This window comes from Streptomyces sp. NPDC020742 (assembly GCF_040641675.1).
GTDB lineage: Bacteria > Actinomycetota > Actinomycetes > Streptomycetales > Streptomycetaceae > Streptomyces.
On sequence record NZ_JBFAEA010000031.1, the window covers coordinates 1 to 56,819 of the forward strand.

The 56,819-nt window shown below is 70.6% G+C and carries 47 protein-coding genes, 1 tRNA gene, 2 pseudogenes and 1 riboswitch; of the genes and pseudogenes, 16 read left to right on the top strand and 34 right to left on the bottom strand.

Annotated features, from left to right (window positions below):
* Positions 1 to 100 precede the first annotated feature (100 nt).
* The 5 genes from AB0G84_RS32170 to AB0G84_RS32190 all read right to left on the bottom strand — a co-directional run bounded on the left by AB0G84_RS32170 (position 101) and on the right by AB0G84_RS32190 (position 5,541).
* Positions 101 to 778, bottom strand: coding sequence for a response regulator transcription factor (locus AB0G84_RS32170; RefSeq protein ID WP_361328759.1), 678 nt, complete (start codon positions 776 to 778; stop codon positions 101 to 103).
* Positions 775 to 2,148 (bottom strand): sensor histidine kinase, encoded by a 1,374-nt coding sequence (locus AB0G84_RS32175; RefSeq protein ID WP_361328762.1) that lies wholly within the window; start codon positions 2,146 to 2,148, stop codon positions 775 to 777. The genes AB0G84_RS32170 and AB0G84_RS32175 overlap by 4 nt, the downstream gene beginning before the upstream one ends.
* A gap of 160 nt (positions 2,149 to 2,308) precedes the next feature.
* Positions 2,309 to 3,187, bottom strand: coding sequence for a DUF4429 domain-containing protein (locus AB0G84_RS32180; protein WP_361328765.1), 879 nt, complete (start codon positions 3,185 to 3,187; stop codon positions 2,309 to 2,311).
* Between the two features lie 212 nt (positions 3,188 to 3,399).
* A complete protein-coding gene (locus tag AB0G84_RS32185; protein WP_361328768.1) occupies positions 3,400 to 4,614 on the bottom strand; it encodes an alpha/beta hydrolase in 1,215 nt (404 codons plus the stop codon).
* A 267-nt stretch (positions 4,615 to 4,881) separates the two neighbouring features.
* Positions 4,882 to 5,541 (bottom strand): TetR family transcriptional regulator, encoded by a 660-nt coding sequence (locus AB0G84_RS32190; protein ID WP_361328770.1) that lies wholly within the window; start codon positions 5,539 to 5,541, stop codon positions 4,882 to 4,884.
* A gap of 115 nt (positions 5,542 to 5,656) precedes the next feature.
* On the opposite strand from AB0G84_RS32190, the gene AB0G84_RS32195 reads away from it, so the two are divergent.
* Positions 5,657 to 7,258 carry an MFS transporter gene (locus AB0G84_RS32195; protein ID WP_361328773.1) on the top strand — a complete coding sequence of 534 codons (1,602 nt, stop codon included), beginning with the start codon at positions 5,657 to 5,659 and terminating at the stop codon, positions 7,256 to 7,258.
* Positions 7,259 to 7,807: 549 nt separating this feature from the next.
* Complete coding sequence (locus tag AB0G84_RS32200) at positions 7,808 to 8,218, top strand: peptidase inhibitor family I36 protein (protein ID WP_361328776.1); 411 nt, start codon at positions 7,808 to 7,810, stop codon at positions 8,216 to 8,218.
* A gap of 72 nt (positions 8,219 to 8,290) precedes the next feature.
* On the opposite strand, the gene aceE is transcribed toward AB0G84_RS32200, so the two are convergent.
* Positions 8,291 to 11,023 (bottom strand): pyruvate dehydrogenase (acetyl-transferring), homodimeric type, encoded by a 2,733-nt coding sequence (aceE, locus tag AB0G84_RS32205; protein WP_361328779.1) that lies wholly within the window; start codon positions 11,021 to 11,023, stop codon positions 8,291 to 8,293.
* 518 nt (positions 11,024 to 11,541) lie between these two features.
* Here aceE and AB0G84_RS32210 point away from each other — a divergent pair.
* The 6 genes from AB0G84_RS32210 (at position 11,542) to AB0G84_RS32235 (ending at position 16,157) form a co-directional block, all read left to right on the top strand.
* The gene (locus tag AB0G84_RS32210; RefSeq protein ID WP_361328783.1) at positions 11,542 to 11,985 is read left to right on the top strand and encodes a DUF3052 domain-containing protein; all 444 of its coding nucleotides are present in this window, start codon (positions 11,542 to 11,544) and stop codon (positions 11,983 to 11,985) included.
* A 144-nt stretch (positions 11,986 to 12,129) separates the two neighbouring features.
* Complete coding sequence (locus AB0G84_RS32215) at positions 12,130 to 12,588, top strand: peroxiredoxin (RefSeq protein WP_361328786.1); 459 nt, start codon at positions 12,130 to 12,132, stop codon at positions 12,586 to 12,588.
* Between the two features lie 171 nt (positions 12,589 to 12,759).
* Complete coding sequence (locus AB0G84_RS32220; RefSeq protein WP_033268713.1) at positions 12,760 to 13,335, top strand: TerD family protein; 576 nt, start codon at positions 12,760 to 12,762, stop codon at positions 13,333 to 13,335.
* A 191-nt stretch (positions 13,336 to 13,526) separates the two neighbouring features.
* On the top strand, positions 13,527 to 14,102 hold the full coding sequence (locus tag AB0G84_RS32225) for a TerD family protein (protein ID WP_361328789.1): 576 nt from the start codon (positions 13,527 to 13,529) through the stop codon (positions 14,100 to 14,102).
* A gap of 52 nt (positions 14,103 to 14,154) precedes the next feature.
* Complete coding sequence (locus AB0G84_RS32230; RefSeq protein WP_361328792.1) at positions 14,155 to 15,318, top strand: DUF475 domain-containing protein; 1,164 nt, start codon at positions 14,155 to 14,157, stop codon at positions 15,316 to 15,318.
* Between the two features lie 95 nt (positions 15,319 to 15,413).
* Positions 15,414 to 16,157 carry a Tellurium resistance gene (locus tag AB0G84_RS32235; RefSeq protein ID WP_361328795.1) on the top strand — a complete coding sequence of 248 codons (744 nt, stop codon included), beginning with the start codon at positions 15,414 to 15,416 and terminating at the stop codon, positions 16,155 to 16,157.
* Between the two features lie 297 nt (positions 16,158 to 16,454).
* Here AB0G84_RS32235 and AB0G84_RS32240 read toward each other — a convergent pair whose 3' ends face one another.
* Entirely contained in the window at positions 16,455 to 17,753 is a 1,299-nt protein-coding gene (locus tag AB0G84_RS32240; protein WP_361328798.1) for a TerD family protein, read from the bottom strand.
* A 219-nt stretch (positions 17,754 to 17,972) separates the two neighbouring features.
* On the opposite strand from AB0G84_RS32240, the gene AB0G84_RS32245 reads away from it, so the two are divergent.
* From AB0G84_RS32245 to AB0G84_RS32260, 4 genes are all read left to right on the top strand, one after another.
* The gene (locus AB0G84_RS32245) at positions 17,973 to 19,145 is read left to right on the top strand and encodes an HpcH/HpaI aldolase/citrate lyase family protein (RefSeq protein WP_361328801.1); all 1,173 of its coding nucleotides are present in this window, start codon (positions 17,973 to 17,975) and stop codon (positions 19,143 to 19,145) included.
* A 3-nt stretch (positions 19,146 to 19,148) separates the two neighbouring features.
* On the top strand, positions 19,149 to 21,977 hold the full coding sequence (locus AB0G84_RS32250) for a phosphoribosyltransferase (protein WP_361328804.1): 2,829 nt from the start codon (positions 19,149 to 19,151) through the stop codon (positions 21,975 to 21,977).
* Positions 21,974 to 22,795 carry an HAD family hydrolase gene (locus AB0G84_RS32255; protein WP_361328807.1) on the top strand — a complete coding sequence of 274 codons (822 nt, stop codon included), beginning with the start codon at positions 21,974 to 21,976 and terminating at the stop codon, positions 22,793 to 22,795. Before AB0G84_RS32250 ends, AB0G84_RS32255 begins: the two co-directional genes overlap by 4 nt.
* 217 nt (positions 22,796 to 23,012) lie before the next feature.
* Positions 23,013 to 23,672: an O-methyltransferase gene (locus AB0G84_RS32260; protein WP_361328810.1), complete on the top strand. Its 660-nt coding sequence runs from the start codon at positions 23,013 to 23,015 to the stop codon at positions 23,670 to 23,672.
* A gap of 250 nt (positions 23,673 to 23,922) precedes the next feature.
* Here the strand turns inward: AB0G84_RS32260 and AB0G84_RS32265 are convergent, their stop codons facing one another.
* From AB0G84_RS32265 to AB0G84_RS32295, 7 genes are all read right to left on the bottom strand, one after another.
* Positions 23,923 to 24,138 (bottom strand): zinc ribbon domain-containing protein, encoded by a 216-nt coding sequence (locus tag AB0G84_RS32265; protein ID WP_361328812.1) that lies wholly within the window; start codon positions 24,136 to 24,138, stop codon positions 23,923 to 23,925.
* A gap of 25 nt (positions 24,139 to 24,163) precedes the next feature.
* Positions 24,164 to 25,087 (bottom strand): PfkB family carbohydrate kinase, encoded by a 924-nt coding sequence (locus AB0G84_RS32270; RefSeq protein WP_361328815.1) that lies wholly within the window; start codon positions 25,085 to 25,087, stop codon positions 24,164 to 24,166.
* Complete coding sequence (locus AB0G84_RS32275) at positions 25,075 to 25,698, bottom strand: bifunctional 4-hydroxy-2-oxoglutarate aldolase/2-dehydro-3-deoxy-phosphogluconate aldolase (protein ID WP_361328818.1); 624 nt, start codon at positions 25,696 to 25,698, stop codon at positions 25,075 to 25,077. Before AB0G84_RS32275 ends, AB0G84_RS32270 begins: the two co-directional genes overlap by 13 nt.
* Before the next feature lie 226 nt (positions 25,699 to 25,924).
* A complete protein-coding gene (gene dgoD, locus AB0G84_RS32280; RefSeq protein WP_361328821.1) occupies positions 25,925 to 27,070 on the bottom strand; it encodes a galactonate dehydratase in 1,146 nt (381 codons plus the stop codon).
* Between the two features lie 218 nt (positions 27,071 to 27,288).
* Complete coding sequence (locus tag AB0G84_RS32285) at positions 27,289 to 27,996, bottom strand: FadR/GntR family transcriptional regulator (RefSeq protein WP_361328824.1); 708 nt, start codon at positions 27,994 to 27,996, stop codon at positions 27,289 to 27,291.
* A 366-nt stretch (positions 27,997 to 28,362) separates the two neighbouring features.
* The gene (locus AB0G84_RS32290; RefSeq protein WP_361328827.1) at positions 28,363 to 29,136 is read right to left on the bottom strand and encodes a DUF4383 domain-containing protein; all 774 of its coding nucleotides are present in this window, start codon (positions 29,134 to 29,136) and stop codon (positions 28,363 to 28,365) included.
* Positions 29,137 to 29,433: 297 nt separating this feature from the next.
* Positions 29,434 to 30,696: a hypothetical protein gene (locus AB0G84_RS32295; protein WP_361328912.1), complete on the bottom strand. Its 1,263-nt coding sequence runs from the start codon at positions 30,694 to 30,696 to the stop codon at positions 29,434 to 29,436.
* 265 nt (positions 30,697 to 30,961) lie between these two features.
* On the opposite strand from AB0G84_RS32295, the gene AB0G84_RS32300 reads away from it, so the two are divergent.
* Positions 30,962 to 31,033, top strand: a tRNA-Val gene (locus tag AB0G84_RS32300).
* Positions 31,034 to 31,268: 235 nt separating this feature from the next.
* Here AB0G84_RS32300 and AB0G84_RS32305 read toward each other — a convergent pair.
* The 11 genes from AB0G84_RS32305 to AB0G84_RS32355 form a co-directional block, all read right to left on the bottom strand.
* Positions 31,269 to 32,513 carry a cytochrome P450 gene (locus AB0G84_RS32305; protein ID WP_361328830.1) on the bottom strand — a complete coding sequence of 415 codons (1,245 nt, stop codon included), beginning with the start codon at positions 32,511 to 32,513 and terminating at the stop codon, positions 31,269 to 31,271.
* A 103-nt stretch (positions 32,514 to 32,616) separates the two neighbouring features.
* Positions 32,617 to 34,083 (bottom strand): MFS transporter, encoded by a 1,467-nt coding sequence (locus AB0G84_RS32310; protein ID WP_361328833.1) that lies wholly within the window; start codon positions 34,081 to 34,083, stop codon positions 32,617 to 32,619.
* Between the two features lie 130 nt (positions 34,084 to 34,213).
* The gene (locus tag AB0G84_RS32315) at positions 34,214 to 35,494 is read right to left on the bottom strand and encodes an FAD-dependent oxidoreductase (protein WP_361328836.1); all 1,281 of its coding nucleotides are present in this window, start codon (positions 35,492 to 35,494) and stop codon (positions 34,214 to 34,216) included.
* Entirely contained in the window at positions 35,455 to 35,655 is a 201-nt protein-coding gene (locus AB0G84_RS32320) for a ferredoxin (RefSeq protein ID WP_361328839.1), read from the bottom strand. Before AB0G84_RS32320 ends, AB0G84_RS32315 begins: the two co-directional genes overlap by 40 nt.
* A complete protein-coding gene (locus tag AB0G84_RS32325; RefSeq protein ID WP_361328915.1) occupies positions 35,652 to 36,272 on the bottom strand; it encodes a helix-turn-helix domain-containing protein in 621 nt (206 codons plus the stop codon). Before AB0G84_RS32325 ends, AB0G84_RS32320 begins: the two co-directional genes overlap by 4 nt.
* A 59-nt stretch (positions 36,273 to 36,331) precedes the next feature.
* On the bottom strand, positions 36,332 to 37,552 hold the full coding sequence (locus AB0G84_RS32330) for a cytochrome P450 (protein WP_361328841.1): 1,221 nt from the start codon (positions 37,550 to 37,552) through the stop codon (positions 36,332 to 36,334).
* The gene (locus AB0G84_RS32335; protein ID WP_361328918.1) at positions 37,549 to 38,016 is read right to left on the bottom strand and encodes a transposase family protein; all 468 of its coding nucleotides are present in this window, start codon (positions 38,014 to 38,016) and stop codon (positions 37,549 to 37,551) included. The genes AB0G84_RS32330 and AB0G84_RS32335 overlap by 4 nt, the downstream gene beginning before the upstream one ends.
* 703 nt (positions 38,017 to 38,719) lie before the next feature.
* Positions 38,720 to 39,628, bottom strand: coding sequence for a DUF4231 domain-containing protein (locus AB0G84_RS32340; protein WP_361328844.1), 909 nt, complete (start codon positions 39,626 to 39,628; stop codon positions 38,720 to 38,722).
* A gap of 346 nt (positions 39,629 to 39,974) precedes the next feature.
* Positions 39,975 to 41,132, bottom strand: a complete 1,158-nt coding sequence (locus AB0G84_RS32345) for a HoxN/HupN/NixA family nickel/cobalt transporter (RefSeq protein ID WP_361328921.1) — start codon at positions 41,130 to 41,132, stop codon at positions 39,975 to 39,977.
* A gap of 30 nt (positions 41,133 to 41,162) precedes the next feature.
* A riboswitch (cobalamin riboswitch) is annotated at positions 41,163 to 41,379 on the bottom strand.
* A 61-nt stretch (positions 41,380 to 41,440) separates the two neighbouring features.
* Positions 41,441 to 42,289 carry an alpha/beta hydrolase gene (locus tag AB0G84_RS32350; RefSeq protein ID WP_361328847.1) on the bottom strand — a complete coding sequence of 283 codons (849 nt, stop codon included), beginning with the start codon at positions 42,287 to 42,289 and terminating at the stop codon, positions 41,441 to 41,443.
* Positions 42,286 to 43,062, bottom strand: a complete 777-nt coding sequence (locus AB0G84_RS32355; protein ID WP_361328850.1) for a MarR family winged helix-turn-helix transcriptional regulator — start codon at positions 43,060 to 43,062, stop codon at positions 42,286 to 42,288. The genes AB0G84_RS32350 and AB0G84_RS32355 overlap by 4 nt, the downstream gene beginning before the upstream one ends.
* Before the next feature lie 194 nt (positions 43,063 to 43,256).
* Here AB0G84_RS32355 and AB0G84_RS32360 point away from each other — a divergent pair, with 194 nt between their 5' ends.
* On the top strand, positions 43,257 to 43,661 hold the full coding sequence (locus tag AB0G84_RS32360; RefSeq protein ID WP_361328924.1) for a hypothetical protein: 405 nt from the start codon (positions 43,257 to 43,259) through the stop codon (positions 43,659 to 43,661).
* A 104-nt stretch (positions 43,662 to 43,765) separates the two neighbouring features.
* Here the strand turns inward: AB0G84_RS32360 and AB0G84_RS32365 are convergent, their stop codons facing one another.
* From AB0G84_RS32365 to AB0G84_RS32405, 9 genes and pseudogenes are all read right to left on the bottom strand, one after another.
* Positions 43,766 to 44,434 carry a nucleoside/nucleotide kinase family protein gene (locus AB0G84_RS32365; protein ID WP_361328853.1) on the bottom strand — a complete coding sequence of 223 codons (669 nt, stop codon included), beginning with the start codon at positions 44,432 to 44,434 and terminating at the stop codon, positions 43,766 to 43,768.
* Positions 44,435 to 45,181: 747 nt separating this feature from the next.
* Complete coding sequence (locus AB0G84_RS32370; protein ID WP_361328856.1) at positions 45,182 to 46,567, bottom strand: class I SAM-dependent methyltransferase; 1,386 nt, start codon at positions 46,565 to 46,567, stop codon at positions 45,182 to 45,184.
* A gap of 294 nt (positions 46,568 to 46,861) precedes the next feature.
* A pseudogene (locus AB0G84_RS32375) lies at positions 46,862 to 47,356 on the bottom strand (N-acetyltransferase); the annotation flags it as partial.
* 493 nt (positions 47,357 to 47,849) lie between these two features.
* Positions 47,850 to 48,512 (bottom strand): VTT domain-containing protein, encoded by a 663-nt coding sequence (locus AB0G84_RS32380; RefSeq protein WP_361328858.1) that lies wholly within the window; start codon positions 48,510 to 48,512, stop codon positions 47,850 to 47,852.
* 220 nt (positions 48,513 to 48,732) lie between these two features.
* A complete protein-coding gene (locus AB0G84_RS32385) occupies positions 48,733 to 49,197 on the bottom strand; it encodes a DoxX family protein (protein ID WP_361328861.1) in 465 nt (154 codons plus the stop codon).
* A 331-nt stretch (positions 49,198 to 49,528) separates the two neighbouring features.
* Positions 49,529 to 51,868 (bottom strand): FAD/NAD(P)-binding protein, encoded by a 2,340-nt coding sequence (locus tag AB0G84_RS32390; protein WP_361328864.1) that lies wholly within the window; start codon positions 51,866 to 51,868, stop codon positions 49,529 to 49,531.
* 193 nt (positions 51,869 to 52,061) lie between these two features.
* Positions 52,062 to 53,147: pseudogene (locus AB0G84_RS32395) on the bottom strand (alkaline phosphatase family protein); the annotation flags it as partial.
* Positions 53,148 to 53,334: 187 nt separating this feature from the next.
* A complete protein-coding gene (locus AB0G84_RS32400; RefSeq protein ID WP_361328867.1) occupies positions 53,335 to 54,540 on the bottom strand; it encodes a helix-turn-helix domain-containing protein in 1,206 nt (401 codons plus the stop codon).
* Between the two features lie 188 nt (positions 54,541 to 54,728).
* Positions 54,729 to 54,959, bottom strand: a complete 231-nt coding sequence (locus AB0G84_RS32405; protein ID WP_361328870.1) for a hypothetical protein — start codon at positions 54,957 to 54,959, stop codon at positions 54,729 to 54,731.
* A gap of 175 nt (positions 54,960 to 55,134) precedes the next feature.
* Between AB0G84_RS32405 and AB0G84_RS32410 the strand changes: the two genes are divergently transcribed.
* Together AB0G84_RS32410 and AB0G84_RS32415 are read left to right on the top strand one after the other, a co-directional pair.
* Entirely contained in the window at positions 55,135 to 55,269 is a 135-nt protein-coding gene (locus AB0G84_RS32410) for a hypothetical protein (protein ID WP_361328872.1), read from the top strand.
* 366 nt (positions 55,270 to 55,635) lie between these two features.
* Positions 55,636 to 56,544 (top strand): radical SAM protein, encoded by a 909-nt coding sequence (locus AB0G84_RS32415; RefSeq protein ID WP_361328875.1) that lies wholly within the window; start codon positions 55,636 to 55,638, stop codon positions 56,542 to 56,544.
* Positions 56,545 to 56,819: the final 275 nt, after the last annotated feature.

Sequence of the window (56,819 nt, forward strand, 5' to 3'; positions counted from 1 at the left end):
GGAAAGTCCCCGATCAGATTGGAGAACTTCGCCAGCTCGTCGGAGATGATGCGCAGCTTGCGCCCCATCTCGTCGCCCGGGGAGGACGGCCGCGGCCGGGCTACCGGTCCCCGGGCGACACCAGCCCCGACTCGTACGCGAAGATCACGGCCTGTGCCCGGTCGCGCAGTTCGAGCTTGGCGAGCACCCGCCCGATGTGCGTCTTCACGGTCTGCTCGGCGAGGATCAGTGCCTCGGCGATCTCCTGGTTCGACAGTCCCCGGGCGATCAGCTCCAGCACCTCCGTCTCCCGCGGGGTGAGGCCGTTCCGCCGGAGGGCGCCACGGCTCTTGCGGGGCGCCGGCCGCTTGGCGAAGTCGGCGATCAGCCGCCGGGTCACGGACGGCGCGAGCAGCGCCTCGCCGGCCGCCACCACCCGCACCGCGGAGATCAGATCGGCCGGCGGGGCGTCCTTGAGCAGGAATCCGGACGCGCCCGCGCGCAGCGCTTCGTACACGTAGTCGTCGACGTCGAAGGTGGTCAGCATCAGCACCTTGGGGCGGTGGGTCACCCCGCGGGGCGGATCGAGCAGCTGCCGGGCGGCCTCCAGACCGTCCATCTCCGGCATCCGGACGTCCATCAGCACCACATCGGGGTGCGTCCGGCGGCTCAGCGCCACGCCCTGCGCCCCGTCCGGGGCATCGCCCACCACATCGATGTCGCTCTGGGCGGCGAGCAGCGCGGCGAACCCCGCGCGCACCATGGCCTGGTCGTCGACGATGATCACGCGGGTGGTCATGGAGTGCCGGAGTCCTTTGCGGAGAAGGGAGTTGCCGCCGGGGGCGGCGCGGTCAGTGGTATCTGCGCGGCGACCCGGTAGCCGCCGTCGGGCAGCGGCCCGGTGTCGAGTGTGCCCGCCACCAGCCGCACCCGCTCCCGCATCCCCACCAGGCCGTGTCCGGTGCCGGTGGTCTCCAGGGGCGCGGAGGGCGCGGGCGGTGCGGAGTTGACGATCAGCACCGTCAGCCGGGAGCCGTCCTCGGCCGTCGTCACCGACACCCGGGTGTGCGCCCCCGGGGCGTGCCGCACCACATTGGCCAGCGCCTCCTGCACGATGCGGTACGCGGACAGATCCACCGCCGGTTCCAGTGCGACCGGCTCCTCGGGCAGCGCCAACTCCACCGGCACACCGGCCCGTACGGTCCCCTCGACCAGCTTCGGCAGCATGCCGATCCCGGGTTGCGGCGCCTTCTCCGGGGCGCCCTGGCGCTCCGTCTCCTCGCTGCGCAGCACCCCGAGCAGCCGCCGCATCTCGGCCAGCGACTCCCGTGCGGTCGCCGCGATCGCCCCGAACTCCTCCTTCGCCTCCGACGGGATCCCACCGATGCGGTACGGGGCGCTGTCCGCCTGGACCGTGATCACCGACATGTGGTGGGCGACGACGTCGTGCAGCTCACGGGCGATCCGGGTGCGCTCCTCCAGCAGGGTGCGGCGGGCCCGCTCGGCCTCGCTGATGGTCTCCTGCTCGATCAACTTCCGCTGGGCGTCGCCCCGTTCCCGCAGGGCGGCGCCCATCATCAGCATCACGCCGCTCAGGACGAACAGCAGCACCCAGGTGCTCTGGCTGCCGTCCGGGGTCATCAGAACGGAGACGATGCCGGCCGCACCGGTCGCCAGCCACACGGCGATCAGGGTGCGGCGGCGCTCGCGCAGCGACAGCGCCAGCATCAGCGCCAGATAGCCCACGATCACCATGGGCGTCCAGGGCCAGGCCCGGCCCACGACACCGTCGCTGAAGGTCAGCAGCTGGGCCCCGGCCACATCGGCGGCGAAGATCACCCACCAGGCCTGCAGCGGGCGGGTCACCGCGAGCAGCAGCGGCACGGTCTGGGCGGTGGCCACCGCACCGGCCAGCGCACCGTTCATCCGGTAGTCGTGGCTGAGGACGGTGATCGTCGTCGGCAGCAGGGACACCGTGAACGCGAAGGCCACGACGTACGGCACCCGGCGCAGCCAGCGGTTCTGGACGCTGCCGAAGAGGGGGGTCCCCGGCTCGGTCGGTGTGCCGAGCTCGGCGGCGAGCAGGCGCAGCGCCTGGCGTACGGCGCGCAGCGCCCGGCTCCGGACCGGCCCGCGGGCCTGGGCTGAAGTGGGGGAGGGTGGATTCATCGCGCAGTCCATCCAACCGGAGCCCGGCGGCCGGGGCGTCCTCCCTGGGGGTGGCCCGTACCCCGTACCACGGTATGACTCCGGCGCGGGGTGACCGGGGCACGCCGGCCGCGGCGCCGGGTCCCGGTCCGCCGTACCGGGCCCGGGCGGCCACGGAAGGTCAGAGCTCCGCCAGCAACTCGGCCTTCTTCGTGCTGAATTCCTCGTCCGTCAGCAGCCCGGCACCGTGCAGCTCGCCGAGGTGCCGTATCCGCTCGGCGATGTCCGCGGGGTCCCTGCGGGTCTCCCCGGTGCGGTGGCGCACCGGCTCGCCGTCCGGCGTCTCCTCCAGTTCGGCGGCGCGCACCGCCTGCAGCACCGAGGCCGCGAACGGCAGCGACTCGTGCACCGGGCCGTAGCCCAGTCCGAAGACCACGGCGGCCGGGTCCTGGTCGGCCTCGCCCACCCCGGGCTCACGGGCGCCGCGCTCCAGCAGCCGCAGATAGCCGTTGAGGATCTCCGGCGAGCGCCACTCGACCCCGGTCAGCTCGCCGACCGGGAAGGTCTGGTCGCCGCACTTCCACTTCGCCGAGGACGCGCCCGTCCAGAACCAGCGGAAGGCGACCGAGCGGCCGTCGAAGGACGCCTTGCCGTCGTACGCCTTGAAGTGCAGCGGAGCCTTCGGCGCGGCCACCAGATGGCGGTCGGCGGGCTCCTTGGCCGTCGGCCCAAGCACGGTGCGCAGCTCGTCGGCGTAGTACTCGGCGAGCGTCCCGCGGTCCGCCGGCAGCACCAGGCGGTACGGGTCGGAGTCCTCCTTGAGCTGCCCGTTCGCCGCCTCCATCAGGGGGTCGGCGCCGGGCCTGGGCACGGCGTGCAGCACCACCGTGCCACGTCTTCCCTCGGTCACCTCGACAGCGCTCAGCGCCTCGTAGGGGATGCGTCGCTCGCCGAGCGCCTGGAACAGCTTCGGCTTACGGATCCCCCGTTCGAAGCGGATGAGTACCGAGTCTGTGTCGAACTCCCAGACGGCATGAAAACCGGCCAGCACATCACCCATGCGGCTCATCGTATGCGGGCGGTCACCCGCCCGTCCCCCTTCCGGACACCTGGAAGCGCCCGCCGGAGCCGCCCGCGAAGGCGTTCCGGCAGCCGCCTGCTCCGTCCTTTGCCCCGGGGACGCACCCCGCGTCGGGGCGGTTCCCGCGGGTACGGCCCGTCCCCGGGCGCCGGGCCGTACCCGCGGCCACCGGCTGTGCTGCGGGGCGGGCCTCAGACCGGGCCCGTGCCGCAGTGCGGATCGGCGGAGGCACACTCCACCGAGTTGGTCGCACCCACGCCGACCAGCGCGAAGTTGCGCAGGCTGCGGGTGCCGGGGGTGAAGTAGCCGGCGTGCCCGACGGCGCCGTCGGCGGACAGGATCCGGGAGCCGAAGGAGGGGTCGACCGGATCGGCGCCGTGGCCGAGCCCGCCGACCTCCAGGTAGGGCACGTCCTGGATCCAGTCGCCTGCGTCCCGCATCGCCCAGACCCGGGCGCGGGTGCCCAGCCCGGAGAGGCTGTCGGCCCGCATGCCGGGGCTGCCCGCCACCGCGATGTCCCCGACGTTGGCGGGCAGGCCGCGGGCGGCGAGGCCGCACACCACGGAGCCGTAGCTGTGGCAGAACAGCGAGACGCTGTCGGAGGAGGGCAGCGATCCCACCAGGGCCCGCAGGCGGACCGCGCCGGCCGAGGCCAGCTGACCGGTGGCGGCCTCCACGCCCAGGCCGGAGGGGGCTGTGTAGTCGGCCCAGGCGATCACCGCGGTGCGGGCGCCCGGGCGGGCCTGTTGCTCGGCGGAGTAGAGGGAGCGGGCCATGCCGACGGGGGCGGTGTTCGCCCGCGCGGTGCGCTCGAAGGTCGAGAGGTTGGTGTCCACACCGGGCACCACCACCGAGACCCGGTCGGCGGCCGGGAGGTCGCCGAAGACCTCCGCGGCCCGGCCTCCGTTGGCCGGGTCGAACGCCAGGATCTGTCGGCCCGGGGTCATCAGGGACTCCAGGCGGTGCATCAGCCGGCCCGCCTCCTGGCGGCCGACGGGGGTGAGCCGGGGGTCGGCCATGCGCCGTTCCTCGACCTCCCGGGCATTGTCGATCGCCATCTGGTTGGCCTGGTAACGGAGTTGGACGGGTGCGCCGCCCAAGTTGCCGACGACCAGCGGGTATCGGTCGGCGAGCTGGTGCTTCTCGGCCCGGCTCAGGGTGGCGAAGAAGGCCCGTACGGTGCCCGGCGCGGCATTGGGGTCGGGCAACGGGTGCCCGAGGAAGGTGGCGTGCTTCCAGGCGGTCTTGGCGGTGGCCAGCGGATTGGCGTCGTCCTTGGTGCCTCTGATGGCCGTCCAGCCGGTCATGGCAAGCATCACGAACACCACCGCCAGGGCGAGCGCGGCACGCCAAGCGGTGGACTGCAGGAAACCGGAGGAGGGGCCAAGGCCCGGGAAGGAAGTCACCGCGAGCCACCCTAGGAGACGCGACAGGGTGGCTGTCGTGGCCGTGAGTGATATCACGTTTCGCGATGGGTATTTCGACCAAAACGGACACCCGTCAGGGAAAACCCGTGCTCAGTCGTGCAGAAGTGGTCTCAGGGGGAGGGTAATTCGGTTGCGCTGCGGCGGACGGCCGTTACGCGGGGTGGTCGGCGCGGTCGCCGGTGCGAGAGGTGCGGCCGCGGCTCGGCGCACACCGGTGCGGTGCGGTCGGGTGCCGCGGCCGCCGGCTCAGCGTGACGTCCGCCAGTCGTCCTCCATCGCCGGGGCGATGTGGTCCAGGTAGGACTGGGTCAACTCGCGGATGGCTTCGACGCTGTAGTCCTGTCCCACGCCCCAGACCTTGCCCGCCACCCGCATCACCCCGCAGAACGCGGCGACCAGTACCCGCGGCCGGAAATCGGCGTCGACGTCCAGCCCCTCGCGCCGGGCGATCAGTTGCGCGATCTGTTCCTCCAGCTCGGAGGACCGCCGCAGGTGCGCGGCCATCAGCGCCGGTGTGGACTCGATCATTTGGTACGAGCGCATGTGCAGCTCCACCGGGATCACCGGCTCGACGGCGCTGGCGAGGTCGTCCCAGGCGGTCATCACCGCACGGCGCAGCGCGGTCAGCGGGGCCTCGTTCGCGGGCCGCGCCGTGAGCTCGTCGAGGAAGCGGGCCTCGGTGATCTCCTGGGCGGCGAAGGCGACGTCCTCCTTGTTGGCGAAGTAGCGGAAGTACGTCCGCTGGGAGACGTCCACCGCCTCCGCGATCTCGTCGACCGTCGTGGCCTCGTACCCCTGCTCCGTGAACAGTTCGAGCGCGGCGCGGATCAGGGCGTCGCGGGTGCGCTGCTTCTTGCGTTCCCGCAGTCCGCCTGCGAGGGCCGGCTGTGGCGTCGGGGTCGCCATCCTGCGCCGCCTTTCGTTTGTGTTCTCGCTGCTCAGGTTACCTGTGAGCGAGATGACAGTTACCGACTCATGAAATGCTTTGTCAAATGTCAGCCGCTGACATTACTCTCGCCGTATGAGTTCCCAGACCCCGGTCGCCGACGCAGCGCCCGACCTCTCCGTACCTGAGCCCCCGCGCGGGCTGCGCGGCCATCCGTGGCTGACCCTCTTCTCCGTCGCCATCGGCGTCATGATGGTTGCCCTGGACGGCACGATCGTCGCCATCGCCAACCCGGCCATCAAGCAGGACCTCGGTGCCTCGCTCGCCGATGTGCAGTGGATCACCAACGGCTACATGCTCGCGCTGGCCGTGGCGCTGATCACCGCCGGCAAGCTCGGTGACCGCTTCGGCCACCGCCAGACGTTCCTCATCGGCATCCTCGGCTTCGCCGCCGCCTCCGGTGCCATCGGCTTCTCCCACGAGGTCGCGCTGGTCATCTTCTTCCGCGTGCTGCAGGGCCTGTTCGGCGCCCTGCTGATGCCCGCCGCGCTGGGGCTGCTGCGCGCCACCTTCCCCGCCGAGAAGCTCAATATGGCGATCGGTATTTGGGGCATGGTCATCGGCGCCTCCACCGCCGGCGGCCCGATAGTCGGCGGCCTGCTGGTCGAGCACGTCAGCTGGCAGTCCGTCTTCTTCATCAACGTTCCCGTTGGGGTGCTGGCCCTGGTCCTGGGCCTGCTGATCCTCAAGGACCACCGTGCCGTGAACGCCCCGCGGTCGTTCGACGTCCCGGGCATCGTGCTGCTCTCCACAGCGATGTTCTGCCTCATCTGGCCGCTGATCAAGGCCACGGACTGGGGCTGGGGCGATGTGAAGACCTGGGGCTTCCTGATCGGCTCGGTGGTCCTGTTCGCGCTCTTCGCCGTCCTGGAGAGCAAGGTCCGCGAACCGCTCGTCCCGCTGCGGATGTTCCGCTCCCTGCCGCTGACCGCCGGCACGGTCCTGATGGTGCTGATGGCCTTCGCCTTCATGGGCGGCCTGTTCTTCGTGACGTTCTACCTCCAGAACGTGCACGGCATGACCCCCGTCGACAGCGGCCTGCACCTGCTGCCGCTCACCGGCATGATGATCGTGGGTTCCCCGCTCGCGGGCGCGCTGATCACCAAGCTCGGCCCGCGCATCCCGCTGGTCGGCGGCATGGTGCTGACCGCCGTGGCCATGTACGGCATGTCCGGCCTGGACACCGACAGCACCACCGGCCCGATGTCCCTCTGGTTCGCGCTGCTCGGCCTGGGCCTGGCGCCCGTCATGGTCGGCGCCACCGAGGTCATCGTCGGCAACGCCCCGCTGGAGCTCTCCGGTGTCGCCGGCGGTCTGCAACAGGCCGCGATGCAGGTCGGCGGCAGCCTCGGCACGGCCGTGCTGGGCGCCGTGATGGCCTCCCGCGTGGACAACGACCTCATGGGCAACTGGAAGTCGGCCGGTCTCCCGCCGGTCCCGCCCGCGCAGGCGTCCCAGCTGTCCGACGCGGTCTCGGCGGGTATCGCCCCGGTCCCGAAGGGCGCCCCGCCGCAGCTCGCCCAGAAGATCACCGAGGTCGCCCATGACACCTTCGTGTCCGGCATGGGCCTGGCCTTCACGGTCGCCTGCGGTGTGGCGGTCGTCGCCGCGCTTGTCGCGGTCTTCACCAAGCGCGGCGAGAACGCCGAGGCGGGTGCCGGCGTCGGCCATATCTGACCGGCCCCGCCGCGCGACGGCGTACGGCCCCCGCACGGCGAAGGGCGTTCCGGACGTCCAGGGAGTCCGGGCGGCCGTACGCCCCCTCGCCACCGTGCTGCTCCGGCGCGTCGCCGGCCGAACCACCCCCTCGGCCGGCGGCGCGCCGTCGCTTTTTCCGTCAACCCGCCGTCGAGCGGTCCATCTCCCCTCTGTACGGCGCCAGTTGACCTGTGCCGCCGAGCGGAATCCCTCATCCGGATGAGCCTGCACGGGAACCGGCTGCCACAGGCGCCGTCCCCGGCGGGCCGCCGTCCGTCGCCCGCCCCCGCAGGCACCGCGAGGAACGGTTTCCGCAGCCCGCCGCCTCCGCCCGCCCCGCGTCAACCCCGCACACCGGCGCTCCCCAGCCCGCCGCCCTCGCCGTCCACATCCCTGATCCGGGTGGCGCCGCCCCCAGGGCCTTGGCAGCCCCACGGCGCCCCCGCCAGGCTCATGGTCATCGCAACCCGCCGCGGGCGACCGCCCGGCCGCGGGAGACCATCGCCGTACTCCACGGGGGAGATTTCCATGCGCACTCCGACGTCCCGCACCACCGCGCTGTTCACCGGCCTCGCCGCCCTGGCCACTGCGCTCGCCGTCCCGGCCGCCCTCGCGCCGCCGGCCGCGCAGGCGGCCGCCGCCGGCCCCGCCCCCGCCGCGGGCGCCTGCGCACCGGGCCAGCTGTGCCTCTGGCCGGAGGCGGACTTCCACGGCGGGCGGCGGGCCCACGAGCTGTCTGACACCGACATCGAGAGCTGCATCCCGCTGCCCAAGGGCAGCGGCGCCGCCTCGTTCGCCAACCGCACCGGCCGGCCGGTCACCACCTACCAGAGCGCCGAATGCGCCGAGACCGGCGAGTACGACACCTATCCGGGCGGCGGCAGCTGGGTGCCCCGGTCCCCGTACCGGGTACGGGCGTTCAAGGTCTGGGAGCGCTGAGGCCGACACGCACCTCGCCCCCGACAGCACGGGGCTGCCGGGGGCGAGGAACGCGGTGATCGCGGCCGGGCGTCAGGCGTCGCCGCCGGCCTCACCGGCCTCGGCGGCCGAGACGTCCAGCAGCTCGTAGCGGTCGATCGCCTGCTTCAGCAGCGACCGGTCCACCTTGCCCTCCTTGGCGAGCTCGGTGAGCACGCCGAGGACGATGGACTGCGCGTCGATGTGGAAGAAGCGACGGGCCGCGCCACGGGTGTCCGCGAAGCCGAAACCGTCGGCGCCCAGCGACTGGTACGTGCCGGGGACCCAGCGCGCGATCTGGTCCGGGACGGAACGCATCCAGTCCGAGACCGCGACCTTCGGGCCCTCGGTGCCCTGGAGCTTCTGCGTCACGTACGGGACGCGCTGCTCCTCCTCCGGGTGCAGGAGGTTGTGCTCCTCGGCGTCCACCGCGTCACGGCGCAGCTCGTTCCAGGAGGTCGCCGACCAGACGTCGGCCTTGACGTTCCACTCGTCGGCGAGGATCTGCTGGGCCTCGATCGCCCACGGCACGGCCACGCCCGAGGCGAGGATCTGGGCGGCGTGCTCGCCCTTCTCCCCGGCCTTGACGCGGTGCAGACCCTTGAGGATGCCCTCGACGTCGACGTCGCCCGGCTCCGCGGGGTGCTGGATCGGCTCGTTGTAGACGGTCAGGTAGTAGAAGACGTCCTCGGAGTTCTCGCCGTACATCCGGCGCAGACCGTCCTTGACGATGTGCGCGATCTCGTAGCCGTAGGCCGGGTCGTAGGCGACACACGCCGGGTTGGTCGAGGCCAGCAGCTGGGAGTGGCCGTCGGCGTGCTGCAGGCCCTCACCGGTCAGCGTCGTCCGGCCGGCGGTCGCACCCAGCACGAAGCCGCGCGCGAGCTGGTCGGCCATCTGCCAGAACTGGTCACCGGTGCGCTGGAACCCGAACATCGAGTAGAAGACGTACACCGGGATCAGCGGCTCGCCGTGCGTGGCGTAGGCCGAGCCCGCCGCGATCAGCGACGCGGTGCAGCCCGCCTCGGTGATGCCGTCGTGCAGCATCTGGCCGGTCGGGGACTCCTTGTAGGCCAGGAGCAGTTCGCGGTCCACCGCCTCGTACTGCTGGCCCAGCGGGTTGTAGATCTTGGCCGACGGGAAGAACGCGTCCATGCCGAAGGTGCGGTACTCGTCGGGCGCGATCGGCACGAACCGCTTGCCGATCTCCTTGTCCCGCATGAGGTCCTTCAGGATCCGGACGAACGCCATGGTCGTGGCGATCTTCTGCTGCCCCGAGCCCTTCTTGGCGCCCGCGTAGGCCTTGTCGTCCGGCAGCTGCAGCGGCTCGGCGCGCACGACACGGGTGGGTACGTACCCGCCCAGTCCCTTGCGGCGGTCGTGCATGTACTGGATCTCTTCGGAGTTCCGGCCCGGGTGGTAGTACGGCGGCAGGCCGTCCTCCAGGTCCTTGTCCGGGATCGGCAGGTGCAGCCGGTCACGGAAGCCCTTGAGGTCCTCGACCGTCAGCTTCTTCATCTGGTGGGTCGCGTTGCGGCCCTCGAAGTTCGGGCCGAGCGTCCAGCCCTTGACGGTCTGCGCGAGGATCACCGTCGGCTGGCCCTTGTGGGCCTTGGCCGCCGCGTACGCCGCGTAGATCTTCTTGTGGTCGTGACCGCCGCGGCCCAGGTGCAGGATCTGGTCGTCGGTCATGTTCGCGACCATCGCCCGCAGGCGCTGGTCGTCACCGAAGAAGTGGTCGCGGATGTACGCGCCGCTCTCGGTGGCGTACGTCTGGAACTGTCCGTCCGGCGTGCTGTTGAGCTTGTTGACCAGGATGCCGTCCCGGTCCTGCGCCAGCAGCGGGTCCCAGCTGCGGTCCCACACCAGCTTGATGACGTTCCAGCCGGCGCCGCGGAACTGCGACTCCAGCTCCTGCATGATCTTGCCGTTGCCGCGGACCGGGCCGTCCAGGCGCTGCAGGTTGCAGTTGACGACGAAGGTCAGGTTGTCCAGGCCCTCGCGCGCGGCGATGGACAGCTGGCCCAGCGACTCGGGCTCGTCCATCTCGCCGTCGCCCAGGAACGCCCAGACGTGCGACTTGGAGGTGTCGGCGATGCCGCGCGCCTCCAGGTAGCGGTTCATCCGCGCCTGGTAGATCGCGCCGAGCGGGCCGAGACCCATGGAGACGGTCGGGAACTCCCAGAAGTCCGGCATCAGCCGCGGGTGCGGGTAGCTGGACAGGCCGTTCGGAGCCTTGGACTTCTCCTGGCGGAAGGCGTCCAGTTGGGTCTCGTCGAGGCGGTCCAGCAGGAACGCGCGGGCGTAGATGCCGGGGGAGGCGTGGCCCTGGAAGAAGATCTGGTCGCCGCCGTCGCCCTCGTCCTTGCCCCGGAAGAAGTGGTTGAAGCCCACGTCGTAGAGGGAGGCGGAGGAGGCGAAGGTGGCGATGTGGCCACCGACGCCGATGCCCGGACGCTGGGCGCGGGAGACCATGACGGCGGCATTCCACCGGGTCGCGTTGAGGACCTTGCGCTCGATCTCCTCGTTGCCGGGGAAGAACGGCTCGTCCTTGGTCGCGATGGTGTTGATGTAGTCCGTGCTGCGCATCTCGGGCACGGCCACACGCTTCTCGCGGGCCCGCTCGATCAGTCGGAGCATGAGGTAGCGAGCACGTTCCCGGCCTCGCTCGTCAATCGCCGCATCGAGCGAGTCGAGCCATTCCTGGGTCTCTTCGGGATCGAAGTCCGGGACCTGGCTGGGAAGGCCGCCAATGATGATCGGGTTTCGATCGGATCCGGAAGCCACGCTGTTCCTTCGTGTTCGGGTCGTGTCGTGCTCGGCACGCTATTCATGCTGCGCACGGGACGAATGCTGTCTCTGCCTGGGTGTCGCGCCGTCTTCCATCGTGTACCGAGCCACAGGGGTACGTCACCTCTACCGATGGGTAACCATTCGCTGAGAGAGGGCGCTGAAAAGGCCGCTTTCTCGGGTCGGCCAAATCGCAACCATACGCCCACGTCGAAAGTGCTTCGCGTACGGACGTGCGGACCCCGAAAGGGGGCCCCTGGCGGACCCGCCCACCCCCCGAAGGGACCAGTCGCGCGCGGCTACCCGATAAACCGAGCAGAATGCTGTGGTGTGAATCACTTCAGCCTGTCCCGTCGGGGTCGCGGTTGCGGCGAGACGCCTCCAAACGTCACCGTTTCGGCGGTCTGGACCGCCGGGTACTTGCGCGATCCGCCCGGCCCGTGTGGACTACGCCCAATGCTCCGCGCACGCGCGGGGTCCCCGAGTACTTCCCGAAACATGACAGGAGGCAATCCGTGAGCGCGACCGCGGACCACGCGGAGGAGCGGACCAACCCTGCCGCCAGGCTGGGGTTCGAGCCCGGACAGGTGGTCCAGGAGATCGGTTACGACGACGACGTCGATCAGGATCTCCGCGAAGCCATTGAGACCGTGATCGGCCAGGATCTCGTCGATGAGGACTACGACGACGTGGCCGACGTCGTGCTGCTGTGGTTCCGCGACGAGGACGGCGACCTCACGGACGCGCTGGTGGATGCCATCGGTCTGATCGACGAGGGCGGCCAGATCTGGCTGATGACGCCCAAGACGGGCCGTGACGGCTACATCGAGCCCAGCGACATCAACGAAGCCGCGCAGACCGCGGGCCTGTCCCAGACCCGGAGCATCAACGCCGGCAAGGACTGGACGGGCAGCCGCCTGGTCACGCCCAAGGCAGCCAAGGCCGGCGGCAAACGCTGACCGGCACCCCGGCATCCGCCACCGAGCCCCCTCCGCCTGTTCCGGAGGGGGCTCGGCCCCGTTCCGTACGGGTTCCCCCGGTGGCCACCCCGGCGCGTAGGGTTGGCAGCGTTCTGTAGAGCGTGAGCGGAAGGGAACCACCCCATGGCGATCGAGGTCGGCACGAAGGCTCCGGATTTCGAGCTGAAGAACCAGCACGGTGAGCTGGTCAAGCTCTCCGACTTCCGCGGCGAGAAGGCCGTCGTCCTCCTCTTCTACCCCTTCGCCTTCACCGGCGTGTGCACCGGTGAGCTGTGCGCGCTCCGCGACGAGCTGCCCAAGTTCGTCAACGACGACGTCCAGCTGCTGGCCGTCTCCAACGACTCCCCGTTCTCGCTGCGCATCTTCGCCGAGCAGGAGGGCCTGGAGTACCCGCTGCTGTCGGACTTCTGGCCGCACGGCGAGGCCTCCCGGGCGTACGGCGTCTTCGACGAGGAGAAGGGCTGCGCGGTGCGCGGCACCTTCGTCATCGACAAGGAGGGCGTGGTGCGCTGGACGGTCGTCAACGGCCTGCCCGACGCCCGCGACCTGAACGACTACGTCAAGGCGCTCGACGCCCTCTGAGCCGACGCGCTCCGTGTGCGCCCCCGGCGTCCGCATGGCCGACATCCGCGTGATCCAGGTGCGATAGCTGCAATCGGTGGGAACCGGTCACTAGGATCAATTCGTTGATCCGATGCCATGCACGATGGGGGCGCACATCTATACGTACCCCTCGAATCTTTGGGAGGACTCGTGGGAGTCAGCCTCAGCAAGGGCGGCAACGTCTCGCTGACGAAGGAAGCCCCCAATCTGACCGCCGTCGTGGTCGGTCTGGGCTGGGACGCGCGTACCACCACCGGTACGGACTTCGACCTGGACGCCAGCGCCCTGCTGACGAACGACCAGGGCAAGGTGGCCAACGACCAGAACTTCGTGTTCTTCAACAACCTCAAGAGCCCCGACGGTTCGGTCGAGCACACCGGCGACAACATCACCGGTGAGGGCGAGGGCGATGACGAGCAGATCAAGGTGAACCTGGCCGCGGTGCCGGCCGATGTCGCCAAGATCGTCTTCCCGGTGTCGATCTACGACGCCGAGACCCGCCAGCAGAGCTTCGGCCAGGTCCGCAACGCCTTCATCCGCGTGGTCAACCAGGCCGACAACAACGAGCTGGCCCGCTACGACCTGAGCGAGGACGCCTCCACCGAGACCGCCATGGTCTTCGGCGAGCTGTACCGCAACGGCGCCGAGTGGAAGTTCCGCGCCATCGGCCAGGGCTACGCCTCCGGCCTGCGCGGTATCGCCCAGGACTTCGGCGTCAACGTCTGACCGGCCGGATCCCGATCCGACCGTCGACGTCCGACATCCGGCCGGACCGCCGCCGCAGCGGCGGTCCGTGCCGTGCAGTGACCGTGTCCGGCGCCGTACGCCCCCAGGGGAGTGCGGCGCCGGACACGCTTGAAGCGAGGCGGGCCGCGCCGGGGGCGCGGCCCGCACCGACACCGGGGAGGAAGCGAACGATGGGCGTCACACTCGCCAAGGGGGGCAATGTCTCCCTGTCCAAGGCGGCTCCGAATCTCACCCAGATCACGGTCGGCCTCGGCTGGGACGCGCGGTCCACGACCGGCGCGCCGTTCGACCTCGACGCCAGCGCACTGCTGTGCCAGTCGGGGCGGGTGCTGGGGGACGAGTACTTCGTCTTCTACAACAACCTCACGAGCCCGGAGGGCTCCGTCGAGCACACCGGCGACAACCTCACGGGCGAGGGAGAGGGCGACGACGAGTCGATCGTCGTGGACCTCTCGAAGGTGCCCGAACAGGTCGACAAGATCGTCTTTCCGGTCTCGATCCATGAGGCCGATCCGCGCGGCCAGAGCTTCGGCCAGGTCAGCAACGCATTCATCCGCATCGTGAATCAGACCGACGGCAGCGAACTGGCCCGTTACGACCTCAGCGAGGACGCATCCGGCGAAACCGCGATGATCTTCGGTGAGGTGTACCGCCACAACGGCGAATGGAAGTTCCGGGCGGTAGGACAGGGGTACGCGTCGGGCCTGCGGGGCATCGCTCTAGACTTCGGGGTCAACGTTTCGTAAAGCGCCGCGCGCTGCGCGCGGGGGGCCCACACACCGAGGGATTGGGTAGGCAGTGCTCCTGAAAACCTTTGGCTGGTCGTTCGCCGTCACGGTGGCCGGCCTCGCCGCGGCCGGCGTGTTCTGGGGGTGGCAAGGGCTCGCGATTGTCGGGATCCTGTCCATCTTGGAGATCTCGGTCTCGTTCGACAACGCCGTCATCAACGCAGGCATCCTGCGCAAGATGAACGCCTTCTGGCAGAAGATCTTCCTGACCGTCGGCATTCTCATCGCCGTATTCGGCATGCGGCTGGTGTTCCCCGTCGTGATCGTTGCGATCACCGCGAAGCTGGGCCCGATCGAGGCGGTCAAGCTCGCCATCAACGACAAGGCGCATTACCAGGAACTGGTCACCAGTGCCCACCCGGCCATTGCGGCCTTCGGTGGCATATTCCTGTTGATGATCTTTCTCGACTTCCTCTTCGAGGAGCGCGACCACAAGTGGCTGGCGTGGATCGAGAAGCCCATGGCCAAGATGGGCAAGCTCGACATGCTGTCCGTGATCGTCGCGCTGGTCGTCCTGCTGGTGACGGCGATGACGGTGGCCACCAACGTCGCGCACGGCGGCGGTGACAAGACCGCCACGGTCCTGCTCGCCGGCGTCGCGGGCCTGATCACCTACCTCGTGGTCGGTGGGATCTCCGGCTACTTCGAGGACAAGCTCGAAGAGGACGAGGACGGGGACGGGGAAGAGGGCGAAGGCGGCGACGAGGGCACGGCTGGCGAGAAGGCCGCCGTCCCCGCGGCCAACGGCACCGGCGCGGCTCTGGGGCTGGCCGGCAAGGCCGCGTTCTTCCTGTTCCTCTACCTGGAGGTCATCGACGCGTCGTTCTCCTTCGACGGCGTCATCGGCGCCTTCGCCATCACCAACGACATCTTCATGATGGCGCTGGGCCTGGGCATCGGTGCGATGTACATCCGCTCGCTGACCGTCTTCCTGGTCCGCAAGGGAACCCTGGACGACTACGTCTACCTGGAGCACGGCGCGCACTACGCGATCGGCGCGCTGGCCGTCATCCTGCTGGCCACGATCAAGTACGAGATCAGCGAGGTCGTCACCGGCCTGGTCGGTGTGGTGCTGATCGGTCTCTCCTTCGCCTCGTCGGTGATCCGCAACCGGCGCGAGGGCAAGCCCGGAGACCCGACGGGCGCCAAGGCGGAGGTCACGTCCGGAGTGTGACGCGACACTGATTGCGGAACGCTCTCTGCGGGGCGGCCGGAGGTACGGACCTCCGGCCGCCCCGCGGTCATTGGTCGAGCGATGGGGTGGGCAAAGTGTCGTTCCTGGGGAACCTCTGGCGCGGTGGCGCGCAGAAGTTTGACTTCGACAGCGGCGGGGCGTCGTACGTCGTCGAGCTGACGAAACGCAATCCGGCGGTCTCGCTGACCAAGCAGGGCGCGGCCACCGGGCATCTGCGGGTCAATCTGCACTGGCAGATGCGGACCTCCGATCTGTACGAGCGGACCGGGCAGGGCAGGGGCAGCCTGCTGCGGAACCCGGGCAAGCTCTTCAAGCCCGAGGTCGTCCAGGCGCAGGGACCGGCCGTGGTCAACGTCGACCTGGACCTGGCCTGCCTGTACGAGCTCAAGGACGGCACCAAGGGCGTGGTCCAGCCGCTGGGCAACTTCCTGGGGGAGCTCAACGGGGCGCCGTTCGTCCAGCTCAGTGGCGACGACCGGTTCGGATCCGGCACCGGCGAGACGCTGTACATCAACCTTGACCAGCGCGACGAGATCAAGCGGATGCTGATCTTCGTCTACATCTACGACGGCACGCCGGCCTTCGACCGCACCCACGCGGTCGTGACGCTCTACCCGAGCAGCGGGCCACGGGTGGAGGTCAAGCTGGACGAGCGGGCGCCGCAGGCCCGCTCCTGCGCCGTCTTCATGCTGCAGAACGTCAAGGGTGAGCTGACGGTCCGCCGCGAGGTGAAGTACGTCTACGGCTTCCAGGCGGAGCTCGACCGGCTGTACGGCTGGGGGCTCCAGTGGGGGCGGGGGTACAAGTCGAAGGTGTGACGGCGCCGCCGGGTGCCGGGGCCGGGGCCGCGGGGACGTCGGTGGTGGCTGCGTCGGGTGCTGCGGGGGCGGTGGCGGCCGGCGGGGCGGTTTCGGGGGCCGGCCGCGCGGGGCGCGCCACGGGCCGGCTGGGCCGGGCGCACCGCGGGGCGGGCGCGCCCGGCGGCGGAGACTTCCGCGGCGAGCGGTGCCGGGGCGACACCACCAGGGCGACTCCATCGGAGGCGAACGACCGGGGCGCTCTTCGGGAGCTGCGTGTCGGACCCCGCCGGCCCACGGAGATCCGCAGGAAGCCCCTCAGCGGCGCTGGAACTGCGGTCCCTGGGGCGGCAGCACGAAGGACGGGTCCGGCACGAACGGCTGCTGCACCGGATAGCCGTATGTCGACGCCGGGTACGGCTGCTGCTGCGGCGGCGGTCCCGGGTAGCCGTAGGCGGGCGGTTGCTGCGGCTGGTACTGGGGCGGCGGTCCCGGGTAGCCGTAGGCAGGCTGGGCCGGGGGCTGGGAGGGCGGCGGCGGAACGTTCGGCGGGTAGCCGTAGCCGCCGCTGGTGGGCGGGGGGCCCAAGGGCGCCGGGGGGACCGCGCCGGTCGGAGGTGCCTGGGGCGGCGCGCCGGCCGGGGGCAGCGGCGCGGCCGAGAACGGCTCCGGCATCGCGTCCGACACCTGCTGGGTGACGGCCGCGGGGTCCGATGCCGGGGAGCCCTGCGGATCCGCAGCGGACGGCGGGCCCGAGGCCTGTTCGGGCCAGACGCTCGGTGGCGGCGTCGTGGGGGCGGATGGCCCACCGGGGGCGGACGTGCCGGAAGGAGGGGGGGACCCGGCCGCGGGGCCGCCGGCCGCGGCGCCGCTCTCCGTGGCGCTGCCGCTCACCGGGCCGCTGCCGCTCGTCGGGCCGCTCGCTGTGGAGGAGGCGGCCGGGGCCGGGGACGTACCGGAGGTCTCGTCCTGCGCGGGTGAGGGCATGGCCTCCGTGGGCTCCGAGCCCAGCGGCACCGGTGCCGGCTCCGGTGCGGTCTGCGCTGCTCCCTCGGCACCGGCGCCGTGGTCGTCGTTCTCCTCCACCGAGATCCCGAACTCGGTGGCCAGGCCGAACAGACCGCTGTCGTACCCCTGCCCCAGGGCGCGGAACTTCCAGCCCTGCGCACGGCGGTACAACTCCCCGCAGATCAGGGCCGTCTCCTGACCGGTCTCCGGCACCACGTCGAAGACCGCCAGGGGCTCCCCGTCGCTCTCCGCCGCGTCGAACAGCAGGACCCGCAGATCCGTGACGCCGGCGAAGGGACCGCCGTCCGACGAAGCGGCCAGCACGACCCGGTCCACCGAGGGGTCCAGTGAGCCCAGCTCCGCCTCGATGGTGTCGGCGAAACCGTCGTCCTGCTGGGTCTTGGGGAGGTGCCGGATCAGCCCGCTGGGGTGGTGCGGCTGGTTGTAGAAGACGAAGTCCTCGTCGGAGCGCACGCGTCCCTCGGGCCCCACCAACAGCGCCGAGGCATCGACATCAGGGACCCCGGCGCCGGGCGTCCAGCGCAGCACGGCCCGTACCGCCGTGGCATCGAGGGGTACGTTCGACCCTTTCAGCATCGCGTGCGTCATGCCGCAATCCTGCCTTCCCTAAGGTCGCAGCGACAACGCGGGGCCCGTGAGCCGTGTCCGGTGCGCCTCTGCAGGACACCTGGACACGTCATGGGGGTTACGTGATTTTCACGTACGCGGGAACTATCCACACCCCCACACACGTACGATTACCGGCTGGATCCAGACAGCGAGACGCAGCGGGGGTGCCCGGGGTCCCGCATCTAGACGGGGAGTTCTATGCGTCATTTCGGGTACCTTCCGCCTGACACCCGGAAGGCACTGTTCCACCAAGAGCCCGCGGAGTTCACTGCCGACTCTCCGGCCCGGATGCTTGCGGTCGCCCTCGGCGCCACGCTCTACAGCCCCGCCACCCGCCCACGGCTCGCCGCCGACGTCCTCAAGCAGGCCGCACGCGGCGTGATGTCGATGGTGCTGTGCCTTGAGGACTCCATAGGGGACGCCGATGTCGAGGCCGGTGAGGAGAACCTCGTCCGGCAGCTCGGCCTCCTCGACACCGCCGCCCAGGAGGGCGCGGACCTGCCGCTGCTCTTCGTCCGCGTCCGGGCTCCGGGCCAAATACCGGACCTGGTACGCCGGATGGGGCCGGCGGTGCACTGCCTGTCCGGATTCGTTCTGCCGAAGTTCACCGAGGAGCGCGGGATCCCGTTCCTCGAAGCGCTGACCGCGGCCGAGGCCGCCAGCGACCGGCGCCTGTTCGCCATGCCCGTCCTGGAGTCCCCGGAGCTGCTGCACCTGGAGAGCCGCGTTGAGACCCTGGAGGGCATCGCCAGGGCCGTCGACAAGTACCGGGAGCGGGTCCTAGCCCTGCGGCTGGGCGTCACCGACTTCTGCTCCGCCTACGGCCTGCGCAGACCTCCCGACATCACGGCCTACGACGTCCAGATCGTCGCCTCCGTGATCTCCGACGTGGTCAACGTCCTGGGGCGGGCGGACGGTACCGGCTTCACCGTCACCGGCCCGGTCTGGGAGTACTTCCGGCTGCATGAGCGCATGTTCAAGCCACAATTGCGGCGCAGCCCGTTCCTCGGTCGCGCCGAGGAACTGCGTACCGCGCTGATCGAGCACGACATGGACGGCCTGCTCCGCGAGATCGAACTGGACCGTGCCAACGGCCTGCAGGGCAAGACCTGCATCCACCCCACCCATGTGGCGCCGGTGCACGCCCTCTCCGTGGTGAGCCATGAGGAGTTCAGCGACGCCGCGGACATCCTGCGGCCGGAACGCGGCGACGGCGGGGTCATGCGCTCCGCCTATACGAACAAGATGAACGAGGTGAAGCCGCACCGCGCCTGGGCCGAACGGACCCTGCTGCGCGCGGAGGCCTTCGGGGTCGCCCGCGAGGGCGTCGGCTTCGTGGAACTGCTGACGGCCAGCCTGCCGCAGACCTGAGACATGGCGACGGACGAGATGAACGGTACGACGGAGGAGACGGAACGCGTGGTGTGGACGGGAGAGTGGGTCGCCGGCCGGCTCGGGGTCTCGCTCGACGGCGGGGACGAGCTGCCGGAACTGCTGGGGCTGGCGCTGCGGCGCAACCCCCGGCGCGCCCATCTGCTCGTGTCGAACGTGCTGGGCAAGCACGTACCGCAGCGGCCGGCGGTGATCCACGGCGCCGGCTTCGGACTGGGGCGCCGGGTGCGGGAACTCCTGGGCGACGAGGCCGCCGCCCGCTCCGTCGTCCTGGGCTACGCCGAGACCGCCACCGGCCTGGGCCACTCGGTGGCCGACGGGCTGGCACTCGCGCCCTACCTGCACTCCACCCGTCGCCCGGTGGCGGGCGTGGCGCAGGTCGGCGGCTTCGAGGAGGAGCACAGCCATGCCACCTCCCACCTGCTGCTCCCCGAGGACCCCGAACTCCTCGCCGGTGACGGTCCGCTGGTCCTCGTCGACGACGAGTTCTCCACCGGCAGGACCGTCCTGAACACCATCCGGGCGCTGCACGCACGCTTCCCGCGCGAGCGGTACGTGGTCGTCGCCCTGGTCGACATGCGCTCCGACGCGGACCGCGGCCACCTGGAGAAGTTCGCTGCGGAACTGGGCGCCCGCGTCGACCTCGTCGCGCTGGCCGCGGGCGGGGTGCGGCTCCCCGAGGACGTCCTGCTGCGCGGACAACGACTCGTCGCCGAGTACGAAGCGGTTGCCGAGGGCGAGGCTGCCGCCGGGCACCACCAGGCCGTTGCCTCGGACGAAAGCACGGCGTCGGACAAAGCCGTTGCTGAGGACGAGGCCGTTGCCGAGGGCGAGGTCGGCGCCGAGGGCGAGGGAGCCGGGGAGCGCCGCGCGGAGGGGGCGTCCGGGGCTCGTCCCGAGCCCGCCTCCGGCGGCGGCGCGCGGGCGGAACGGATCGAGCTCGACTGGCCGGCCGGCGTGCCGGACGGCGGACGGCACGGCTTCACACCGGCGCACCGTAGGCGGTTGGAAGCCGCCCTGCCGGACCTGGCGGCGCGCCTCGCGCCTCATCTGGACGGCGCCCGCCGCATCCTGGTCCTCGGCAACGAGGAGCTGATGTACGCCCCGCTGCGGATCGCCGAGGCGCTGGACGTCCTGGTGACCGAGGGCCCGGACGGCCCCGACGGCCCGGACGGCTCCATCGGCGAGGACGGCTCGGTCGGTGGCCCCGGCTCGGTGAGCGGCCCCGGCTCGGTCGGTGGCCCCGGCTCGGTCGGTGGCCCCGGCTCGGTCGGTGGCCCCGGCTCGGTCGGCGGGGAGGGCGTGGCTCCGCCACGCACCGGTGAGCCGGCCGCCCAGGCCGCCGATCCGGAGGTGTACTTCTCGACCACCACCCGCTCGCCCGTGCTCGCCGTGGACGACCCCGGCTACGCGATACGGACCCGGCTCTCCTTCCCCGCCCATGACCGTCCGGCCGACGGCCCGGGGGAGCGGTACGCCTACAACGTCGCGGCCGGCGCCGACCCGCAACGGCGGTTCGACGCCGTCGTCGCCGTCGTCGACTCCCACGGCGACCGGCCCGAACTCCACGCCCCCGGCGGCCTGTTGGACCGCCTCGCCGGGCACACCGACCGGCTGCTGCTGGCCGTCATCCCCTCGTACGCACCGCACCCCCGGGCCCGCTCCCTGTCGCTCCCCGAGCCGCTGCGCGGCCCCGCCTTCTCCTCCTACGCGGCCGACGAGGTCGGTTGGCTGCTGCAGGACCTGTCCGACCTCACGCTGGAGGCGCCCACCGAGGAGCGGGAGGAGGCGATTCAGCAGGGCGGCGCCCACTACGCCGAGTCGCTGCCGGTGGAGTACCAGCCGAGCGAGCAGTACCAGGCGCTCTTCCACAGCGCGCTGGGGACCTCCGCGGCCCGGATCGCGCGCGCCGTGGGCACCGTCACCGAGACCGTGCTCGCCGAACGCGGCCCCCGCCCCGTGCTGGTCTCGCTGGCGCGGGCCGGCACCCCCGTCGGGGTCCTGATGCGCCGCTGGGCGCGGCACACGCACGGCCTGGACCTGCCGCACTACGCGGTGTCGATCGTCCGTGGCCGGGGGATCGACACCACTGCGCTGCGCTGGCTGGCCGCCCATCACGACCCGGCGGACGTGGTGTTCGTGGACGGCTGGACCGGCAAGGGCGCCATCACCCGAGAACTCGCCGACGCCCTCGCCGACCTCCCCGGCTTCGACCCGAGGATCGCCGTGCTCGCAGACCCCGGCGGCTGTGTCGAGACGTACGGCACCCGCGACGACTTCCTCATCCCCTCCGCCTGCCTCAACTCCACCGTCTCCGGCCTCATATCGCGCACCGTCCTGCGCGCCGACCTCGTCGGACCGGACGACTTCCACGGCGCGAAGTTCTACCGCGAGCTGGCCGACACCGACCTGTCGCGCACCTTCCTCGACACGGTCGCCGCCCGCTTCGACGAGGTCACCGATGAGGTCGCCGCGGAGGTGGAGGAGCTCGCCGCCGCCGACCGCACGCCCACCTGGGCGGGCTGGACGGCCGTCGAGCGGATCAGCGCGGAGTACGGGATCGACGACGTCAACCTCGTCAAACCCGGTGTCGGTGAGACCACACGCGTGCTGCTGCGCCGGGTCCCCTGGAAGATCCTGGCCCGGAAGGGCGCCGGGGCCGATCTCGATCATGTGCGCCTCCTGGCGGAACAACGGGGCGTGCCCGTCGAAGAGGTCGACGAACTGCCCTACACCTGTGTGGGGTTGATCCACCCCCGCTTCACCCGCGGGGCGACGGGGGCCGACGGCAAGGCGGTGGCCGCCCGATGAGCACGATCGTCGCCAGCGACCTCGACCGCACCCTGATCTACTCGTCCGCCGCGCTGAGCCTCGCCATGCCTGACGCCGAGGCCCCGCGGCTGCTGTGCGTCGAGACCTATGACCGCAAGCCGCTGTCCTATATGACGGAGGCGGCCGCCGGACTGCTTGCCGAACTGGCCGCCGGCACCACCTTCGTACCGACCACCACCCGCACCCGTGAGCAGTACGGACGCATCCATCTCCCGGGCCCGGAACCGGAGTTCGCGATCTGCGCCAACGGCGGGCACCTGCTCGTCCGCGGGGAGTCCGACCCGGACTGGCAGCGCACCGTCGCCGAGCGGCTGGCCGCGCAGTGCGCACCCCTGGACGAGGTCCGCGCGCACCTCGTCCGCACCGCCGACCCCGCCTGGCTGCGCAAGGAACGGGTCGCCGAGGACCTGTTCGCCTATCTCGTGGTGGACCGGCCGCTGCTGCCCGGGACCTGGGTGAAGGACCTCGCCGGCTGGGCGGAGGAGCGGGGCTGGGCCGTCTCCCTCCAGGGCCGCAAGATCTATGCCGTGCCCCGGCCGCTGACCAAGGGCGCAGCCGTGGCGGAGGTGCGGCGCCGTACCGGGGCATCGACGGTCCTCGCCGCCGGTGACTCCCTGCTCGACGCCGATCTGCTGCTGGCCGCGGACCGCGGCTGGCGCCCCGGACACGGTGAACTGGCGGACTCCGGTTGGCGGGCCTCCCATGTCACGGCCCTCGACGAGCGGGGCGTCGCCGCGGGCGAGGAGATCCTGCGGGCCTTCCTCCGCGGCGCCACGCCCCCCGGCTGCGCCGGCTGATCCGGACGACGGCCCCGCCGGGGCCTGGCGGTTCTGCGGTACCTCGGGGACATGGCAGGGGAGGGCGATGCCTCGGCCGGGCTCGTGGAGGGAGGGAACGTGGAGGGAGGGGAAATAGCCGCTGACAGCGGCGGGGCTCGGCTAGTCTCGCCGAGGCGGTCGGCGGCACCGTCCGGTGATCGGCCGAAACCGCGATCCTTGATCAAGAGGAGAGCCCGTGGCTGAGTCCAAGAGCACACCGATCACAGCAGAGTTGTACGACTACGTCCTCGCCCACAATCCGCCGCTGGACGCGGCCCAGCGCGACATCGTGGAACTCACCCACGAACGGTTCCCCGAGGCGGCCGGGATGCAGTCGGCCGAAGAGCAGGGGCCGCTGCTGGCGTTCCTCGTCCGGTTGACCGGGGCCCGGCACATCGTCGAGGTGGGCACGTTCACCGGCTACTCGACGCTGTCCATGGCCCAGGCGTTGCCCGCGGACGGCACCCTGATCGCCTGTGACGTCTCCGAGGAGTGGACGGCGTACGGCAGGGAGGCATGGGCGAAGGCCGGCGTCGCGGACCGTATCGAGCTGCGGATCGCCCCCGCACTGGAGACGCTGCGGGCGATGCCGACCGAACCGCACATCGATCTTGTCTACCTCGACGCGGACAAGGGGGGCTACATCGGGTACTGGGACGAGTTGGTGCCGCGCATGCGGCCCGGAGGCCTGATCGTCGCGGACAACGTCCTGTACCACGGCGAGGTCGTCGACCCGGCCGCGACCGGTTCGGCCCTGGCGATCAGGGCCTTCAACGACCATGTCCTGGCGGATCAGCGGATGGAGGCGGTGATGCTCACCGTGGCGGACGGTGTGACGCTGGCGCGCAAGCGGTAGTGCGCCAGCGGTAGCGCGCGAGCGGTGGTAGGCAAGCAGCAGTGCCGGGCCGGGGGCTGCGCACAGGGCCTGCGCAGAGGCTGCGTGCAGGCCCTCAACGCAGTCCCTCGGCGTGGGACATCAGCGTGGGACCTCCGTGCAGGCCCACAGCGTGGGGCCTCAGGGCGGGGCCTCAGCGCAGGCCCTCCGTGCAGGCCCTCCGTGCAGGCCCTCAGCGCGGGCCCGGTGAGAGTCCCCGCCCTCAGGTGGCCTAGCCGCAGCAGCCGCCTCCGCAGCAGCCGCCGCCCCCACCGCTCGGGGCGGCCGACGGTGCGGTGGCGGAGCCGCCGACGGCGACCGTGGAGAGCAGCTTCACGGTGTCCTCGTGGCCTTCCGGGCAGACGGCCGGGGCGGAGGACTCGGCCATCGGCCGGTTCAGCTCGAAGGTGGAGCCACAGGGGCGGCACCGGTATTCATAACGAGGCATGGCCACAGATTAGCCGCGGCGCGGCTCAGCGGACGACGGTGCCGGGCGGCGAGCCCAGCATGCCCAGCTCCGCGCGGGTCGGCGCGCCCTCCCAGTCACCAGGGGACGCCACCGCGAACGCCCCCGTGGTGGTGGCGCGCTCCAACCGTCCGGCCGGCCCCGCACCGTCCAGCAGCGCCGACAGATACCCGGCCACAAACGCATCGCCCGCGCCGACGGCGTCCACGGCTCGTACGGAAGGGGCGGGCTGGTGCAGGGTGCCATCCCCGGTGTGGACCGTCGCCCCCGCCGCCCCGAGTTTGACCACCACCTCACGGACGCCCCCGTCCAGCAGGCGTCCGGCCTGGTCGGCAACGAGAGCCTCCCCACCAGCGGCGCCGGGGCCCGCCGAGGCACCCCCGGCTCCCGCCGAGGCACCCCCGGCTCGCGCCGACGCGCCCCCGGCCCCCGGCGTCTCCTGCATCCCTCGGGCCCCAGGCGTCTCCTGCGTGCCCTCGACCCCCGGTGTCTTCTGCGCACCCCCGCTCCTGCCTCCGCCTCCGGGGAGGCACAGCGGCAGCTCGTCCTCGGAGGCGATCAGGATGTCCACGAAGGGCATCCACTCGCTCAGCACCGACGCGGCCTCCTCGGCGGTCCACAGCCGGGACCGGAAGTTCACATCGAGGCACACCAACGCACCGCTCCGCCGCGCCAATTGGACGGCCCGGTCCGCCGCGGTGCGAGCCGTGGCGCTCAGCGCCGGGGTGATCCCGGTCAGATGCAGCACCCGCGGCGGGGCGGCGGCGAAGGCACCCTCGACGGCGCCGGCCGTGAACACCTCCGGGCGCGCCGCCTGTCCCGCACGCGGGGACCCGTCGCCGTCGGCCGCGGCCGACGGCTCGGGCCCGCTGCCGGGCCCGCCTCCCTCCCCGTCCTGCACGGCCGTCGCCCGTCCCGTCACCCCGCGCACACCGCCTTGAACTCCGCCGCACGCTTGCGCAACTCGTCCAGATCGCCCCCGTCCGCCGCATCCCCGACCAGCGAGGACCCGACGCCCACGGCCACCGCACCGGCGTCGAAGTACGCCTGCGCCATGCCCGTGTCCACCCCGCCGACCGGTACGAACGGGACCTCGGGGAAGGGGCCCCGGAGCGCCCGCAGATACTCCGGCCCACCGGCGGCCGACGCCGGGAACAGCTTCAGCGCGGAAACGCCCAGCGCCTCCGCCGCGATCACCTCGGACGGTGTCAGCACGCCGGCGAGCGTCGGCAGTCCCTGACGCACGGACTCCTCCAGCCCCGCCCCCAGCCCCGGCGTGACGATCAGATTCGCCCCGGCCTCGGCCGCGCACCGGGCGTCGTGGCCGGTCAGGACGGTGCCCGCGCCGAGCCAGGCCGCGTCGCCGAGCTCGGCCCGGGCCCGCCGGATGACCTTGAGCGCCTCTCTGCCGCCGAGGGAGACCTCGATCAGCGGAAGACCGGCCTCCGCAAGCGCCATGACGGTGCGGAAGGACGCCTCCGCCTCCCTGCCCCGGATGATGACGACCAGCCGCTCGGTCCGGAGCGCTTCGCTGAAGTCCATGGCGTTTCCTGCTTTCTCGCTCCCCGCCGCACGCGCACCGCGCAGCGGAGTCGTCCGGGCACGCGGGTGACTCTTCCACCGCCGATTATTCCGGTCCGGGAGGGGCGCGGTGGGCTGTTGGGACGGCTCGTGGGGCGGCAGGCGGATCACACCGCGGGGACCGGGCCCGCCCGTGACGGATCACACCGGGAGCGAGCTCGGTTCCCGCGGTTCCTGTCCGCCACCCTCACCACTCGGCGAACGCCCCGTCCGCAGAGCGCCACACGGGGTTCCGCCAGGCGTGCCCCCGCTGGTCCGCGGCGCGTACGGCGGCCTCGTCCACCTCGACACCGAGGCCGGGCCGGTCGGTCCGCAGGAACGACCCGCCGTGGAAGCGGAACGGTTCCGAGTCCGTGACGTAGTCCAGCAGCTCGGCGTCCCGGTGGTAGTGGATGCCGATGGACTGCTCCTGGATCAGGAAGTTCGGGGTGGTGAAGGCGACTTGGAGACTGGCGGCCAGCGCCACCGGGCCGAGCGGACAGTGCGGGGCGAGCTGCGCGCCGTACGCCTCGGCCAGCGCGGCGATCCGGCGCAGCTCGGAGATGCCGCCGGCGTGCGAGATGTCCGGCTGGAGGACCGCGACACCGGCAGCCAGCGGGGCCAGGAACTCCTGGCGGGTGAAGAGACGTTCACCGAGTGCGAGGGGGATGTTGGAGGCGTTGACGAGATCAGGGAGGGCCTGCACGTACTCGGGGAGCACCGGTTCCTCGACGAACATCGGCGCGTGCTCGACGAGGAGGGGGAGCAGCCTGCGGGCATTGGCGGGGGAGACCCGGCCGTGGAAGTCGAGTCCGAAGTCCCTGTCCTCACCGAGGACTTCACGGGCGGTTTCGGCCCGGAGCAGACATGCGCGTACTTCGGCGCGGGTCGCCACCGGGCTCATCCGGCCGCAGCCGTTCATCTTGACGGCCGTGAAGCCCGCTTCGACCTGCGCGGCAATCGCCTCGCGGACGGCCTGCGGCTCGTCGCCGCCGACCCAGGCATAGGCGCGGACCTCCTCCCGTACCGGCCCGCCCAACAACTGGTGGACGGGGACCCCGTACGCCTTCCCCTTGATGTCCCACAGCGCCTGGTCCAGGCCGGCGACGGCGGAGGAGAGGACCGGCCCGCCCCGGTAGAACCCGCCCTTGGTCATGACCTGCCAGTGGTCCTCGATCCGTGCCGGATCCTGGCCCAGCAGGTACTCGGACAGCACCTCCACGGCCGCCCGCACCGGCTCGGCCCGCCCTTCGACCACCGGCTCACCCCACCCGACCAGGCCCTCATCGGTCTCCACCCGTACGAACATCCAGCGCGGCGGGGCGAGGAACGTCTCGATGCGGCTGACCTTCATGGACCGGGACCGTCCTCTCGACGCGTGGGCAGCGGAAACACTCGGCGTTGCGGGAGCGCTCGGCGACACGCGCGCCGCCCCACCCCGTCTATGGATGCCCTCTACGGACGCCCTCTACGGACGCCCTCTACGGACGCCCTCTACGGACGCCCTCTATGGACGCCCTCTATGGACGTCTCTATGGACGGCCCTCTACGCATGACCTCTAGGAATGCCGTCTACGGATGCTCCTGTGCCGACAGGTCCAGCAGTTCGAGCATCGCCATGTACGCGCCGTCGACGTCCCGATCCCGTACGGCCTCGACGACGGCGGCGTGCGGCGCATGGGGGTGAGCGCAGGCGCCATTGGCGGCGAGCACGGCCCGGTCGCGCTCGATGAGCACCGGAACGATCACCTTGTGCATCTGCGCGTAGAAGCGGTTGTTCGACGCGACCAGCAGCGCCGTGTGAAAGGACGCGTCGGCCTGCAGGAGCAGCGCCGGATCGTCGTCCTCGGTCACGGCCATGGTGCGCAACGCGGCGTCCAGCGTGGCCAGATCGTCCTCCGTGCGGCGCTCCGCGGCCAGTGCGGCGGCGGCCGGCTCGATGGAGCGCCGCAGTTCGAGCACATCGGCGAAGAAGTCGGAGGACGCCCCGGCGGCGAGCTTCCAGCGCAAGACATCCGTGTCCAGGAGGTTCCACTCCTCCCGGGGCAGGACGAACGTGCCACGGTTCGGGTGGGTGCCGAGGAGGCCCTTGGTGGTCAACACCTTGATCGACTCGCGCAGTACGGTCTGGCTGACGTCCAGCTCCGCCATCAGATCGGGCATGACCAGAGTTTCGCCCTCGCCGTAGGTGCCCTTGAAGATCCGCTGGGCGAGTGCTTCGACCGCCGCGTTGTGAACCCCGTGGCCCTCGGTGGAGGCGGGGTGCCCCGACCGGCTCATGTGCTGCTCCTTGCTGACGTTCCCCATGATCTCCCCCCCGCCCCGGGGGTCTCCCCCTCTTGGGAGTCCACCCCAAGCCCGTGCGCCGGCACCGTCCCCGTCCGCCTCCGTCCGCCCCGTCCGTCTTGGGCACCGTGCACACCCTTGGCACCACCCGCACCACCCGCATCGCCGCACTCCCGCACGCCGCCCTCCGATATCGGCGCACTCCCGTACGGGCGCACTTCCCTGTCGGCCATATCGGCGCACCCCCGTACCGTCGCGGCCGCCGGGGCGTACCGAGCACCCCAATCCCACCTCGGTACGCCCCGACGTCTTTCCCGCCCGGGCTCATGGCGCCCCGGTGCGTGCGTGCGGACCCGCGGCTCACGACTCCTTGGTGCCAGTGCCAGTGCCAGTGCCAGTGCCAGTGCTGGTGCCGGTGCCGGCGCTGGTGTTGCCGGGGCTGCTTCTGTCGCTCCGTGCGCCGGCACCATGCACCTCGGCGTCCGCGCCCCTGCGCGTGATGCTGCTGCTGGTGCCGGGGCCGAAGGAACCCAGTCCGGCATGCGGGGCGCCCTGCATCTTGAGGCGGGCCCACTGGCGTCCGGCCGTCATCCCGGATACCGGATGCCACTCGCCGCGGTCGAAGCGCTCGGCTTCCTCGGGGTGCCGGGCCCGCCAGTACGGGTTTTCGTACGAGAGGCCACCGCTGACCCGCCCGTACATGCCGAAGACCAACAGCATCAGCCCGACCACAAAGCTGAACAGGACGTTCTGGATCCGGAAGGCGAGGAAGTTCGCGTTGGTCTGCAACAGCGCCAGATTCACGAACCCGCTCAGCAGGAAGAGGCCGCCGAACACCATGTTGAGGGTCGAGGCGAAGTTCCCGCCGATCACCATGCCGGCGAAGAGGATCACACCGACGATGATCGACAGCACGCTGAGGGCGCCATTGGTGTTCAGGGCGGCAACGGTGTCGCCGCCGGTGTCGAAGAAGCCGATGTGGTGGGTCATCCCGAGGACGCCGAATGCGATCAGTATCAGGCCCATCACCCCGGCGCCGATGCGGTAGACCTTGCTCAGCCCGTGGTCGACGGGCAGATGCTCGTCGAGCCGGGTGCGGTGGTGGTGCCCCTTGTCGCGGTGGAACCGCCCCATGGGCCCGTGCAGGGTATGGCCAGTAGCCCCAGTAGCCATATCCGGCCTCCTTCGCGCAGATGTGCCGCTGGGCCGTGTTCAATCTCCAGGATCCGCCCAGAGTGCGCGTAACGCCATTGCTCCGGAGGAAAACGTCTCCTCCGTGGAAACCCGACGAAAGCTCTTCACCTGCCCGAATGCGGGTAAAACGCCTCTCCCCTACTCCCAGGTCCGGTCCGGACCCCGGGGCGTCCGCGGCTACCTGGCCACCTGCTCCCGTGCGCTACCGAGGGCCCCGTGACCGCCGGCTGCCGGCCCTCAGCCCGCCGACCCCGCCGTGCCCCGGGTCTCCCGGATCTCCTGCACCACCCGGCTGGCCGCCTGCCGTACCGCCTCGGTCTCGGTCAGGAAGTGCCACCAGTCCGGATGCCGCCCCTCCAGGCCCTCTACGGCACGGTCCAGCCGCGCCACCGCGTCGTCCAACGGGCGGGCGTGCCGCGGATCGGGGGTGCTGCGCCCGGTCATCGCCAGCCGCTGGGCGTCGCGGATCGCGAACCGCGTCCGGTCGATCTCCTGCTGCCGGTCGAACGACACCGCATCGAGCCGTTGCAGCCGGTCACCGGCGGCCGACACCGCGTCGTCCGTGCCGTCCAGCAGCGCCCGTACGGTCGCCAGCAGGCTCGTGGCATCCGCCCAGCGCTGCTCGTCCCGTGCCTGCTGCGCCTCCCGCAGTTTGGCCTCGGCCTGCCGTACGGACTGCACGGCCTGCTCCGGCACGTGCTGGAGGTCCTGCCAGCACGCCGCGCTGTAGCGCCGCCGCAGCTCGCTGAGGGTCGGGTCGACCTTCTCCGCCCGGGTCGTGATGGCCTGCGCCCGGGTGCGCAGCGACACCAGCCGCTTTCCGATCTCCGCGGCCCGCGCCGGCAGCTGCTCGGCCTCGGCCCGTACACCCTCGGCCTTGCGCAGTACGTCGTCGGCGCGCCGGATCGTCTCCGGTACGCCGTGCTGCCCGGCACCCTGGTTGAGCTTGGTCAGCTCCGGTCCCAGGGCGGCGAGGCGAGCGGCCAGCTCGTCCGCGCGCAGGCCCTGCGCCCGTACCGCGTCCAGTGCACCGCTCGCCGCCAGCAACGCCTGACGGGCCTGCTCCACGGCCGGCGCCAGCCGCGCCAGCTGGGTCTCGGCGGACTGCAGCAGCGGACCCAGGCTCTGGGCGAAGCGCTCCAGCTCGCTCTTGACGCGGTCCAGTTCCTCCTTGGCCCGGGTCAGATCGGCCCGAGCCCGTGCGGCCGCGCCGCCGTCGAGATCATCACGGTCCAGATCGTGGGAATCGACCGCGGTGATGTACCGCTGGCTGACCTCATCGATCCGCCGCCCGAAGCCTTCGTAGTCCGCCGCGGCCCGCCGGGCCTGCGGGGAGCTGTCCACAGCGGTGATCGCCTCTATGGAGATCCGCAGATCCCGTTGGGCGGTGTCCAGCTCGTAGAACGCCGCCGCCGCGGCATCCTTCGCGGACTGCGCATCGGCCCGCTGACTCTCCCCGCGCCCGAACCAGCGCCGGGTCCCGCCGCCCGCAAACGCCATCGGCGCCAGCGTCACCAACAACGGCAGCGGCAGCAGTACGAGCCCCAGCGCATCCCGGACCGGACCTCCCCGCGCACGACGGCGTTCTCGCTGCTCAAGCCGCTGCGTGTAGGTCGCCGCCACGTCCCTCTCCCGATCGGATCGCCCCAGGGTCGGATGTCATTCTCCCACTCACCCGAAACGAACACAGCGGCCGGTAAGTTCGCGGTTCGAGTACGGGTTTGCAGTCCAGCCCCGCAGGCAAGGTAGTCTGTCGGCTCGGCCAGGGCGCATAGCTCAGCGGTAGAGCGCTGCTCTTACAAAGCAGATGTCACAGGTTCGAATCCTGTTGTGCCCACAGAGAAATAGCAGGTCAGAGGCCCCTCCACGCGGATGCGCGGAGGGGCCTCTGCGCGGCGGTACGCATGCAATACACGTCGGCGCGGTCAGGCCGCCGCTTCCAGTGCCGATTCTGCTCCTGCTCCGGCTCGGCGAGCGCTTTGGCTGTCTTGCGTGGCTTCGTCTCTGCCTTCTTCGCCTTCGCTTTGGCCAGGTCCGCAACTCGCGATTCTTGGCCTCAAGCCCTCACCCCATTACCACGTGACCGGGAGCTCGTAGACCCCGTAGATGACTGCGTCGTACTTGAAGGGGAGCTGCTCCAGGTCCGTCGTCACACGCAGGGTGGGGATGCGTCGGAAGAGGGTGGGGTAGACCACTTGTAGTTCCATCCTGGCCAGTGGCTGGCCGACGCAGTGGTGGGTGCCGGCGCCGAACGCCTGGTGCCGGCGGGCGTCGCGGGTGATGTCCAGCCGGTCCGGAGCAGGGAAGACGGAAGGGTCCCGGTTGGCCAGCTCGCCGAGCAGGATCACGCCCTCACCGGCGCGGATGGTCCGGCCGGCGATCTCGATGTTCTCCAGCGCCGTCCTGCGGCGCCCGAGGTGCACGATAGAGAGGTAGCGCAGCAGCTCCTCCACCGCAGAGACGATTACCTTGGGGTCGTCGGTCTCGCGGATGAGGGCGAGCTGGTCGGGGTGCTGGAGCAGCAGCAGGGTGCCCAGGGTGATCATGTTCGCTGTGGTCTCGTGGCCGCCGAGCAGCAGCAGCACGCCCATCGCAGCGGCTTCGCGGCGGGTCAGCTCTCCGGCCTTGATCTGCTCGCTGAACCGGGAGAGCAGGTCGTCGCCGGGCTTGGCGAGCTTCTCGCCGACCAAGTGATCGAGATACTCGGCCAGGTTGGTGTGGGCGGCATGCCGCACCTCGGGGGTGGCGACGGCGGAGATGATGTCCTTGCTGTTGGTCTGGAAGAAGTCGTGGTCTTCGTAGGGCACGCCGAGCAGTTCGGAGATGACCAGGGAGGGAATCGGCAGCGCGAGTGCCTGGACCAGGTCGGCGGGATTCGGCCCGGCGAGCATGCGGTCGATGAAGCTGTCCACCATCTCCTGCACGACGGGGCGCATCGCCTCGACCCGTTTGAGGGTGAAGGCACCGCTGACCATGCGGCGCAGCCGGGCGTGTTCCGGATCGTCGAGGCCGACGAAGCTCAGGTCGGGTCCCCCCTGGTGCCGGTGGGCGTAGGGGGCGGGGGCGACCGGGCTGGGGAAACCTGGGTGGGAGAAGACCGCGCTCAGCCGGGGGTCGGCGAGCAGGGACTTCTGCTCGGCGTGGCTGGTCACCACCCAGGGAGTGCTGTCGCCCCAGGAGCGGACTTTGGTCAGCGGACCGTACTGCTCCAGGCTGCGCATCTCCGGTGACGGATCGAAAGGGCAGACACCGGAACGCGGTGGGGGGAAGTCGGGGATCTCGGCCGAGGCGGCGTCGGCGTCAGGCGCGGTGGTCATGGTCGTCCTCCAGGGGGCGGTCAGGGGTGGGCCGAGAATCCGTCCGCGCGTGCGGCGGGGGAGTGCTTGGCGGTGCGGAGACGACGAGAAGCGAGGGCCGGTGCTACTGGCCGCCGTCGACCGGCTTGCCCGCAGGAAGCGGGAGTTGAGCCGAGGCGGTGTCTGCGTCCTCTGAACGGGCCGTCCTACGAAGGGGGATGGTGAGGGCGATGGCCACGGCTGCGAGGGCGACGCCGCAACCGAGCAGCATGCCGGTGCGGAAGCCGCTCTCAGAGGGCAGCGCCCGGCCGCCGATCTGCACGGTCATCTGAGTGAGCATGATCCCGACGACTGCGGCGGCGATGGAGGTGCCGACCGAGCGCATCAGCGTGTTGAAGCTGTTGGCCGAGGCGGTTTCCGACTGCGGCACCCCGCTCATGATGAGAGCGGGCATGGCGCCGTAGGTCAAGGCGACGCCGGTGTTGCAGATGCAGGTGACGATCAGCAGGCCCCAGGTCGATCCCATCAGGACCATGGACGAGCCGTAGCCAAGGGCGATGACGAGACTTCCGACGGCGAGGGTCGTCTTCGGAGTGCGGGCGGCGGACAGCTTCGCACCCAAGGGTGATACGAGCATCATCATCAGACCGGAAGGGGCCATCCACAAGCCGGTGGCCTGCATGGACTGGCCCAGACCGTAGCCGGTTTCGCTGGGCAGCTGTAGGAGTTGCGGCACGATGAGGGCCGCGGCGTACATCGAGAAGGCGACGACGATCGAGGCCGCGTTGGTCACAAGGACCTGCGGACGAGCGGCGACGCGCAAGTCGACCAGCGGAGCGGGGCTGCGCAGCTCCCACCGGGCCCACACGGCGAGGACGACCGGCGCCGCGATCAGGAGTCCGAGGGTCGGGGCACTGGACCATCCCCAGTCGGCGCCCTTGGAGACGCCAAGCAGGAGACAGACAAGTCCGGTACCGAGGCCCAGCGCTCCTACTGTGTCGAAGCTGCCCTTGGCCAGAGCGGGCGTGGCGGGTATCAGAAACCAGATCAGTACGCCGACGAGCGCACCGAGACCCGCGGAGACCCAGAACAGGACGCGCCAGTCAGCGTGTTCGGCGACGGCAGCGGCGAACGGCAGGCCGAGCGCGCCGCCGATGCCGAGCGAGGAACTGATCAGCGCGATGGAAGAGCCGAGCCGCTCGGGCGGCATGAGGTCACGCAGTGCGCTGATGCCCAGGGCCACGATGCCCATGCCCATGCCCTGCAGGCCCCGACCGATGATCATCGGCGCGAGGGAGTCGGCGAGGGCGCAGAGCACGGAGCCTGCGACGAGCGGAACACAGCAGGCGAGAAGGATCCGACGCTTGCCGTACAGGTCACCGAGGCGGCCGCTCGCAGGGGTGGTGACGGCCCCGGCCAGCAGGGTGGCGGTGACCGCCCACGAGGTATTGGAGGCCGAGGTGTGGAGCAGGGCCGGCAGTTCGCCGAGCAGCGGAACCACCAGGGTCTGCATGAGGGCGGCAACGATGCTGGCCAGGGCCAGCACGCCCACGACCGCGTTGGGGCGGTGGGCGGATTGCGGGGGAGTCATGTGTTCCTTCTGCGCCTGAATGACGTGTGAGTCGGCTTCGCATCATCAAGTTCGGCTATGCCGAACGTCGTTGACCTATGCGTGGTTGTGCGGGGCGGGGTGGGGCTGTGGCAGCCCCACCCCGCTGTCCTCACAGGCTCGGCACAGGCGTGTGCGCGTTTCCGTCGACGAGGACCTGCCGGTGCAGGCGGGTCTGTCTGGGCATGTTCCAGCCGAGTACGCCAGTTGCTTGACCCGCCTGCGAGTAGCGGGCGACGAACCGGTGATCTCGTTCGCTACCTTCCACGACGGTCACTTCGGCACCCGGCGACGGCATCCCGTAGACCTGGATCTTCGCGTTGAACTGGTCGGTCCAGAAGTATGGGACGGGCGTGTAGGGCCGGTTCTCGCCGAGGATGTTCGCTGCGACCACTGCTGTCTGCTCGACGGCGTTCGTGCGGTTCTCCAGCCGGAGCGAGCTGCCCAAAGTGTCGTGATGCCAGCGGGCCACGTCGCCGACGGCGTAGATTCCGTCCGCCGCGCGGCAGTAGGAGTCGCACACCACTCCGTCCTCCACTCGCAGGCCGCTCCCGGTCAGCCATTCGGTAGCCGGGGTGCAGCCGATCGCCACCACGACCACGTCGGCGGGCAGGGTCTCGCCACTCGGCAGCCGCACGCCGCTGACCCGCCGCTGATGTGACGTCAGGCCGGCGACCGCGGTGCCGTTCAGGAGGCGCACGCCGCGTTGGGTGTGAAGCTCGGCGAGCACGCCGGCAACCTGAGGGCCCAGCTGGTCGGCCATCGGCGCCGCCTGAGGACCTACCAGGGTGACGGTCGGGCCCATTTCCCTTGCTGTAGCGGCGATCTCTGCGCCGAGCACGCCGTTTCCGACCACCACGACTCTCCCCCTGGGGACACCTCCCCGCGGTAGCTGGGGGACTTCGGCCGGGGGGACCCCCGTGGCCCCCAGCAAAGCGCTCCGCAGCGCCGCGGCGTCGTCCAGCGTGCGCAGCACATGAACGCCGCGCAGGTCCTCTTGGCCGGGCAGCATGCGGGGGCGCAGCCCGGTGGCCACGACGATGGCGTCGGCGCTCAGTGTGCGTCCGGAGGCGGTGCGGACGGTGCGGGCCGTCGCGTCGAGGGCAACAGCTGCGTCGCCGAGCAGGAACTCGGCATCCAGGGCGTCCAGCACCTCCTGGGTGCGCAGCTGTGTCCGTTCGGGTTCCCAGGCGCCGGAGAGGACCTGCTTCGACAGCGGCGGCCGGTCGTACGGCAGTCTGGATTCGGCGCCCAGGACGGTCAGGCGGCCCTGGTAGCCCTTGCGGCGGAGGGCCTCTGCTGTGCCGAGGCCGGCGGCGGAGGCGCCGATCACCAGCACATGCTCGGGTGCGCTCACGAGTTCTCGCCGAGGTGGATGGCGGCGGCAGGGCATACGCTGGCGGATTCACGGACGGCCGCGTGCTGCTCCTCGGGCGGTTCGGCGTCAAGCAGGATGACGATGCCGTCGTCGTCCCGCTGATCGAACACCTCGGGCGCAATCAGCACGCATTGCCCGGCGCCGCAGCACTTCACTTCGTCCACGGTGATCTTCATGGTCCGGTGTTCTCCAGGTGGTTGCGGGGGGAGGTGACAGGTGCGGTGAGCAGGCCGACGATCGCGTCGGAGAGTGCGTCGGCCGTGCGCTCCCACGAGGAGTGCAGCGGCGCACCGCCCTCGGCCAGGGCGCGCTCCTGTTCCGCGCAGGTGTGGATGATCAGATGGCGGGCCATGTCCCCGCGTGCGGCCCGCACTTGTGCCGACAGCGTGTGGAGGCAGCGGCCCAGACCGTCAAGGGTCTGTCCCAGATGTGGCCTGACAAGGGCCCCGTCGGTGATGATCGCGCGCATCAGAGGGTCGGCCATGACCTGGACGGCGAAGCGGGCGTGCCAGGAAGGGGTGCCGAGCGAGCCCATATGTTCCGTTACGGGGCGCACCAGGCAGTCGACCCAGTGCCGGATGTCGTGGCTGTCGCCGACCGCCTCCACGTACCGCTGCCGGATCCGATCGGCTTCCTCGCCATGCTTGACCATGATGGCGCGCACCAGGCCGGCCTTGCTGCCGAAGTGATAACTGACGGCGGTGACATTGCCCTGCCCTGCTGCCTCACCGATTTGGCGGTTCGACACGGCGGACAGCCCGTGCTCGGCGAAGAGTCTCTCTGCGGCTGACATGATCGCCTCGCGCGTCTCGGCGACGCGATCGGCCCGAGCGGTTCGACCGCTGCCGCCGCTCACCAGGTCACCGGCAGTTCACGCAGCGGGGTGGTCAGCAGCCCCTCGTGGCGGCGCAGGTCCTTGACAGCGACCCCGAGGTCGAGTGTGGGCAACCGGCGCAGCAGGACAGTGAGCACAACCTGCAACTCGGTGCGGGCCAGCGGCTGCCCGAGGCAGGAGTGCGGACCGGCACCGAAGGCGAGATGCGGATTGGGGGTACGGCCCAGGTCCATGTCGTCCGCGCCCTCCCAGGCGCTCTCGTCGCGGTTGGCCGCGGCCATGCTGCACACCACGGTGGTGCCGCGGGGCACCACTCCGCCGGAGAGCTCGGTGTCCTCGTGCACGTACCGCAGCATGCCGAAGCCGCTGCCGTTCGGGTCGAATCGGAGCACCTCCTCCACCGCCGGCCGGATCAGCGAAAGGTCGGCCAGCAACCGCTCCCAGCGCCGACGGTCGGACAGCAGATGGGCCACCATCATGGCGATGAAGCCCGCAGTGGTCTCATGGCCCGCCAGCAGCAGCGCCTGCCCGGTGGCCACCAGGCCGGCTTCGGACATGGGCTCGCCCTCGGCGTCGGTGCCGTCCATGAGAAGGCTGAGGAGGTCGTCTCCCGGCTGTGCGCGCTTTTCGGCGATCAGGCTGGACATGTACCCGGCGAAGTCCTGATGCGCCGCTGCCGTCTCGGCCCGCGTGTACCGGGTCGTGTTCAAGAAGGTGTCGGACCAGCTCTTGAACCTGTCCCGGTCGCTTTCCGGCACGCCGAGCATGCTGCAGATCACGAGCACCGGAAGAGGGAAGGCCAAGTGCGTCACCAGGTCCGCCGGCCGGCCGTGTTCCAGCATCTCGTCGATGAGCTGGTCGGTCATGGCCTCCATGGCCGGCCGCAGCGCTGACATCCGCTTCGCCGTGAACCACTTGCTGACCATGCGCCGCCACCGCTCGTGGCCCTCGGCGTTGAGCGCCTTCGCCATCGGGCTGCTGAAAATGCTCTCCGAGTCACCGGCCGCCACGCGGGCGGCGTCGGGCAAGGCCAGCCCCTCGCGACTCAGGCGCGGGTCGGAAAGCGCTGTCTTCACGTCCTCGTATCGAGTCAGCAGCGCAGCCTCGTCACCGCTCGGCAACGTCACGCGCGCCACCGGGCATTTCTGCCGAAGCTCCGCCCACTGCTCCGGCGGCTCCAGCGCCGCCGGAGCGGCGATCGGGTAGCTGAACGACTCGGTGTCCCGGGCTTGGGTCACTTGCGGCCTCCACGGCTCAGTGATTCGGGCGGTTGTATCGGAGTCAATCCCAATCCCTGTCGTAAGTCAATCGACTGACTTACGAATCTCGCATGGGTGGAGTCGTCGCGGCGGTTGGTGAATCTCTCGTCCTTCGGTTTCCTCGATGGGGCGGTGACCTGGTCGGGGAACGCGTTGGTCGGGCCTCGGTAGCCTTCGTTGACCTCTGCCTTGACGTTGGGGTGGAGGCGGAACTGTTCGGCGATGCCCTCGGTGCGCACGGTGGTCTGATCGTGCATGCGGCCTGGCCGGGCCGCCCCGGAGACGGTGGTGCGGTCCACTCCGTACGTCTGAGCCAGCGCGGTGTGAGGCAGGCCGAGCCGGAGTGCGACGAGGGTGACCAGGAGCCGGTCGGTGAAGACCAGGCGTCGGTTGGGGCCGGCCCCGGCGGCATGTCGGCGCTCCCTGCCCCGGCGCTCGCGCAGTGCCGATTCGCGGCTGGACTCCCATCTGGGTGCCGGTTCTTAGATCAGCTCGCCAAGATGTACGCGGGAGAGGAGCAGGAGTGCGAGCGCGCCCGTCAGGCCAGGGTGGGAACAGGCCGCACGGGCCCAGTCAGCTTCACAACCTGCTGATCCCGTACGGCCGTTGCCCGGTTAAGGTCATCGTGCCTCTTCCTCCCGGGGGTGTCGCCGGTCGGCGTCCTGCCACGGGAACGGGGCGAGCTCGGGCTCGAGCCAGCCGGTCCTTGCCTGTGGGCAGGGCAGCGTTGCCGGACGGTAGAAACGTGGCGAAGCGCCAGTCGGCCGGCGCGCGGCAGCCGTGGGACGCAGTCGCAGTCCTGCCGGCAACCGAATGGGATCAGGCATCCTGAATTGTCCGTGCCCGTACTGGGGCGGCGCCACGGAGATGGTCTACGCAGCCGCACACCGTGTCAGGTGTGAGGGGCTGCGGGGGGAGTGTCTTCCGGGGGAGGGCTGCCAGGTGCTTCCCCAGGAACCAGTGCGCAACGCGCGATTGACCCTATAGGGCAGAGTCCGCATCGCCCTATGACCGGTCAGGAGGGGCGCTCCGCAGAAACGGATTCAGTACACATGAGGGCGGGAAGCACCGCGAACGCGTGAGAAGCTCTGCTGTGCGCGCTCAGTGTGCGACCTTCGTTCAGGAGGGCGTCCCTCTCCTGCTCAGTCAGCCTGTCAGCCCCACGTTACCCGTGCGGCCCGACGCCCACATGGTGTGCTCTCGGGAGATTGCGGATTCTGCCTGGTCGACGAATTTTCCCCACGACTCCGCGTCCGCAGATTCATCCGTAAGGGAGAGAATGTGTCTGATCTCCCGGGCGGTCAGGCTATATGCAGAGGCTTCTGTCTCCAGACGCTGTGCCTGGAACCATGCGGTGATTCCGGCAACTCCCGCACTGACGACACCGAGTAGATCGATGGAAACCGCGCCGTATGCCTTCACCGCACCGGCGACGACTCCGAGCATCTCCCCAACGAGAGCAATACTCCGCCAAGTACGGGACTGCCTATCTCGCAGTTTGGCCATCCGTGCATACCACTCGACTTGTTCCGTCAGGCGATTGCTTTTGTAGGTCTCGATCCTCTCGTCCCTACTGGCGGCACGGCAGCGTTCCATCGCCTCGTTGACGTCGAGTCCGGCCGACACATCGACGATATCGAGACCAAGGCTGATCTCTCGGAGTCTGTTGATGAAGAGACGCCGGGCCTCGGCTGCAGGCATGGATTCAGGAAAGGGTTCTCCACACACCGCGTAGCGCCAAGCGAGCGTCTTGCACGATTCGGCGGCGGCCCGGCACTCGTACCAGCGCCGCTCATCTCGTTGCTCCACGATGTAGAGCCGAACCAAGATGGAGGAAATGAAGGCCAAGGCGGCAACAAATCCTGCCCAGTCGATCCCGTTACTGCCGAATTTGATCGTCGTGGCACCGACGGCTGCCGCCAAGAACAATAGAAGCAGCGTCAGGCGGAGTTGACCGAAATAGCGGCGTTTTGAGCGTATGGAGCCAGTGTCGGCATCTTGGAAAAAGGGCGGAAGCTGATGCCAGGTGAAGCTGTCGCTGCCAGGGCCAGTCATCGGACTTCCTTGAGTAGGTAGGACAGTCAACACGCCATGCTAGCCGACTAGTTGATGCTGCTGCGGCGGAAATCCCGCTCTTCCTTGTTGACGGTCGGCCAGGCTGGCTCCGGCGCGTCGCGGAAATGGCCCGTCCGAGCCGCACCGGCCTGGCTTCGACCGCCTGATTCGCTCGTCGACATGATCGCCAACTGGGCCGCCCCGCTGTCCGGTGAGAAGACCAGTCCGGTGCATCGCGGCGTTGGGGTTTGTGTGTTTTGGGGTTTGATTGGTTCGGGGATGGCGAAGGCCCAGGCTGCCCGGGGTTGGTCGGGAGGCCTGGGCCTTGGGTGTTTTCAGCGGGCGGTCAGGAGTCCGGGGTGCGGGAGGTGGGGGGTGTCGGTGGGGTGGTTGCCGTGGGGGTGTGTCGGGCGCGCTGCTCCCAGCGCCTTTCGACGCCGGCGAGTCGCCAGTACGCCAGTGCCGCGGCCCACACCACCAGGAACAGGCCGACGATGATGAAGCCGGCATTGTCGAGGTTGAGGCCCGAGACCCAGTCGGTCAGCGGGTCGTTGAGGGAGAGCTTGTCGTGCAGCACGGTCACCAGCTCGATCGTGCCGATGAAGAACGCGACGGCGATCGACAGGCCGGTGATGGTGAGGTTGTAGTAGACCTTGCGCACCGGGTTGGAGAACGCCCACTGATAGGCGAAATTCATAAAGGTGCCGTCGAGGGTGTCGAACAGGCTCATTCCGGCGGCGAAGAGCAGCGGCAGACACAGGATGGCGTACCAGGGGAGACCGGCCGCCGCCCCGCTGCCCGCCATGACCATGAGGGTCACTTCGGTCGCGGTGTCGAAGCCGAGCCCGAAGAGGAAGCCGAGCGGGAACATCTGGCCGGGGCGGGATATGGAGCGGGTGAAGCGTCCCAGGAAGCGGTTCATGAAGCCGCGTGAATCGAGGCGCTGTTCCAGTTCCGCCTCGTCGTACTGGCCGTCGCGCATCCCGCGGAAGACGCGCCAGATGCCGGTCAGGGCGATGAGGTTGAGGGCGGCGATGAGGTAGAGGAAGCTGCCCGAGATCGTGGTGCCGATCGTGCCCAGGATCTGGTGGGTGCGGGATTGGTCGTTGAGGAGGATGCCCGCGAGGTGGGCACCGCCCGCCACGAGGGCGGCCATCACGACGACCACGCTGGAATGGCCGAGCGCGAACCAGAAGCCCACCGACACCGGTCGCTTGCCGTCGGCCATCAGCTTGCGGGTGGTGTTGTCGATCGCGGCGATGTGGTCGGCGTCGAAGGCGTGCCGCATGCCGAGGGTGTACGCGGTGACACCCAGTCCGACGCCGAAGACCTGGCTTCCGACGGAGTAGTGGTGTGGCACCACCAGGAGGAAGAGCACGCCGAAGGCAACGACGTGCAGCCCGGCTATGACGGCCATCAGTCCCGCGGTACGGACGGTGTCCTGCCGGCGCCAGCGGAAGCTGGTGGGGGCAGGGGTGTTCGGGGTATCGGTGGACAGGGCCATCCGGCGGTCACGCTCCAGCACCTCGTGGATCAACTCGTGAGATGCCGTGGCCGGTCTCCTGGCTTACGGGTGCCCGCGTCCGTCCCCGCCTTCCCGGCCGCAGGGTGCGGTCAGTGGCGCCGTATGCGCGCCGTGCGCATACGGAGAGGGATGGAAACTCCCCGATCACAGTGGCGAGGGCCGCTCCGGAATGGGACCACGAGGTCCGCCACCGGTCTTCCCGAACACCACGGCCCGGCCACTCTAACCGCCGGAGGGGAGGGGTGGGGTGTGGGGTGAGTCAGCGTCCGGGCCAGCCGGTCGAGGGGTCAGTATTCCAAGGCGGAGAGGAATGCGTGCAGTTCCTGGTCGTAGAGCGCGGTGTTCTCCAGGTTGACCATGTGGCCGGCCCCCGGTATGCGGACTCTTCGGGCGCCGGGGACGGCCAGTGCTATGGCATGGGCGTTGGCGGAGATGTCTCTGCTGTCGAGATCGCCGTCGAGGACGACCGTCGGCACCCGGATTTCGGTCAGACGGTCTGCGGCTCCGACCTCCAGCGGCATACCCGCGCCCACTCCATCGGCGTGCACCTCTACGTTGGCCGCGGCCGAGGCACGCATCCGCTCACGGAATCCCGGGTGCACGGCGGACGGTTCACGGTGCGGTCCGTCCACCCACATCCGTAGAAAGTGCTCGACGTAGCGCTCGGCGCCGTCCGGTGCGCCGATGGCCGCCACCTGTTCCCTGATGTGTTCCAGGACGAAGGGGTCGGTGAAGGGGCGGCCGCTGATGCCGGGGGAGGAGAGCGCGAGGGCGGTCACCCGCTCCGGGTGGGCTATGGCGGTGTCGAGTGCGACCCGCGCGCCATGGGAGAGGCCGACGAGGACGGCGCGGGGGACGTCGAGTGCGTCGAGCAGGGTGCACAGGTCGTCGTGGTTGGCGTAGTCCCCGGTCACCGTGGAGGACAGGCCGTGGCCGCGGAAGTCGTAGCGGATCGCGCGGAGGCCGGAGTTCACCAACCAGGCGAACTGCTCGTCCCACATGTGCTGGTCGAGCATGCCGCCGTGCAGCAGCACGACCGCGGGACCCGAGCCGGCCGTCTCGTAGAACAACTCGCCGTCGTCGATGGGCACCAGGCCGTTGTCTATCTCGGACCAGGCGGTGATGGCGCGGGTCATTCTTGGGACCGTCCTCTGTGTGTGCGATGCCGGGGAGCGGCGGGTGCAATGTCACTGCCGTCGCTATTGTCGCTACCGGTGTAAGTATCGCGATTGCCGTGACTGTCGGTTTCCTCCGGTGGAACGTGCGAGCCGTTCGCCAGGTGCCGGAATTCCTCGCCGAGTCGGTCGAGTACGTGCAGTGCGGTGTGGATGTCCTCGCTGGGCAGGTCAGCCAGGCGCTGCCGCAGCTCCGTGGTCTCGAAGGTCTGGATCCCGCGTATGGCGGCCGAGCCCTGGGCGGTGAGCTCGATCAGGGAGGAGCGGCGGTGTGCCGGGTTGGGGGCCGTCACTACCAGGCCCAGCTCCCTGGCGTGGTTCACCCAGCGCTGTACCGGCTGTCGGTCCAGCCCCATGGAACGCGCCAACTGGGGGACGGTGCGCGGGCCTTCGCTTTCCAGGGCGTCCAGCAGTGCGTGTTCGCCGGCTGTCATGCCGGTGTCCTTCAGTTCCCGCTCCACCGCGCGGACGACCGTGCGGTGCAGTGGCCAGAGGCGTCGGATGACGTCGTAGAGAAGGTCGCCGGTATGAGGTGGGTCTTCGGCCGGTTTGCGTTGCCTGGCGGTCCGTGCAGAGAGGCGGTTCGCGGTGGCCTCGGTGTCCGTGGCGTTCCCGCGCTCGTTGTTCTCGTTGTTCTCGTTGTTCTCGTTGCGTTCGGTGGCGTGGGGGTCGGTGATCCCCCCGGGGTCGGCTTCCGTGCCGTTCATGCCGAAACCGGCTTCGGTGATGTTCATTCGCATCCCCCTTCTGTGGTGCGCGCCGCTCTGTGGTGCGCACTCATGCTGACACTGTTGATGTCATGATGACATCGATGATGTCGTTTGAGAAGGGGGTGGATGCGGAAGGAAGTTGAGTGGGTGCGGCGGGAGAGTGTGGAAGCGAGGGGCGAGAAGCCCGGTGGTGAGGGAAAGGGAAGGCGGTGGCGCGGATGAAGGTCGGGTTGTTGCGTGCGGTCGGGGTGGCCACGGCGGTGTACGGAGTGGCGGTGACGGCGGTGCCTGACCTGCTGGCGCGGCCTTCGGGCCTGGTCGATGGGGAGGGGCGGACGGCACAGGACACCCGGACCTCACTGCGCCCGTTGGCGTGGCGGGATGCGGTGAGCGGGCTCGTACTCGCACTGGCGCCGGAGGGCCCCGCGCTGCGCACCGCCGCCTGCGTGCGGATCGCGGCGGACTTCGGGGATGCCGCGCTGCTGAGCCTCACGTTGCCCGGGCGGGACCGGAGGGTGAAGGCGGCCGTGGTGTCCGTGGGATGGGGTGCGCTGTCGGTGGTCGGTCTGCTCGCGGGTGGAGGTGGCCGACGGGGCGGTCAGGCGGCGGGTGTTGGCGCGTGACCGGAGGGGGGAGGGCTGGGGTGCGCGCGGTGTGAGGCCGGCTAGGTGCGAGAGGAGGGGAGGCGGAGGCGGCTGGGGAGGGCGGGCCAGGCGAGGGGGAAGGATCAGTCGGTCTGTGGGGGTGGGGCCTGTGTGGGGGTGAAGGTGATGACGAGGTCGGCGCGGTCGCGGGTTGCGGCTACCACGCGGGCGTTGGCCTCATCCGAGGTGTGGACGAAGTGCTCGGCGTCGGGGCGCGGGCGTCCGAAGCGCTCATGGCGGTCGATCAGGCGCCGGACCCGTTCCGGGGTGTCCAGGTCCACGTACCAGATCTCGTCGAGCAGGTTGCGTAGCGAGGACCAGGGGGCGGAATCGAGGAGGAGGTAGTTGCCCTCGGTGACGATGAGAGGGATGTGCGGTGCCACGGGGATGCTGCCGGCGACCGGCTCCTCGATGCGGCGGTCGAAGGCCGGTGCATAGACGGCGCTGTCCGGGGCCGCGTCCGGGGCCGGGGCGCGCAGGCGTGCTAGCAGTGCGGCGTAGCCGGCCGGGTCGAAGGTGTCGGGGGCGCCCTTGCGGTCCATGCGGCCGAGGCGGCGCAATTCGGCCTCGGCCAGATGGAAGCCGTCCATCGGGACGAGCGCTGCCCTGCCGGCCAACTCTGCGACCAGGTAGGCGGCGAGGGTGGACTTGCCGGCGCCGGGCGGACCTGTGATGCCGAGCAACCGACGGCGGGAGGGGGTCGCTTCGGTGGCGAGTTGGTGGGCACGGGAGAGGAGGTACCGAGGATCCATGGTGCGTCCATCGTGCCTGATCGTCGATGTGGAGGGGTGTGGTGCGGGCCGATGCCGAGGTCGGCGATGAGGTGGTGAGCGTGTGCGGGCCGCCGGTGGCGGTCCGCGAGGATGCCGGTGAGCGGCGCCGTCATGTGTGCAAGGCGGGTGTGGGACGGGGGTGTGGGTGCGGGCCTGTGGATGTAGGCGGGGGACTGTAGATGTGGGTGGGGACTGCGGACTTGGGCTTGAGCGGATGGATCTGGCGGGCCGGTGCCCTGGGGTCGCGCCTCGGCCCGTAACCGGGTGTTCTCGTGGGCATCGCGGCCGCGCCTCGGCCCGTGACCGGGTATGTCTCCTGGGGGGCGCGCCTCGACCCGTGACCGGGGCTGTCTCCGAAGGCCTGCGCCTCGGGCTGTAACGAGGGCTGCCTCCTGGGGCCGCGATCGGGTTGATCGGCTCCGGTCGGCATACCCCGGCCCGCCGGCGGGCCCGGGCCCAGCTTTGCTCTGAGGTCTGTCCCGACCCCGACCCTGGGGGCCGTCCCTCGGGCCTGCCCCTGGGGACGGAGGGGCAGGCCTGGAGGGTAAGTCTGAGGATGCGCCGTGGCCTGGTGACCCGAGCGCGCGCCATAACTCGGAACGGAGTCGGAGAACTGTCCAGCGGGGTGCCATGCCTCGGGGACGGGGACGGGGACGGGGCCAGGACCAGGGCCAGGACCGGGACCGGTGCCGGGCCGCCCAACGGGCGTCGCGGCTCGGGAGCCTCCTAGTGGTCCGACCTGCCCAGTCGCCACAGTGAGGTGACCTCGGCCGCACGGGCCACGTGGAGTGGGTCGGAGGTGTCGCGGGCGCGCGGGTGGCGCGGGGCGATGTCGAGCCGGCCGAGGACGGTGAGCCCGGACGTGGCGAAGGCGTCGCGGAGGTCGGTGTGCGGGCGCAGGCCGAGGTGTTCCGCCAGGTCGGAGAGGATCAACCAGCCCTCACCGTCCGGGGTCAGGTGGTCCGCGAGGCCGGTCAGGAAGCCGAACAGCATCTGGTTGCCCGGGTCGTAGACCGCGCGCTCCACGGGGGAGGTCGGTTTCGCCGGTACCCACGGCGGGTTGCAGACGACCAGTGGGGCGCGGCCGGCCGGGAACAGATCCGCCTCGATCACCTCCACCTGCCCGTCGACGCCCAGCCGTTGGGTGTTCTCACGGGCACAGGCCAGCGCGCGTGGGTCCTGGTCGGTGGCCACCACCCTGCGGACGCCGCGCCGGGCGAGTACCGAGGCCAGCACGCCGGTTCCGGTACCGATGTCGAACGCGAGCTCCTGCGAGGGCAGCGGAGCCTCCGCCACCAGGTCCACGTACTCGCCGCGGGCCGGTGAGAACACCCCGTAGTGCGGATGGATCCGGTCGCCGCCGAGCGCCGGGATCTCCACGCCCTTCCTGCGCCATTCGTTGGCGCCGATGAGGGCGAGGAGTTCGCGGAGGGAGACGAGGGAAGCGGTGGCCGGAGCGTCGTCCTCGGCGGCCGGAGCATCGTCCGCGGTGGCCGGAGCGTCGTTCCCGGCGGCTGGAACATCGTCCTCGACGGGCAGGACGTCGTCCTCGGCGGCCGGAGCACCGTCCGCGGCGGCCGGGGCGGCGCTCCCGTCGCTCAGCGTCGGAGCTGGAGCGTTGCCCGGGGCCGGGGCCGGGGCCGGGGTTGCCGGGGCCAGGTTCGCGTCCGTCGGAGCGGCGGGCCGGAGCGCCGGTTCGGGTGAGCTCGGGCCGTACGCCCTGGTGCAGGCCTCGCGGACGTCGGGGGCCCGGTGCAGCGGGACGGCGTACGTCGCATCGAGCGGGATCAGCAGCATGCCGAGGATCCGGGCGCGCTGGTTCTGGGCGGCGCGGTGCTGGTGGAAGGCCAGTGTGACGTCGGCCGGCGGAGCCTTGCGCGGCCGGCGGTCGATCCGGCGGGCCAGCGCGGTCAGCAACTGGCGTGCGTTGTGGAAGTCGCCGCGCCAGAGCAGCGCGGTGCCCTCACAGGCCAGTTTGTAGGCGTCGTCGGCCCGTGTGCGGTCGTCCGCGATGACGATCCTGCGGGGTGGCGGCGAGCCGTTTTCGGAGCGCCAACGGGCGGAGCGGGGCCGGCCGGCCTCGGTCCATTCGACGACCGGTGGTGGATTCACCGCTGTGTGCCTCGCGTGTGTGGTTCGGGCCCCTCCCGTGGGCGGTGCCGTGGTGCCGCGTCGCCCGGCCAGCAAGGGCGGGGTGCGGCGCGGTGCGCGGCGGGTCGTCCGCGCCGGCGGCGCTGAAGGGGTGGTGTGACCGTTGACTTTACTCCGTGCCCGCAGGTGGACTCCGCGACCCGACGTCCGCATCGGTTGCGGCGGGCCGGTCGTTCGCTGGTCGGTTGACCGGTTGACCGGTTGACCGGTTGACCGGCTGGTCGGCTGGTCGGTCGGCTGATCAGCCGGTTCCGGTCAGGCGATGCCGAACGCCGCCGGGTAGCGCACTGTGCCGCGCGGGGGCGGGGAGCCGTCCAGGGAGAGCGCCAGGAAGGCCTCGTCCGGCCAGGGCTGCGGGGGCAGGATGCCGAAGCGTGAGGCGGCGGGCGCGAACCCGAAGCGCGGGTAGTACGGCGGGTGGCCGAGCACCAGCGCGGTGCGCTCGCCGGCCGCTCGCGCCGCCTCCAGTAGGGCCCGGATCACCGCGCCGCCGGCGCCCGACCGCTGGTGTGCGGGGAGTACCGCGCACGGGGCGAGGGCGACCGCGGGGACCTCGTCGATATGACAGCGTGTCAGCAGAGCATGGGCGGCCGGAGTGCCGTCGGGGGCGTCGGCGACGTACGAGAGGCCGGGCAGCCAGGCCGCCGGGTCCCGGCGCAGCGCATCGACGAGGTCCGCCTCGCCGGGCGTCGGGAAGGCGGCGAGGTTGATCCGACGGACCGCCGGGGCGTCGGCCGCGGTCTCGGGGCGTGGGTACCAGGCGCTGACGGCGTCAGGGGTGCGGCCCCCGGTGTCGCCAGGAGCCGCCGGGATGTCCTTTGTGCTGCTGGCCGGTGTGCCGGTCGCGTCGCCGCCCGCGGGGGTGCCCCCGGCTCCGTCCGGGGCGCCGGACGCGAACGTACCGGTGTTCTCGGTGTCCTTGCCGCTCATGTCGGTCATCGTTGCAGCCGGGGCCGACGGGCGGCGAAGGGATTTCCAGCGGTGCCCTCCGGTGCCGATAGAGGCCTGTGCGGGGAGAACCCTGTACGGGGAGCCCGAGACGAGGGTGAGTCTTGGGCGGGTGAGCCCCGGGCCGGTCAGTGTCCCGCCGCAGGCTGGAGCCCGGGGCCCGTTAGTCCCGCCGTCGCCCGGCGCCCTGGACGAGCCAGTGTCCCGCGCCGGCCAGCGCCCCAGGCCGGCCAGCCCCCCGCACCGCTCGCCGTCCCGGCTGCCGTCCCGCTCGCCGTCCCGGATTCCGTACCGCTCAGTGGGCCGGGGCCGGAGCCGGTTGCCGTTCCGGTCGTCGCATCAGGAACACCGCGGCCGAGCCCGCGGCGACGAGGGCGAGGACGGAGAGTGCGGTGCTGACCCAGGACGTGCCGAGCCAGTGGCCGCCGAAGTAGCCCAGGCTCACGCTGTACGCGGCCCAGGCGAGGCCGGCCAGCGCGGACCAGGGGAGGAACTCACGGACCGTGCGGTGGGCGACACCGGCGCCCAGGCTGACCACCGACCGTCCGGCGGGCGCGAAGCGGGCCAGTACGACGATGCCGCCACCGCCGCGGGTCAGCGCCGTGCCGAGCCGCTCCTGTGCGGCGGTGAGGCGGCGGGAGCGGCCGATGGTCCGGTCGAAGCGTTCGCCGCCGCGCCAGGCGAGCCGGTAGGCGACCATGTCGCCGAGCACCGAGGCGGTGGCCGCGCAGACCACCAGGGAGAGCATCTCGGCGAGGTGGGCGCCGTTATGGACGGCCGAGGTGGCTTCGACACGGCCGACCGCGTCGGCGGCGGTTCCGGTGCCGGCGGCGGTGGCCGCGGCGATCACCAGGACCCCGCTGGGCAGGATCGGTACGAAGACATCGAGCACGATCGAGAGGCTGACGATCACATACACCCAAGGTGTGCCGCTCAGGGACCCCAGGTTCTCCCACACGTTGTTCTCCCGCTCCGAACCCCGCCGCGACGTCGCTCGGTGCGGCAGGGGCGGCTGTACAGCCATACAGCGTACGCCTGGCCCCGGAAGGGGGACGGCCAGGGGGCGGCGAGCGCGGGCCGGGGCGGGCCAGGGGGGTGCGGACATGCCACGGCCCGTACGGCAGCGCTGCCGTACGGGCCGTGGCCGGGGCGTGGGACGGGCCCACGCCGGGAGGTCGTCAGGCGGCGGAGGGCTCGCGCTGGACGGAAGGGGCCGCCTCCTGCTCACCCGGGCCGAAGAAGACGCGGTCCAGGGCCCAGGCGCCGGGGCCGGTGAAGAAGAGCAGCAGGAAGGCCCAGCAGAACATCGCGGAGGCCTCGCCGCCGTTCTGTATGGGCCACAGCGCCGTGCCCTGGTGGACGGAGAAGTACGCGTACGCCATCGAGCCGGAGCTCACCAGCGCCGCGGCGCGGGTGCCCAGGCCGAGCAGCACGAGGAGGCCGCCGCCCAGCTGTATCACCGCGGCGTACCAGCCCGGCCAGGCGCCGGTGGGGACGGTGCCCCCCTGGCCCATCGCGCCGCCGAGCACCCCGAAGAGCGAGGACGCGCCGTGGCACGCGAAGAGCAGGCCGACGACCACGCGGAAGAGGGCCAGCGCATGCGGTGTGGCGCGCTGGGTGAACGAGCTCAAGGGTGCGGACATGTGGGGACTCCTACGGATTCTTGGGGACGATGAGAACCGCGGAGGCATAGGTTAGGGAGGCCTAATAGTGCTTGCAAGTTCAAGTTCTGTCCCAAAGGCGCCTTTGGCACGAACCGATTCGTTCGGGGTGGGCGTGCGGGCCGCCGCGGGCGGCGGTGGTGCAGCGGGGGGCGAGCCCACCGCTCGGCACCGGTCGGGTCGGTGCGGAGCGGTCGCGCGCACGTCCTCCGGCCGGAGCGGTCCCGGTCGCGCGTCGGCTCCCGCTCGCCGCCGCTCTCGCCCGCATGTGGGCTGCCGGCCCGCTCCGGCCGCGTGTCAATCCCCGGTGGGGTCAGGCGAGTTCGGCCCTGGGGCGCGCTATCGACGTCAGTCGTGGGGTCGGTTCGATGGCGCCCGAGCCCTTCCCTTCGGGACGGACCGGGGCCCCGGCCGGCATCCCGTTCCGGTGTTCCGCGCGGCCCCCGCCCGCGCGCTCCGGGCCCTCCCCGTTCGCCGGCCGCAGCGCTGCCCGCAGCGCCGCCCGTGCCACCGCGTCCGTATCGGCCAGGGTGACCGATCCCACTCCGGGGCGCGCCCCCGCCGCGGTCACCCAGTGCACGCCCTCCGTCGGCACCCCGACCGCGAACCGGCGCGGATGGTGCCGCCCGTCGGCCTCGACCAGGTGGTACGGGCTCGCTGAGACGTCGAGCCCGCCGGTCTGGTAGCCGTCCACGGTGTGCGGCCGACAGCCGCCGTCGGCCAGCAGTGTGGCCAGCAGCGCATCACCGGTGCGCCGCAGATCCGGCTCCGGTAGCCGTGCCTCTATCAGGGCGGTCGCGGTCACCTCCGAGCCCGGCACATCCGGGGAGTACGCCGTGAAGCCCGGCCCCCGGCCCTCGTCGTCGCCCGGCCGGACCGTCATGCGCGGACCGACCACCTCCAGCACCCCCGCCTCGATCAGCGCCGTCATCTCTGCTGTCCGGCGGCGCGGTGGCCCGATGGAGAGGAAGGCGTTCAGCGGGGTGTACCAGCGGTCCAAGTGCGTGCGGCGGGACGCGCCCGACAGTCCGCCGTGATCGACGATCTGCCGCAGCTCGTTGCGCAGATCCCGCAGCACGTCCAGCGCCGCCTTCACCGGACCGGAGACATTGCCCTGCCGGGCGTGCGCGATGTCGGTGCGCAGACGGTCCAGCAGCCACGCCCGGAAGGCGGCCCGGCCGTCGAACGACCGCCCCGCGTGCGGCCGGCAGATCCGGTCCCAGTCCCAGCGTTCGGCGGGTGCGATACCGAACGCGTTCAGCGTGGCGGTCTCCTCGGGGCTGCGGTGCGCGCTGCCCAGGAAGCGGCTCCGGAAGCGCTCCGGGGAGGTCTCCCGGTGGTGCCCCCGGCCCGCGTGCGCACCCGTGGGGGCGTTGGGTTCCGGGTGGCGGTACGGATCAGCAGGGGCGTCCGGCTCCGCGTGCGGGTCCGGGGCCGGCTCCGGGTGGGTGTCCGCCGCGGGGTGGATGTCCGCCTCTGTCCCGGTGTCCGCCTCCGTCCCGTTGTTCGCCTCCGTCCCGGGGTCCGTCTCCGTCCCGGGGTCTGTCTCCGTCCCGGGGTCTGTCTCCGTCCCGGGGTCTGTCTCCGTCCCGGGGTCCGCTTCGGTCCCGGTGTCCCCGCCCGGTTGCCGCCGCGCGAGCAGCGCCTCGTAGTAGACCGTCTCCACTTCCTTGGCCACCAGGGGCCAGACCTCCGTCAGGAAGTCGGGCAGGTCGCCGGAGTCGGCGCGCTTGCGGAAGGCGGCGATCACATCGGGCGTGAGCAGCAGCGGTAGGTGGCGGCCGTGCGCGCCCTTCGCGTTGTCGCCCCGGGCGTGGTACGGGACGCCGCGCCGCGAGCCGGCGTACAGTCGCGGTTCCCGCCCGGACGGCAGATACCTCAGTCCGCCGTCCGCACCGGGCACGAACCGGCCGCCGCGGGCCGTCGTCAACAGCGCCATGTGGTCGAAGAAGTTGAGACCGAGACCGCGCAGCAGCACCGGGCGGCCCGGGGCCAGCGCCGCCAGCTCCGCGGTCAGATCGGCGGGGTTGGCGGGCGGCAGATAGGCCAGGCCGTGCCCGGCGGCGTAGTGGGCCAGCCGCCGCTGCTCGGTGTCCGGGACCGTGGGCAGATGCCCCTGGGCCAGGACGACGGCGCCCAGGCCGGTCAGGGTCCGCCCGTCGTCGAGGGAGAGTGCCTGTGACCCGTCCGGCGCCTCGGCCAGCCGTACTGCACGGGCGGTGTGCGGCACCACGGTCACCTCCTGGGGGGCGGTGCGCACCGTGTGGTGGAACACCCACTCCAGATAGCGGCCGTAGAGCGCGCGTTCCGGGTAGTCGTCCGGTCCGACCCGGCACCCCTCCCAGTCGTACAGGCTCGGCCCCGGCCGTATCGGGCCGGCACACTCCACGCTCTCGTCGGTGAACAGCGTGACCTGCGACGCCACGGTGTTCATCAGCAGCTCGCCCGGCTGATCGGTGCGCCACACCTGGCCGGCGCCGGGCGGCGCGGGGTCGATGACATGGACGGTCAGACGGGCGCCGGGGGCCAGTTCGGCGGCCGAGGCGCAGAGCCGCTCCAGCACGCTCGTCCCGCGCGGCCCCGCGCCGACGATCGCGAGGGTGAGAGCGGGGTGGCGGTGGCAGGGGTGGTCGGCGAGGTGGTCGGCGGCCAAGAGGGGCTCTCCCTGGGGCGGCGGACGGCCGGCGCGGGGCGCGGCCGGCCGAGAGGCGGGGCGGCGTTCGGATGTGCGCCCCATCATCACCGCCGGACCCGCCCGTACAGCACCCGGGTGGCCAAGAAATACGCCACATCTGCGTCCCCCACGCCGCGGGCCTGGACCGCCCGGGAGCGCCGATTCACCCGCATCATCCCCGCTTCTGCCGGTCGGTTCCCCGGGCAGAGGCCTGCGCACCACCGGATTCCCCGGCAACCGGCGCACCGGGCCGTTCATCCCGCCAGACCGTGACGAGCCGGACGCCGCCGGATTCTTCCCGGCGGGCCTGGTCGAGCGCGATCCGCGCCGTACGGCCGGCCAGCGTCAGGGTCATCAACTGGTTGCCGAACCACGGGCCGCCGGTACGCCGCCAGGTCAGCGGCGGCCGGCCGAGCCGCCCGTGCCGCGCCAGCAGCCGCCCCAGTCGGCGCCCGGTCCGGCTCCAGCCGAACCGGAAGCCGGCCCGCAACGAGCCGGGGATGCTGTTGTGCACCGGGGAGCAGGTCAGTTGCAGGACCCGGCTGGTGGGCCGTGGGCCGGCGGTGCCGCGCCAGTGCGGCTCGGCCACGTACGCGTGGTGGACGTCCCCCGACAACACGCAGACCGTCGCCGGGGCGTGGGCGCCGGAGCCCGCCTCGGCGATCAGCTCGGTGAGCGCGGCGAACGAGGCGGGGAACGCCGCCCAGTGCTCCAAATCGGCCCGCTGGCGGAGGGCTTCACCGGCGCGTGCCCAGCGGGGCCCGCGCTCCCCGGCACACAGCGCGGCGTTCCAGCCCTCCGCGGCGTGCACCAGGTGCGGCAGCAGCCAGGGCAGCGAACTGCCGAGCAGCAGATGGTCGTAGCCCTTTCGCCCGTCCAGTACGGCCTGCCGCAGCCATTCGCCCTCGGCCTTGTCGAGCATCGCGCGATCGCCCTCGTCCAGGACGCGGCCGGCGCGGGTGTCGATCATGACCAGCCGGACCCGGCCCAGGTCGCGGCGGTAGCTCCAGCGCACCCCCGACGGGTCGGCTTCGGCCGCGGCCGCGAACCCCCGCACCAGGTGGGTGCCGTCGCCGGCCGCCCGCACCCGGCTGTACAGCTCATCGGCGGCGAGTTCGGCGGGGGAGAGGTTGCCCAGGTGCTGGTAGACCCAGTACGACATCAGGCCGCCGAGTATCCGCTCCCGCCACCAGGAGGTCGCCCGCATCCGGGCCAACCAGGCCGCGGAGGTGTTCCAATCGTCGATCACGTCGTGGTCGGACGCCGAAACACTTCTGGCCCTGGCCCCCGATGACTGCCCGCGCTGGGTGGCCGTCGGGAGCCTTCTGCGTTTTGATCACGCAGCGTCGCAGAGAAGCGGAGATTGCTACCCACGGGGGTTCAGCCGGCGTCGGAGTCCCGATATGCGCTGAGTTATGCGGGTGCTGCATGGCCGCTGGGCGTTTTCAGGCAGCGTTGCCGGAAAGAAGGGTTGCAACCTCCGGCACGTCTGCGAAATCTCGTAGACGAGACAGTATGACGCGTACCCGTTCCGCTGTGCGCTCTGACGCTACGTCGGCAGAGATTGTGATTACCCGCTGTGCTACTGCCGCCGCCTCTTCCGGTTCGTTCGCGTCGGCAAGAGCAATGGCCAGCCATGAGAGGTAGAGCGCCATTTCGCGCGTGTGCGTTGCGTCATAACGGGTGAGTACGTCACGGAGCAAGGGGACAGCGCGTAAAGGTCGCCGAATCTCCGTGTACACCCGGGATTCCATGACCTGTAGTTCCCCGGCGTCCACCCAATAAAGATAGGCGGGTGCTTCGCTGCCTGCGTTCTCCTCCGCCAATGCTTCGGCAGCCTCTCCCAGTGCCCGAATGGCCGGTTGGATTTCTCCTGCCTGCGTATGAGCCCAAGCCACCCGGTCCAGGTAGAGCGCGCGGGCTTTCGGGGGTGCGTCGCTCCCAGCATCGTTCAGCGCTGCCTGAGCGAGGGTGAGCCCTTCGCCTTCCCGGCCGGTGTTGCTCATCTGGTAGGCGAGTGACCCGGCAAGGTTCCCGGCAAGCGTGTGGTCTTCTGCCTGCGTTGCGGCGCTGATTCCTAGCCGGTAGATGCGCTCTGCCTCTTCGTGCTGTCCGGCATCGCTGGCAATCCATCCGGCAATTTGCGCCAACTCCCCGATTTGAACCAGTAGTTGTCGCCCTACTTCGCTGGTGTGAGTGCCTTCCCGGAAGAGCTTTACAGCGGAACGGAGTTCCCTTAGTGCCGGTCGGATGAGGTCGCCCCCGGCAAGCACATCATCCGCGAGCCTGAGCCCATGTACGCGCTGCTGTAGGTCATCCACGGCGCCAATGCCGATATGGCGCCCTGTGCGGCCCCTGAGAGGGCTTAGTGGGTCTTCGTTGGGCAGGAAGTCGGCCAGCGTCGGCAAGGGCGGTTCAGCGGGCTTCTGTGGTGCTGTGAGGGCTTCTACCGGGACACCCAAAGCGGCAGCAATGAAAGGCAGCCATTCGCGGGGCCTGCGTTTCCCTGTCTCGTAGCGGCTGATCTCTTGCCGCCCGATTGGGTCTCCGCTAATTCCTGTCGCACGGCATGTCTCAAGCGCTAGACGTGCCTGGCTCCATCTGCGCTCTTCGCGCAGACGCCGGATGTTGGCCCCGATGGCGCTGGTCATGTCTCCATTCTGGCCGACAGTTGGCCTACAGGGGGCCGCTATGCAGGCATTCGCCGGGCGGGAAGCGTGGGGGGAACAGCAAGTACCCCCGCGACGCGGCGAACGTCCGGGGGCGTGGCCATCAACCACAGGAGGTTGACGACGTGTTCCACGCTACAGCGAGACTGCTCCGGCAGGTGCTCCGGCTCTTACTGCCCGCTGAGGGGCGCCACAGGGCTTCGGCAGCGCCCCCGCCCCCTCCGATCACCCCGCCCATCAGGGAGCGTCGGATGCTCGCGCTCAGGGGTGAGGACATTGGACTTGTCCGCCCGTACCTCGTAGCCCACGAACGGCGCCAGGAAGCGCAGCGTCAGCGTGCCCGACGCCGCGTCCTGTGGCTTGCCGTCCACGGGGTGGATATCGGTCCCCGGCTGATCCATGGAGTGCAGGTGACCGCATGACTGCTGAAGTCTCCGACTCCCCCCGCACGGCGGACGTTGAACAGCTTGAGTCCGCGTACCTCATGCACAGGCACGAGTGCCAGACGTGCCCCTCTGGCCAGTCGTGCGAGATGGCGCGACGGATGGAAGAGGCACGGCGCGAAGCGGGGGCCTCATGAGCGTGCAGTGCGCCGAGTGCGCCCGGCTGGAAGAGGCCAAGAGGAAAGCCGCAGCGGCGGGGGACAAGAGCAAGGTCACCGACTGTGTGGTGTTGCTGCGTAGGCATCCGCACCACGCTCAGCGACAGTGACAGCGCGCGCATGACTACAGCACTGGAGCGACCCCGCCGAACGGTTAAGCCCCGTGCTGGACGAACGGGCGGTCAGCGCCCTTTCTCGCTCTGGACCGTCGGGGACACCTGCGGGTACTGCGCAGGTCACCGTGAGGTCTGGTGCCCTGAATGCGGAGGCTTCGACGGTTGTTCCACTTGCCGGAAGGCGCACAAGGTGCCCTGCCCGCAATGTGCGGGGGGCACCTTGGGGAAGTGGATTCTGTAGCCGCCTGCCGCTTATGAACTCCCGCCCCTGCCGGATGTAACCGAATCTCGTTCCCCACGCAATTCGGAATCTTGGCGGGGGCGGGGAGCCAGAAACCGCCAGTCGTAAGGAGTCTCAAGATGGGTGTTGCCAAAAACCGACTGTTATTCGCGTGGCTGGAGGTGACGGGATTCTGTAACGAGTCCTGCGACCACTGCTATGCGGACTCGTCCCCCAAGGGAACGCACGGCACCATGACCGTGGACAACTGGAAGCACACCATTGACCAGCTCGCTGACCTGGGCGCGCGTGACGTCCAGTTCATCGGCGGGGAACCGACCCTCTACCCGAACCTTCCCGAACTGATCCGGCACGCGCACGGCGCGGGGCTGACCATCGAAGTCTTCTCCAACATGACCCACGTGCGGGATGAGCTGTGGGAGACCTTCACGGAGTGCGGCGTCAAACTCGCTACGTCGTACTACTCCGACACGGCGCAAGAACACGACAAGGTGACCAACCTCCGGGGCTCCCACAAGCGCACCCGGAACAACGTTCAGAAGGCGCTCAGCCTGGACATTCCAGTGCGGGGCGGTGTCGTCGCGGTGCAGAAGGAACAGCGCGTTCAAGAGGCGCTGCGGGACCTTCAAACGCTCGGTGTGGGGCAAGTCGGCGGAGACCGTACGCGCGCATTCGGACGGGCGAGCAAGGGCGCGGCGCCGACCATCGCGGACCTGTGCGGGCACTGCGCCCACGAGAAGTGCGCCGTCGGGCCGAACGGCGACGTGTGGCCGTGCGTACTGGGCCGGTTCCTGAACATCGGCAACGTGCTGGAATCGCCGCTCTCCGAAATCTGGGGAGGGGCTCGGATGGCAGAGGTATTGGCCGATATCACGGCGGTGCATGGTGAGGGTGCGCAGTCGTGCACGCCCCCGCAATTCCTGCCCATGTGCGGGCCGTGCGGGCCGTGTCCCCCGTCGGTGGGGCACTGTGACCCAAGGGAGGCGGACGCGTCGGCGCAGACGGTTACGATCGCCGCACCCGCATAACTCAGACCCGCAGGAGCGCACAAATGGACGACCACGGGGACGACTTCGGCAGGTGGTTTCAGGAAGGGCAGGGGGGCGTTCAGCGGACTGAAGAACAGTGGCTCACCATCGCTCGGTACGTGAGGCACGCAGCGAACAAGCTGAGTCCAGATCTTCCCCTGTGTCTTCCGGGTGAGCCCCAGGAGTGCGGCAGGAGTGCGCAACAGCACGTGTTGGCGTGGTCGGCGCACCTCAAGGCCGTTGCTCATCACCTCATTGAGGAGGCGGCCCCATCT

Bases quoted from the DNA above. Each gene is read 5' to 3' on its own strand.
- AB0G84_RS32170 (WP_361328759.1), bottom strand. From the start codon at position 778: ATGACCACCCGCGTGATCATCGTCGACGACCAGGCCATGGTGCGCGCG.
- AB0G84_RS32175 (WP_361328762.1), bottom strand. From the start codon at position 2,148: ATGAATCCACCCTCCCCCACTTCAGCCCAGGCCCGCGGGCCGGTCCGG.
- AB0G84_RS32180 (WP_361328765.1), bottom strand. From the start codon at position 3,187: ATGGGTGATGTGCTGGCCGGTTTTCATGCCGTCTGGGAGTTCGACACA.
- AB0G84_RS32190 (WP_361328770.1), bottom strand. From the start codon at position 5,541: ATGGCGACCCCGACGCCACAGCCGGCCCTCGCAGGCGGACTGCGGGAA.
- AB0G84_RS32195 (WP_361328773.1), top strand. From the start codon at position 5,657: ATGAGTTCCCAGACCCCGGTCGCCGACGCAGCGCCCGACCTCTCCGTA.
- AB0G84_RS32200 (WP_361328776.1), top strand. From the start codon at position 7,808: ATGCGCACTCCGACGTCCCGCACCACCGCGCTGTTCACCGGCCTCGCC.
- AB0G84_RS32215 (WP_361328786.1), top strand. From the start codon at position 12,130: ATGGCGATCGAGGTCGGCACGAAGGCTCCGGATTTCGAGCTGAAGAAC.
- AB0G84_RS32225 (WP_361328789.1), top strand. From the start codon at position 13,527: ATGGGCGTCACACTCGCCAAGGGGGGCAATGTCTCCCTGTCCAAGGCG.
- AB0G84_RS32240 (WP_361328798.1), bottom strand. From the start codon at position 17,753: ATGACGCACGCGATGCTGAAAGGGTCGAACGTACCCCTCGATGCCACG.
- AB0G84_RS32245 (WP_361328801.1), top strand. From the start codon at position 17,973: ATGCGTCATTTCGGGTACCTTCCGCCTGACACCCGGAAGGCACTGTTC.
- AB0G84_RS32250 (WP_361328804.1), top strand. From the start codon at position 19,149: ATGGCGACGGACGAGATGAACGGTACGACGGAGGAGACGGAACGCGTG.
- AB0G84_RS32255 (WP_361328807.1), top strand. From the start codon at position 21,974: ATGAGCACGATCGTCGCCAGCGACCTCGACCGCACCCTGATCTACTCG.
- AB0G84_RS32265 (WP_361328812.1), bottom strand. From the start codon at position 24,138: ATGCCTCGTTATGAATACCGGTGCCGCCCCTGTGGCTCCACCTTCGAG.
- AB0G84_RS32275 (WP_361328818.1), bottom strand. From the start codon at position 25,698: ATGGACTTCAGCGAAGCGCTCCGGACCGAGCGGCTGGTCGTCATCATC.
- dgoD (WP_361328821.1), bottom strand. From the start codon at position 27,070: ATGAAGGTCAGCCGCATCGAGACGTTCCTCGCCCCGCCGCGCTGGATG.
- AB0G84_RS32285 (WP_361328824.1), bottom strand. From the start codon at position 27,996: ATGAGCCGGTCGGGGCACCCCGCCTCCACCGAGGGCCACGGGGTTCAC.
- AB0G84_RS32290 (WP_361328827.1), bottom strand. From the start codon at position 29,136: ATGGGGCGGTTCCACCGCGACAAGGGGCACCACCACCGCACCCGGCTC.
- AB0G84_RS32295 (WP_361328912.1), bottom strand. From the start codon at position 30,696: ATGGCGTTTGCGGGCGGCGGGACCCGGCGCTGGTTCGGGCGCGGGGAG.
- AB0G84_RS32305 (WP_361328830.1), bottom strand. From the start codon at position 32,513: ATGACCACCGCGCCTGACGCCGACGCCGCCTCGGCCGAGATCCCCGAC.
- AB0G84_RS32310 (WP_361328833.1), bottom strand. From the start codon at position 34,083: ATGACTCCCCCGCAATCCGCCCACCGCCCCAACGCGGTCGTGGGCGTG.
- AB0G84_RS32315 (WP_361328836.1), bottom strand. From the start codon at position 35,494: ATGCCCTGCCGCCGCCATCCACCTCGGCGAGAACTCGTGAGCGCACCC.
- AB0G84_RS32320 (WP_361328839.1), bottom strand. From the start codon at position 35,655: ATGAAGATCACCGTGGACGAAGTGAAGTGCTGCGGCGCCGGGCAATGC.
- AB0G84_RS32325 (WP_361328915.1), bottom strand. From the start codon at position 36,272: ATGTCAGCCGCAGAGAGACTCTTCGCCGAGCACGGGCTGTCCGCCGTG.
- AB0G84_RS32340 (WP_361328844.1), bottom strand. From the start codon at position 39,628: ATGACTGGCCCTGGCAGCGACAGCTTCACCTGGCATCAGCTTCCGCCC.
- AB0G84_RS32345 (WP_361328921.1), bottom strand. From the start codon at position 41,132: ATGGCCCTGTCCACCGATACCCCGAACACCCCTGCCCCCACCAGCTTC.
- AB0G84_RS32350 (WP_361328847.1), bottom strand. From the start codon at position 42,289: ATGACCCGCGCCATCACCGCCTGGTCCGAGATAGACAACGGCCTGGTG.
- AB0G84_RS32355 (WP_361328850.1), bottom strand. From the start codon at position 43,062: ATGAACATCACCGAAGCCGGTTTCGGCATGAACGGCACGGAAGCCGAC.
- AB0G84_RS32360 (WP_361328924.1), top strand. From the start codon at position 43,257: ATGAAGGTCGGGTTGTTGCGTGCGGTCGGGGTGGCCACGGCGGTGTAC.
- AB0G84_RS32365 (WP_361328853.1), bottom strand. From the start codon at position 44,434: ATGGATCCTCGGTACCTCCTCTCCCGTGCCCACCAACTCGCCACCGAA.
- AB0G84_RS32385 (WP_361328861.1), bottom strand. From the start codon at position 49,197: ATGTCCGCACCCTTGAGCTCGTTCACCCAGCGCGCCACACCGCATGCG.
- AB0G84_RS32400 (WP_361328867.1), bottom strand. From the start codon at position 54,540: ATGACCAGCGCCATCGGGGCCAACATCCGGCGTCTGCGCGAAGAGCGC.
- AB0G84_RS32405 (WP_361328870.1), bottom strand. From the start codon at position 54,959: ATGGATCAGCCGGGGACCGATATCCACCCCGTGGACGGCAAGCCACAG.
- AB0G84_RS32410 (WP_361328872.1), top strand. From the start codon at position 55,135: ATGAGCGTGCAGTGCGCCGAGTGCGCCCGGCTGGAAGAGGCCAAGAGG.
- AB0G84_RS32415 (WP_361328875.1), top strand. From the start codon at position 55,636: ATGGGTGTTGCCAAAAACCGACTGTTATTCGCGTGGCTGGAGGTGACG.